Origin of the sequence: Enterobacter sp. GD03975 (genome assembly GCF_029838645.1) — a bacterium.
GTDB lineage: Bacteria > Pseudomonadota > Gammaproteobacteria > Enterobacterales > Enterobacteriaceae > Enterobacter > Enterobacter quasihormaechei.
Map to the genome: position 1 here is coordinate 57,672 of NZ_JAOBZC010000010.1, position 57,671 is coordinate 115,342.

50 protein-coding genes and 1 riboswitch (2 of these 51 cut by a window edge) are annotated in these 57,671 nt (G+C 57.0%); of the genes, 27 read left to right on the plus strand and 23 right to left on the minus strand.

What is annotated here, in order from left to right; translation table 11 throughout:
- Positions 1-428, minus strand: the 5' portion of a protein-coding gene (gene plsC / locus N5C09_RS15960) for a 1-acylglycerol-3-phosphate O-acyltransferase (protein WP_063451180.1). It extends 310 nt beyond the left edge of the window; the window shows 428 of its 738 coding nt (coding positions 1-428); the start codon lies at positions 426-428; its stop codon lies off the left edge, out of view.
- Between the two features lie 162 nt (positions 429-590).
- Positions 591-2,849: a DNA topoisomerase IV subunit A gene (parC, locus tag N5C09_RS15965; protein WP_063451179.1), complete on the minus strand. Its 2,259-nt coding sequence runs from the start codon at positions 2,847-2,849 to the stop codon at positions 591-593.
- A gap of 277 nt (positions 2,850-3,126) precedes the next feature.
- Between parC and tssD the strand changes: the two genes are divergently transcribed.
- Both tssD and N5C09_RS15975 read left to right on the plus strand, forming a co-directional pair.
- Entirely contained in the window at positions 3,127-5,112 is a 1,986-nt protein-coding gene (gene tssD / locus N5C09_RS15970) for a type VI secretion system tube protein TssD (RefSeq protein WP_279749410.1), read from the plus strand.
- On the plus strand, positions 5,109-5,786 hold the full coding sequence (locus tag N5C09_RS15975) for a DUF2931 family protein (RefSeq protein WP_279749411.1): 678 nt from the start codon (positions 5,109-5,111) through the stop codon (positions 5,784-5,786). Before tssD ends, N5C09_RS15975 begins: the two co-directional genes overlap by 4 nt.
- A gap of 58 nt (positions 5,787-5,844) precedes the next feature.
- Here the strand turns inward: N5C09_RS15975 and N5C09_RS15980 are convergent, their stop codons facing one another.
- The gene (locus tag N5C09_RS15980; protein ID WP_063867755.1) at positions 5,845-6,246 is read right to left on the minus strand and encodes a NirD/YgiW/YdeI family stress tolerance protein; all 402 of its coding nucleotides are present in this window, start codon (positions 6,244-6,246) and stop codon (positions 5,845-5,847) included.
- 139 nt (positions 6,247-6,385) lie between these two features.
- On the opposite strand from N5C09_RS15980, the gene qseB reads away from it, so the two are divergent.
- The 6 genes from qseB (at position 6,386) to N5C09_RS16010 (ending at position 10,580) form a co-directional block, all read left to right on the plus strand.
- Positions 6,386-7,045: a quorum sensing response regulator transcription factor QseB gene (gene qseB / locus N5C09_RS15985; protein ID WP_063867753.1), complete on the plus strand. Its 660-nt coding sequence runs from the start codon at positions 6,386-6,388 to the stop codon at positions 7,043-7,045.
- A complete protein-coding gene (gene qseC, locus N5C09_RS15990) occupies positions 7,042-8,391 on the plus strand; it encodes a quorum sensing histidine kinase QseC (protein ID WP_279749412.1) in 1,350 nt (449 codons plus the stop codon). The genes qseB and qseC overlap by 4 nt, the downstream gene beginning before the upstream one ends.
- Positions 8,392-8,494: 103 nt before the next feature.
- The gene (locus N5C09_RS15995; protein WP_063451173.1) at positions 8,495-9,076 is read left to right on the plus strand and encodes an NAD(P)H-dependent oxidoreductase; all 582 of its coding nucleotides are present in this window, start codon (positions 8,495-8,497) and stop codon (positions 9,074-9,076) included.
- Positions 9,077-9,106: 30 nt separating this feature from the next.
- Positions 9,107-9,421, plus strand: coding sequence for a putative quinol monooxygenase (locus tag N5C09_RS16000; protein ID WP_279749413.1), 315 nt, complete (start codon positions 9,107-9,109; stop codon positions 9,419-9,421).
- 151 nt (positions 9,422-9,572) lie between these two features.
- Positions 9,573-10,013, plus strand: coding sequence for a peptidoglycan-binding protein LysM (gene lysM / locus N5C09_RS16005; RefSeq protein WP_003862507.1), 441 nt, complete (start codon positions 9,573-9,575; stop codon positions 10,011-10,013).
- Positions 10,014-10,052: 39 nt separating this feature from the next.
- Complete coding sequence (locus tag N5C09_RS16010) at positions 10,053-10,580, plus strand: hypothetical protein (RefSeq protein ID WP_279749414.1); 528 nt, start codon at positions 10,053-10,055, stop codon at positions 10,578-10,580.
- 12 nt (positions 10,581-10,592) lie between these two features.
- Here the strand turns inward: N5C09_RS16010 and N5C09_RS16015 are convergent, their stop codons facing one another.
- Genes N5C09_RS16015 through N5C09_RS16025 form a run of 3 tightly spaced genes read right to left on the minus strand, consistent with a single transcriptional unit; the run spans position 10,593 to position 14,919 of the window.
- A complete protein-coding gene (locus tag N5C09_RS16015) occupies positions 10,593-11,780 on the minus strand; it encodes a glycoside hydrolase family 88 protein (protein WP_279749415.1) in 1,188 nt (395 codons plus the stop codon).
- A 27-nt stretch (positions 11,781-11,807) separates the two neighbouring features.
- The gene (locus N5C09_RS16020) at positions 11,808-13,073 is read right to left on the minus strand and encodes an oligosaccharide MFS transporter (protein WP_279749416.1); all 1,266 of its coding nucleotides are present in this window, start codon (positions 13,071-13,073) and stop codon (positions 11,808-11,810) included.
- Positions 13,074-13,104: 31 nt separating this feature from the next.
- Complete coding sequence (locus tag N5C09_RS16025) at positions 13,105-14,919, minus strand: DUF2264 domain-containing protein (RefSeq protein WP_279749417.1); 1,815 nt, start codon at positions 14,917-14,919, stop codon at positions 13,105-13,107.
- Between the two features lie 166 nt (positions 14,920-15,085).
- Between N5C09_RS16025 and N5C09_RS16030 the strand changes: the two genes are divergently transcribed.
- Entirely contained in the window at positions 15,086-15,925 is an 840-nt protein-coding gene (locus N5C09_RS16030; RefSeq protein WP_193033611.1) for an AraC family transcriptional regulator, read from the plus strand.
- Between the two features lie 52 nt (positions 15,926-15,977).
- Here the strand turns inward: N5C09_RS16030 and N5C09_RS16035 are convergent, their stop codons facing one another.
- The 5 genes from N5C09_RS16035 to N5C09_RS16055 are packed head-to-tail and all read right to left on the minus strand — an operon-like array spanning position 15,978 to position 20,639.
- Positions 15,978-16,853 carry a MurR/RpiR family transcriptional regulator gene (locus N5C09_RS16035; RefSeq protein ID WP_063451166.1) on the minus strand — a complete coding sequence of 292 codons (876 nt, stop codon included), beginning with the start codon at positions 16,851-16,853 and terminating at the stop codon, positions 15,978-15,980.
- Positions 16,850-17,800, minus strand: coding sequence for an iron-siderophore ABC transporter substrate-binding protein (locus N5C09_RS16040; protein WP_107533815.1), 951 nt, complete (start codon positions 17,798-17,800; stop codon positions 16,850-16,852). Before N5C09_RS16040 ends, N5C09_RS16035 begins: the two co-directional genes overlap by 4 nt.
- Positions 17,801-17,809: 9 nt before the next feature.
- On the minus strand, positions 17,810-18,850 hold the full coding sequence (locus N5C09_RS16045; protein ID WP_279749418.1) for an iron ABC transporter permease: 1,041 nt from the start codon (positions 18,848-18,850) through the stop codon (positions 17,810-17,812).
- Entirely contained in the window at positions 18,847-19,830 is a 984-nt protein-coding gene (locus N5C09_RS16050; protein WP_279749419.1) for an iron ABC transporter permease, read from the minus strand. Before N5C09_RS16050 ends, N5C09_RS16045 begins: the two co-directional genes overlap by 4 nt.
- The gene (locus tag N5C09_RS16055; RefSeq protein WP_279749420.1) at positions 19,827-20,639 is read right to left on the minus strand and encodes an ABC transporter ATP-binding protein; all 813 of its coding nucleotides are present in this window, start codon (positions 20,637-20,639) and stop codon (positions 19,827-19,829) included. The genes N5C09_RS16050 and N5C09_RS16055 overlap by 4 nt, the downstream gene beginning before the upstream one ends.
- 376 nt (positions 20,640-21,015) lie before the next feature.
- On the opposite strand from N5C09_RS16055, the gene N5C09_RS16060 reads away from it, so the two are divergent.
- The 5 genes from N5C09_RS16060 (at position 21,016) to N5C09_RS16080 (ending at position 29,923) form a co-directional block, all read left to right on the plus strand.
- A complete protein-coding gene (locus N5C09_RS16060; protein WP_279749421.1) occupies positions 21,016-23,145 on the plus strand; it encodes a TonB-dependent siderophore receptor in 2,130 nt (709 codons plus the stop codon).
- 265 nt (positions 23,146-23,410) lie between these two features.
- A complete protein-coding gene (locus tag N5C09_RS16065; RefSeq protein ID WP_279749422.1) occupies positions 23,411-24,046 on the plus strand; it encodes a response regulator transcription factor in 636 nt (211 codons plus the stop codon).
- The gene (locus N5C09_RS16070) at positions 24,033-27,185 is read left to right on the plus strand and encodes a transporter substrate-binding domain-containing protein (RefSeq protein ID WP_279749423.1); all 3,153 of its coding nucleotides are present in this window, start codon (positions 24,033-24,035) and stop codon (positions 27,183-27,185) included. The genes N5C09_RS16065 and N5C09_RS16070 overlap by 14 nt, the downstream gene beginning before the upstream one ends.
- A gap of 126 nt (positions 27,186-27,311) precedes the next feature.
- On the plus strand, positions 27,312-27,746 hold the full coding sequence (locus N5C09_RS16075) for a DUF1090 domain-containing protein (RefSeq protein ID WP_063451158.1): 435 nt from the start codon (positions 27,312-27,314) through the stop codon (positions 27,744-27,746).
- 41 nt (positions 27,747-27,787) lie between these two features.
- Positions 27,788-29,923 (plus strand): fimbrial biogenesis outer membrane usher protein, encoded by a 2,136-nt coding sequence (locus tag N5C09_RS16080; protein WP_279749424.1) that lies wholly within the window; start codon positions 27,788-27,790, stop codon positions 29,921-29,923.
- Positions 29,924-29,992: 69 nt separating this feature from the next.
- On the opposite strand, the gene parE is transcribed toward N5C09_RS16080, so the two are convergent.
- From parE to nudF, 5 genes are read right to left on the minus strand one after another with little or no spacing between them, the layout of a single operon-like run.
- A complete protein-coding gene (gene parE, locus N5C09_RS16085; RefSeq protein ID WP_063451156.1) occupies positions 29,993-31,885 on the minus strand; it encodes a DNA topoisomerase IV subunit B in 1,893 nt (630 codons plus the stop codon).
- 28 nt (positions 31,886-31,913) lie between these two features.
- Positions 31,914-32,495: an esterase YqiA gene (gene yqiA, locus N5C09_RS16090; RefSeq protein ID WP_023306967.1), complete on the minus strand. Its 582-nt coding sequence runs from the start codon at positions 32,493-32,495 to the stop codon at positions 31,914-31,916.
- Positions 32,495-33,322 carry a 3',5'-cyclic-AMP phosphodiesterase gene (gene cpdA, locus N5C09_RS16095; protein ID WP_279749425.1) on the minus strand — a complete coding sequence of 276 codons (828 nt, stop codon included), beginning with the start codon at positions 33,320-33,322 and terminating at the stop codon, positions 32,495-32,497. The genes yqiA and cpdA overlap by 1 nt, the downstream gene beginning before the upstream one ends.
- Positions 33,323-33,349: 27 nt before the next feature.
- Complete coding sequence (locus tag N5C09_RS16100) at positions 33,350-33,772, minus strand: DUF1249 family protein (protein WP_063451153.1); 423 nt, start codon at positions 33,770-33,772, stop codon at positions 33,350-33,352.
- Positions 33,769-34,401, minus strand: coding sequence for an ADP-ribose diphosphatase (gene nudF / locus N5C09_RS16105; protein WP_102751121.1), 633 nt, complete (start codon positions 34,399-34,401; stop codon positions 33,769-33,771). The genes N5C09_RS16100 and nudF overlap by 4 nt, the downstream gene beginning before the upstream one ends.
- Positions 34,402-34,604: 203 nt before the next feature.
- Here nudF and tolC point away from each other — a divergent pair, with 203 nt between their 5' ends.
- The 3 genes from tolC to N5C09_RS16120 all read left to right on the plus strand — a co-directional run bounded on the left by tolC (position 34,605) and on the right by N5C09_RS16120 (position 38,106).
- Positions 34,605-36,083, plus strand: coding sequence for an outer membrane channel protein TolC (gene tolC, locus N5C09_RS16110; RefSeq protein ID WP_063867721.1), 1,479 nt, complete (start codon positions 34,605-34,607; stop codon positions 36,081-36,083).
- 194 nt (positions 36,084-36,277) lie between these two features.
- On the plus strand, positions 36,278-36,943 hold the full coding sequence (locus N5C09_RS16115; protein ID WP_063867719.1) for a DUF1190 family protein: 666 nt from the start codon (positions 36,278-36,280) through the stop codon (positions 36,941-36,943).
- Positions 36,944-36,945: 2 nt separating this feature from the next.
- Entirely contained in the window at positions 36,946-38,106 is a 1,161-nt protein-coding gene (locus tag N5C09_RS16120; RefSeq protein ID WP_107533828.1) for a glutathionylspermidine synthase family protein, read from the plus strand.
- 82 nt (positions 38,107-38,188) lie between these two features.
- On the opposite strand, the gene ygiD is transcribed toward N5C09_RS16120, so the two are convergent.
- Complete coding sequence (gene ygiD / locus N5C09_RS16125) at positions 38,189-38,977, minus strand: 4,5-DOPA dioxygenase extradiol (protein WP_204643257.1); 789 nt, start codon at positions 38,975-38,977, stop codon at positions 38,189-38,191.
- Positions 38,978-39,107: 130 nt separating this feature from the next.
- On the opposite strand from ygiD, the gene zupT reads away from it, so the two are divergent.
- The 5 genes from zupT (at position 39,108) to N5C09_RS16150 (ending at position 45,111) form a co-directional block, all read left to right on the plus strand.
- Positions 39,108-39,881, plus strand: coding sequence for a zinc transporter ZupT (zupT, locus tag N5C09_RS16130; protein WP_063867714.1), 774 nt, complete (start codon positions 39,108-39,110; stop codon positions 39,879-39,881).
- A 333-nt stretch (positions 39,882-40,214) separates the two neighbouring features.
- Positions 40,215-40,775 (plus strand): fimbrial protein, encoded by a 561-nt coding sequence (locus tag N5C09_RS16135; RefSeq protein ID WP_063867712.1) that lies wholly within the window; start codon positions 40,215-40,217, stop codon positions 40,773-40,775.
- A gap of 75 nt (positions 40,776-40,850) precedes the next feature.
- A complete protein-coding gene (locus tag N5C09_RS16140) occupies positions 40,851-43,298 on the plus strand; it encodes a fimbrial biogenesis outer membrane usher protein (protein WP_279749426.1) in 2,448 nt (815 codons plus the stop codon).
- 9 nt (positions 43,299-43,307) lie between these two features.
- Positions 43,308-44,069 carry a molecular chaperone gene (locus N5C09_RS16145; protein WP_112792137.1) on the plus strand — a complete coding sequence of 254 codons (762 nt, stop codon included), beginning with the start codon at positions 43,308-43,310 and terminating at the stop codon, positions 44,067-44,069.
- Complete coding sequence (locus N5C09_RS16150) at positions 44,053-45,111, plus strand: type 1 fimbrial protein (RefSeq protein ID WP_279749427.1); 1,059 nt, start codon at positions 44,053-44,055, stop codon at positions 45,109-45,111. The genes N5C09_RS16145 and N5C09_RS16150 overlap by 17 nt, the downstream gene beginning before the upstream one ends.
- Positions 45,112-45,155: 44 nt before the next feature.
- Here the strand turns inward: N5C09_RS16150 and ribB are convergent, their stop codons facing one another.
- The gene (gene ribB / locus N5C09_RS16155) at positions 45,156-45,809 is read right to left on the minus strand and encodes a 3,4-dihydroxy-2-butanone-4-phosphate synthase (RefSeq protein WP_063451142.1); all 654 of its coding nucleotides are present in this window, start codon (positions 45,807-45,809) and stop codon (positions 45,156-45,158) included.
- A gap of 105 nt (positions 45,810-45,914) precedes the next feature.
- Positions 45,915-46,065, minus strand: a riboswitch (FMN riboswitch).
- A gap of 120 nt (positions 46,066-46,185) precedes the next feature.
- On the opposite strand from ribB, the gene ubiK reads away from it, so the two are divergent.
- The gene (gene ubiK / locus N5C09_RS16160; protein WP_063451141.1) at positions 46,186-46,482 is read left to right on the plus strand and encodes a ubiquinone biosynthesis accessory factor UbiK; all 297 of its coding nucleotides are present in this window, start codon (positions 46,186-46,188) and stop codon (positions 46,480-46,482) included.
- A 115-nt stretch (positions 46,483-46,597) separates the two neighbouring features.
- Here ubiK and hldE read toward each other — a convergent pair whose 3' ends face one another.
- The 3 genes from hldE to N5C09_RS16175 are packed head-to-tail and all read right to left on the minus strand — an operon-like array spanning position 46,598 to position 52,247.
- Positions 46,598-48,028 carry a bifunctional D-glycero-beta-D-manno-heptose-7-phosphate kinase/D-glycero-beta-D-manno-heptose 1-phosphate adenylyltransferase HldE gene (gene hldE / locus N5C09_RS16165; RefSeq protein WP_063867704.1) on the minus strand — a complete coding sequence of 477 codons (1,431 nt, stop codon included), beginning with the start codon at positions 48,026-48,028 and terminating at the stop codon, positions 46,598-46,600.
- 40 nt (positions 48,029-48,068) lie between these two features.
- Positions 48,069-50,924, minus strand: coding sequence for a bifunctional [glutamate--ammonia ligase]-adenylyl-L-tyrosine phosphorylase/[glutamate--ammonia-ligase] adenylyltransferase (glnE, locus tag N5C09_RS16170; protein WP_279749429.1), 2,856 nt, complete (start codon positions 50,922-50,924; stop codon positions 48,069-48,071).
- A gap of 21 nt (positions 50,925-50,945) precedes the next feature.
- A complete protein-coding gene (locus N5C09_RS16175) occupies positions 50,946-52,247 on the minus strand; it encodes an inorganic triphosphatase (protein WP_279749431.1) in 1,302 nt (433 codons plus the stop codon).
- Between the two features lie 237 nt (positions 52,248-52,484).
- Between N5C09_RS16175 and N5C09_RS16180 the strand changes: the two genes are divergently transcribed.
- Positions 52,485-53,105 (plus strand): TIGR04211 family SH3 domain-containing protein, encoded by a 621-nt coding sequence (locus N5C09_RS16180; protein WP_279749432.1) that lies wholly within the window; start codon positions 52,485-52,487, stop codon positions 53,103-53,105.
- A 61-nt stretch (positions 53,106-53,166) separates the two neighbouring features.
- Positions 53,167-54,408 (plus strand): multifunctional CCA addition/repair protein, encoded by a 1,242-nt coding sequence (locus N5C09_RS16185; RefSeq protein WP_102751127.1) that lies wholly within the window; start codon positions 53,167-53,169, stop codon positions 54,406-54,408.
- A 13-nt stretch (positions 54,409-54,421) separates the two neighbouring features.
- Here N5C09_RS16185 and bacA read toward each other — a convergent pair whose 3' ends face one another.
- Positions 54,422-55,243 carry an undecaprenyl-diphosphate phosphatase gene (gene bacA, locus N5C09_RS16190; protein ID WP_063867696.1) on the minus strand — a complete coding sequence of 274 codons (822 nt, stop codon included), beginning with the start codon at positions 55,241-55,243 and terminating at the stop codon, positions 54,422-54,424.
- Positions 55,244-55,349: 106 nt separating this feature from the next.
- Positions 55,350-55,718, minus strand: coding sequence for a bifunctional dihydroneopterin aldolase/7,8-dihydroneopterin epimerase (gene folB, locus N5C09_RS16195; RefSeq protein ID WP_279749434.1), 369 nt, complete (start codon positions 55,716-55,718; stop codon positions 55,350-55,352).
- Positions 55,719-55,825: 107 nt separating this feature from the next.
- On the opposite strand from folB, the gene plsY reads away from it, so the two are divergent.
- Positions 55,826-56,440, plus strand: coding sequence for a glycerol-3-phosphate 1-O-acyltransferase PlsY (gene plsY / locus N5C09_RS16200; protein WP_112792141.1), 615 nt, complete (start codon positions 55,826-55,828; stop codon positions 56,438-56,440).
- Positions 56,441-56,532: 92 nt separating this feature from the next.
- Positions 56,533-57,671: the 5' portion of an MFS transporter gene (locus N5C09_RS16205; protein ID WP_063451133.1), read on the plus strand. It continues 328 nt past the right edge of the window; only the first 1,139 of its 1,467 coding nucleotides appear in the window; the start codon lies at positions 56,533-56,535; the stop codon falls past the right edge of the window.

Below are 57,671 nucleotides of genomic sequence, written 5' to 3' on the forward strand. Positions count from 1 at the left end.
CAGATTGAGATCCGGCGCTTTTTAAACTGATCCACCACTTCCGCAATGGTGCCATGCGCTTTGGCGCGGTTGTTACGGTCAATCAGCAAGTTACCGGTGAGCCAGTACAGCTGGCCGAAAAACGGGATCCACAGCAGGCTCTTTTTACCCACGGTTACGGTCGGCGGAAGAACAATATTTGAGGCCGTCACCATATCGAAGTTGTTCTGATGGTTAGCGATATAGATGGCGTTACCGAAATTCTCCGCCCCTTCAGGCAGACGCTTCTCAACCTTCAGGCCAAACAGCGGCGCAAGACGGCCAAACATATGGCCAAACGTCGCGACATGCTTTGGGTTACGCGGGCTGAACAGGCAGTAAATCGATCCGAAAATACAGACCAGAATGCAGTAAATAACGGTAAGAATGAGACGAACAATGTATAGCATAGCGACCTCTGAAGCCCTGACAGCTGACAATTATACTTCACCTGTGGCCAGGTAAGGACTTTATTACGAGCGCGTATTGTTAATCGCAACGCACGAATTAACAACGTTTTTACGGGAAATTTTACGGTAATACCCCCTCCGGACAGAGGGGGATGAAACAGGTTACTCTTCGCTGTCGTCCGCTTTGCTGCGCGCCGGCGAGTCGATCTCCACGCGGTCGATTCGCTGGAGGCCGCGCATCAGTGAGCCACGACGTCCGCGCTCACCCACCACCTTCTGCAACTCTTCCGGACGCAGTTTGATCTTACGTTTGCCGACGTGAATGGTCAGCGTGCTCTGCGGCGGCAGCAGGAAGAGATGCGCCAGGCCATCTTCGCCTTTTGCCGCTTCCGCTGACGGGATACTGATGATCTTGTTGCCCTTCCCTTTCGACAGCTCCGGCAGATCGCTGACCGGGAACATGAGCATACGTCCGGCAGAGGTGATCGCCAGTAGCATGTCGCTTTCGTTCTCGATGATCAGCGGCGGCATCACGTGTGCGTTATCCGGCAGGCTGATCAGCGCTTTACCGGCACGGTTACGCGACACCAGATCGTTAAAGGTACAGATAAAGCCGTAGCCCGCATCGGAGGCCATCAGCAGCTTCTGGTCGTCGGCTTCCATCAGCATATGGTCAACCGTGGCGCCCGGCGGCAACGTTAGCTTGCCGGTCAGCGGCTCGCCCTGCCCGCGCGCGGACGGCAGGGTGATCGGGTCAATGGCGTAGCTGCGGCCCGTGGAGTCGATAAACGCCACCGGCTGGTTGCTCTTGCCTTTCACCGCCGCCTTAAAGCTGTCGCCGGACTTGTAGCTCAGGCCCGGCGCGTCGATATCGTGGCCTTTGGCGCTACGCACCCAGCCGCTCTGGGACAGCACGATGGTTACCGGCTCGGACGGCAGCATGTCGTGCTCGTTCATCGCCTTCGCTTCTTCGCGCTCGTGCAGCGGAGAACGACGGTCATCGCCAAAGGCGTCGGCGTCGGCCTGCAACTCTTTCTTCAGCAGGGTGTTCATCTTGCGCTCGGACGCCAGAATTGCCTGAAGCTGATCGCGCTCTTTTTCCAGCTCGTCCTGCTCGCCGCGGATCTTCATCTCTTCCAGCTTAGCGAGATGGCGCAGCTTCAGTTCGAGGATCGCTTCGGCCTGGGTTTCACTGATGCCAAAGCGCGACATCAGGGCGGGCTTAGGTTCGTCCTCGGTACGAATGATCTCGATCACGTCGTCAATGTTGAGGAACGCCACCAGCAAACCTTCAAGGATATGCAGGCGCTTAAGCACTTTTTCCAGACGATGGTTCAGACGACGGCGCACCGTATCGCGGCGGAAGGCCAGCCATTCGGTGAGGATCTCCAGCAGGTTTTTCACCGCCGGACGACCGTCCAGACCAATCATGTTCAGGTTGATGCGATAGCTTTTTTCCAGATCGGTAGTGGCGAACAGGTGGTTCATTACCTGCTCCATGTCCACGCGGTTAGAGCGCGGCACAATCACCAGACGGGTCGGGTTTTCGTGATCCGATTCGTCGCGCAGGTCGTCCACCATCGGCAGCTTTTTATTGCGCATTTGGGTGGCGATCTGCTCCAGCACTTTGGCCCCGGAAACCTGGTGCGGCAGCGCGGTGATCACCACTGCGCCATCCTCTTTGGTCCATACCGCGCGCATGCGCACGGAGCCGCGACCGTTCTGGTAGATTTTGCGGATTTCAGCACGCGAGGTGATGATTTCGGCTTCGGTCGGATAGTCCGGCCCCTGCACGATATCCAGCAGATCGTCCAGCGAGGTTTTCGGCTGCTCAATCAGGGTGATGGCGGCTTTGGCCACTTCACGCAGGTTGTGCGGCGGAATGTCCGTCGCCATGCCCACGGCGATACCGGTGGTGCCGTTCAGCAGGATGTTCGGCAGGCGGGCAGGCAGCATTTTCGGCTCCTGCATCGTACCGTCGAAGTTTGGCACCCAGTCAACCGTACCCTGCCCCAGCTCGCCCAGCAGCACTTCGGCATATTTAGACAGACGGGATTCGGTGTAACGCATCGCCGCGAAGGATTTCGGATCGTCCGGTGCCCCCCAGTTCCCCTGGCCATCCACCAGCGGATAGCGATAAGAGAACGGCTGGGCCATCAGCACCATCGCTTCATAGCAGGCGCTGTCGCCGTGCGGATGGTATTTACCCAGCACGTCACCAACGGTACGGGCGGATTTCTTGAACTTGGCGGTAGCATTCAGCCCCAGTTCGGACATCGCATAGACGATGCGGCGCTGAACGGGCTTCAGGCCATCCCCGATAAACGGCAACGCCCTGTCCATGATGACGTACATGGAGTAGTTCAGGTAGGCGTTTTCCGTGAATTCATGTAGCGCGAGGCGCTCTGCCATATCGCTCATTACGTGTGATTCCTCAACTCAGAAACCGATGGGTTTCAGGCAATATTGCCGCAGATACTACCTCATCTGGCGAGTTGAGTCACAAAGAAAAAGGGCCGGGTGAGGGTGTGAGACCCCGCTGTTATCGGCGCGTTTTATTGCTCTCTAATTAAATAAGCTTTCCTTTAACACGTCATTATTTTTCAGTGATAACCATTTATTGTGATAAATAGCAGGTTAATTATTTCAACAAGCCACTACATTTGTTTCTGAAAAAAATTATGCTCAGGGAAAAGAGATGAGCCCTATTATTTATTTAACCCTTGAGGGCAATATTCAGGGACAGATTTCCGCTGGCTGTGGGTCGGTGGCCTCTATCGGCAACCTCTACCAGCTGGGGCACGAGGACGAGATTCAGGTGTTGAGCCTGAAGCAGACAGCGCGCGACTCTCGGGGCTGCACGGGCCATCACAGTCTGGATTTTTGCAAACGCCTGGATAAAAGCTCGCCGCTGCTTAGCAACGCCATTAATAATAATGAATACCTTAAACTTACGTTTGATATCTATCGCATAAATAAATTTGGCCGGCTGGAGAGGTTTTATCTTATCGAACTTCGCGGCGCTACGCTGCAATCCATCCATCAGACGTTTACGGCCAGTCATCCAGACTATGAATATATATCGGTGCGCTACGATTATATTCTTTGCCGTCATCTGATCGCCCAAACCGAATTCGATTACTTGCTGACGCCGGACAATTTCAACCGTCTTTTTCCGGTCGTGCAGAAAACGCTGCTTTCACCGGAGCCACCGCCGCGTAAGGTGACGCTGGTACTGGGCGTATTTTTCGACGGCACGGGCAACAACGCGGTGAACACGCAAAACATGTTAAAGACCCTCACGGCGCAGCACTATGATATTGATAACCCCAACGCTGAAAGCATACTTGCCAGAAATACGTCAGAGAAAATGGGGATCAGCGGCATAGGGGCGGGCAGCTACCTTGGATACTATACGAATATTCATTGGCTGAATGAATTATACGAACAAAAATTCTCAACAGATGGCAGATACATTCAAGGTGCGATTTATATCGAAGGAATCGGCACTCGGGCAGGCGAACCCGATGACCCGATCGGGCTGGGGCTCGGCACCGCAGAAACGGGGATTATTGCCAAAACGGACGACGCGGTGGCGCAGCTGGCTAAAACGATAGATGCCACCTTAACTTCACTGAAGGGGAAGTTTGTCGTCGATAATCTGCTGTTTGATATCTTCGGTTTCAGCAGGGGCGCAGCGGCGGCCCGGCACTTTGCAAACCGCCTACAAACTGGAGACATGGAAGTTGTAAACGCTATATTGAAAGGAATGGCCGAGTACAACTTTCAGGGGAAACCTTCAGGAAGCACCCGCTTTCTCGGCATTATGGACACCGTAGCCGCAGTCGGCACGGTGACGAACGGCCTCAACCCGCATAGCGCCGATACGGGCAGCGTCAATATCGCACTGCATCCCGGCGTCGCGCAGAAGGTGTTTCACATCACCGCCGGACACGAATGCCGCTATAACTTTGCCCTCAACAGCGTCGCTCCCGCCTGGCCGGAACTGGAACTTCCCGGCGCCCATTCTGATATCGGCGGCGGTTATCTGCCGCAGCTTCGCGAGGATCTCTACCTTACCCGCCCTCAGGTTGAAACGCTGCCCCAGAGCAAACCCGGAACAGCGTCCCGCGTATACCAGCAGACCCTGGCGCAGCTTGAGGAGCTGGCGCACACGCCGGCCATTATGCCCATCACTCATTCTCACACCATCTCTCCCGAAGTCTGGGAAGACGATTATGCGCCTGCCGATCGCTACAGCCAGCCGCAGAAACGTACCTTTGCGGCCCTGACGCTACGCCATCGCATCGTGAGATATGACTGGTCGAAGGTGGTGTTACGGGTGATGGTCGATGCGGCGACAGAAGCGGGGGCGGTGTTTATGGATATGGAGAAGATGATTGAGCATCGTATTCCGGAAGAACTAAAACCGTTTTGTGAACTCGCGCGGAGTATGGGGAAAGCGGTTCGTCAGCATACGACGGCGTCCGGTTTTACACCTGAAGAGGTAGACACGATTGCAAGCAACTATATCCACTGCTCAGCGCACTGGAACGCGGTGCAACTCAATCTGTCCGGCGAATTACAGGGCGGCGCTTCCGCTTCTGAAACGGTCAGCTTTGTGAACAGGCCGGACACCAACTGGAGGAGAACGATTTACACTATGGACGGAAATAAACGATGAAACTACGCAACCTGTTTGCCGTTGTTCTGCTGCTGACAGCCGCTGGCTGCGGCCCCCAAAAAACCTACCCGTTGCAGTCCAGGCAGGCCGCCAGCGGCGACTGGACACTGCCCTACGGCGAATGGAGCTTTTCCTTCATCACGCCAAAGGATTTGATCGCTGAAACTACCCATGCCGGGGTCATCGATACGGATGGTTATCTTTATACCTTTAACACGCTCGATCAAACTTCTCCCGATCCCGATTCGGTTGATAAATGGACAGATGTAACCTTTGGCGGCAGCGTCCATTTCAATAAAGTCAAAAAACCGCCGCAGTACATCGTCTTCTGCTGGGATTCCTATGCCGATCAGAAAACCTACCAGACCAGCGCTATGTTCGGGCCGGAAACCTGGCAAAGAATGAAAACGCCTGCCGACCATATCTGGAGTAATGGTGATTTAGTCTGGTATGACAGAATGGTGTTTGGCCTGTCACCCGGCGGAAAGGTCAAAATCTGGTTTTCGGATGTTGCCGGACGCCCCAGCATCCCCGTTAAGCCCAGAACGCTGGTGACCCGCTCCGGCAAGGATCTGACTCTCTGCAAAGACTTCGAGACCCCCGTTGAAAACTACGTTCAGTCTATTGAGGAGATTGGCAAAGGCAGAATCTACCCCAACGGAAACTGGGATTAACACACATAAAAAATGCCGTTCGTTGACCGAGCGGCATTTTTTTCACATCAATTAGGCATTATTTGTTCAGCTTGATAACCTGCTTCACGTCGATTTCAAACTCGTTCCAGTCTTTATCGATTTTCCCCTGAAGCTCGACTTTATCCTGTGGCGTCACCGTCACGCCGTTCCAGCGCTTGTGGTCGATCTCAACCACCACCGTGCCGCTTTCGTCGCGGAAGGTGTAACGGTCATCGGACAGGCGCTCGGTGATATTACCGCGCAGTTTCACCCAGCTGTCGTCCTTCATGTCTTTCACTTTAGCCGCGGTGGTGAGGTTGGCGTTGTTATCGACAAAGCCGCCCTGCTGGGTTTGCGTCTGGGTCTGTGTTGCAGATGGGCCCGTGAAGCCGCCCTGTGCAGCAAAAACAGGGGCAGTGGTCATCATCATGATGGCAGCAATTGCAGCGTATTTTTTCATCTTAATCTCTCCCTTTAATGTCGTTTCACAATCCATTAAACAGGGTAAACCTTAACAACTTCTTAAGGGGAAAATTTATTTATTTTTACTGTACAGCATGCGCGTGCAGAAGGTTTACTGACGGCATCAAGGAGAGACAATGCGCATTTTACTGGTAGAAGACGACAAGCTTATCGGCGATGGCATCAAAGCGGGCTTAAGCAAAATGGGCTTCAACGTGGACTGGTTTACCGACGGTAAAACCGGGCAGGCGGCCCTGTACACCGCGCCGTACGATGCCGTGGTGCTGGACCTGACGCTGCCGGAGATCGACGGCCTTGAGATCCTGCGCGCCTGGCGCGAAAGCGGTAAGAGCGAGCCGGTGCTGATCCTGACGGCGCGGGATGCGCTGAACCAGCGCGTGGAAGGCTTACGCCTGGGGGCGGATGATTACCTGTGTAAACCGTTCGCGCTGATTGAAGTGGCAGCCCGCCTCGAAGCGCTGGTGCGCCGCAGTCACGGGCAGGCGCGCAGCGAGCTGCGTCACGGCAAGGTCACGCTCGACCCGACAAGCCTTGTCGCCACGCTGGACGGCGAAACGCTGGTGCTTAAACCAAAAGAGTTCGCCCTGCTGGAACTGCTGATGCGCAACGCGGGCCGCGTGCTGCCGCGCAAGGCTATCGAAGAGAAACTCTACAACTGGGATGATGACGTCTCCAGCAACGCCGTCGAAGTCCATGTACATCATTTACGTCGCAAGCTCGGCAGTGAATTTATCCGCACCGTGCACGGCATCGGTTATACCCTGGGTGACGCATGAAACTGACCCAACGCCTGAGCCTGAAGCTGCGCCTGACGCTCCTCTTTTTGCTGCTTTCCCTGGCGGCCTGGTTTGCCGCAAGCGTGGTCGCCTGGCACCAGACGACCGACAAGCTCGATAAACTGTTCGATACCCAGCAGATGCTGTTTGCCAAACGGCTGCTGACGATGGACGTGGACGAACTCCGCGCGCCGGAGCGTATGCGCGAGGTGCCGAAAAAAGCGAAACACGGCCATCTTGACGACGACGCGCTGGCCTTCGCGATCTTCACCGCCGACGGCAGCATGGTGCTTAACGACGGCGAGAACGGACGCGACATCCCCTATCACTACCGCCGGGACGGGTTTGAAGACGGTCGTTTGCAGGATGACAGCGACGAATGGCGTTTCCTGTGGCTAACCTCCCCGGACGGGAAATACCGCGTGGTGGTCGGTCAGGAGTGGGAGTACCGACAGGATATGGCGCTGGACGTGGTCAGTTCGCAGCTGACGCCGTGGCTGGTGGCGCTGCCCGTGATGCTGCTGTTGCTGATTGTCCTGCTGAGCCGGGAACTGAAGCCGCTGAAAAACCTGGCGCAGACCCTGCGCTCGCGCTCGCCAGATGCGACCGATACGCTGCCCACCCACGGCGTGCCGACGGAGGTTCGTCCCCTGCTTGATGCGCTTAACCATCTTTTTGCCCGTACGCAGGAGATGATGGCCCGCGAGCGCCGCTTCACCTCGGACGCCGCCCACGAGCTGCGCAGCCCGCTGGCCGCGCTGAAGGTGCAAACCGACGTGGCGCAGCTTTCCCACGACGATCCCGAGGCGCAGTCTAAAGCGCTGGGGCAACTGCATGCGGGCATCGACCGCGCCTCCCGGCTGGTGGACCAGCTTCTTACCCTGTCGCGCCTGGATTCACTGGATAACCTTGATGACATCGAACCCGTGGCGATGGCTGATTTGCTGCAATCTGCGGTGCTGGACATCTGGCATCCGGCGCAGCAGGCGGGCATTGATGTTCGGCTCAACGTTAATGCGCCCGAGGTGATGCGTCATGGGCAGCCGCTGCTGCTGAGCCTGCTGGCGCGTAACCTGCTGGACAATGCCGTGCGTTACAGCCCGCGCGGCAGCGTGGTGGACGTGACGCTGAATACCCAAAGCTTTACCGTGCGCGATAACGGACCAGGTATTTCTCCTGAAGCGCTGGCACGCATCGGCGAGCGTTTTTATCGTCCACCCGGGCAGGACGCCACCGGCAGCGGCCTGGGGCTGTCTATCGTGAAGCGTATCGCAACGCTACACGGGATGCGCGTCTCGCTGGACAATGCGCCCCAAGGGGGCTTTGCGGTGACCGTCAGCTGGTAAGATTATTGCGCTTAGCGCAAAAGACTTTGCACATTTTGCTTATTTTTCCGCTCCGTCCTCGCGCGTAGAATACCCGGCATACTCTCAGCATCGAGGACAAATAATGAGCAACATTCTGATTATCAACGGCGCAAAAGAATTTGCGCACTCTAAAGGCCAGCTGAATGACACCCTGACCGAGGTCGCGGATGGTTTCCTGCGCGACGCCGGACATGATGTTAAGGTCGTGCGCGCGGACAGCGATTATGACGTGAAGGCCGAAGTGCAGAACTTCCTGTGGGCCGACGTGGTGATCTGGCAGATGCCGGGCTGGTGGATGGGCGCACCGTGGACCGTGAAAAAATACATGGACGACGTGTTCACCGAAGGTCACGGTTCGCTGTATGCCAGCGACGGTCGTACCCGTTCAGATGCGTCTAAAAAATACGGTTCCGGCGGTCTGATTCAGGGCAAAAAATATATGCTCTCCCTGACCTGGAACGCGCCTCTTGAAGCGTTCACCGAGAACGATCAGTTCTTTGAAGGCGTGGGCGTAGACGGCGCGTATCTGCCGTTCCACAAGGCTAACCAGTTCCTGGGAATGACGCCGCTGCCGACCTTTATCGTCAACGACGTGATTAAAATGCCGGACGTCCCGCGCTATATCGCAGAATATCGCAAGCATCTCGCGGAAATTTTTGCTTAACTGTTAGCCTGGAATTAGAAGGAGTTAACCATGCTTACCGTAATTGCTGAAATCCGTACGCGTCCCGGCCAACATCACCGCCAGGTGGTGCTGGATCAGTTCGCGAAAATCATCCCGACCGTTCTGAAGGAAGAAGGCTGCCACGGCTACGCGCCGATGGTGGATGCCGCTACCGACGCTAGCTTCCAGGCAACCGCGCCAGACTCCATCATCATGGTGGAGCAGTGGGAAACCGTCGCCCACCTTGAAGCACATTTGCAGACCGCGCATATGAAAGCGTGGAGCGATGCGGTGAAAGGGGATGTCCTTGAAACCCACATCCGTATTCTGGAGCAAGGGGTTTAAGTTCTGTGAAATTTGCCGGGTGGCACTGCGTTTACCCGGCCTACAACTTTCCCCCGCAGGCCCGGTAAGCGTTAACGCACCGGGCTTTTTTTATCACCTTACCGCTCAACTGCTATGCTTATTCTGACTTCATGTTTAACAGGAGGATGGAATGGGTCTTTTTAACTTCGTGAAAGAAGCAGGCGAAAAGCTGTGGGACAACCTGACCGATCATAAGGGTCAGAGCGACAAAATCACCGAGCACCTCAAGAAACTCAACATTCCCGGTTCCGATAAAGTTCAGGTTAACGTCACCGACGGCAAGGCCAGCGTAACGGGCGACGGACTGACGCAGGAGCAGAAAGAAAAAATCCAGGTCGCCGTCGGCAACATCGCGGGCGTCAGCGAGGTGGAGAACAATATCACCGCAACGGACGCCAAAGATGAAGCAACCTACTATACGGTGAAATCCGGCGACACCCTGAGCGCCATCTCTAAAACCGTGTACGGCGATGCCAACCAGTACAACAAGATCTTTGAGGCGAACCGCCCGATGCTCTCCAGCCCGGATAAAATTTATCCCGGCCAGACGCTGCGTATTCCTAAGGCATAACGTCTGAGGCTATTGGTTCACGTCGCGCAGAGGAACAGCATGAAAATCGCTTGTCTTGGCTGGGGCTCGTTAATCTGGAAAAGCGGCGCGTTACCGGTAGCCGGTGAGTGGCAAACCGACGGGCCATCACTGCCCGTCGAGTTCTGCCGCGTAAGCGATGGCGGCGAACTGGCGACCGCCATCTGCATGAACGCGCCCGCCCTGCCTGTGCTTTGGGTATGGCTGAACGCCACTTCGCTCAGCGTGGCCTCTCAGGCCCTGCGCGAGCGGGAGGGCATTCCTGACGATCGTTGCGATGGTATCGGCTCGCTGCTGATAACCGGACGCAACGCGGGAGCGATCTCGACATGGGCGAGGGAGAGAGGAATTGAGGCGCTCATCTGGACCGGGCTTCCCCCGAGAAGCGCGTCGCAGGAAGGCAGGGTTCCTGCCGTGGACGAGGCCATCGTCTATCTCGACAGCCTCAGCGGACAGACCCGCAGCCATGCGCGGGACTATATTTGCCGCGTGCCTGCCCAGCTTGATACGCCCTACCGGCGCGCCATTAAAGAAGTGCTTGGGTGGTGATACCCCTGCCCGTTACCAGTACAGCTTCCAGCTCTGGGTGAAGCGCACCAGCGCCTCAACATAGAAGTAATCGCCCCAGCTTGCGCACTCATCCACGCCTTTGTTGCTCGCCAGGTGGTAGACCGAGTGCTTGAGGATCCCGTTGCCCTTTTCGTCTTTGCCCATCAGATAGTGCTTCGTCAGCGACGACATGATGCCTTTCGCCCACTCCAGATACCGCTCCCGGTCCGGATCCGTCACCGGCAGATGCTTCACCAGCTCCAGCAGCCCGCACACCGCAATCGCCGCCGACGACGAGTCGCGCAGCGCGTCGGTGCCCACCAGCGCCAGATCCCAGTGGCAGACGTAATCCTCCGGCAGGCGGTTGAGGAAGTAGTTCGCCAGCCGTTTCGACAGGGCAATCATCGTTTCATCGCCGGTATAGATATAGCTCAGCAGGAAGCCGTAAATCCCCCACGCCTGCCCGCGCGACCAGCACGAGTCGTCGGCATAGCCCTGCTGCGTGTTGCCGTAGCGCGGCGCGCCGGTTAACACATCCATATAGTAGGTGTGGAAGGTGGACGCATCGTCACGAATAAGGTACGTCGCCGCCTGCATGACGTGCGCTTTGGCCGCGTCGGCAAAACGCGGATCGCCCGTCTGCTCGGTTGCCCAGTAGAGCAGCGGCAGGTTCATGTTGCAGTCGATGATCATCCGTCCGGCCTGATCGGGATCGGAGAGATCGCCCCACGCCTGGATGATCTTCGCCTTCTCATGGAAGCGCTCCAGCAGCGCCTCCGCCGCCAGCAGCGAGAAGCCGCGCGCCTCGCGGTTGCCGGTGAGTCGCCAGGCCGCCACGCAGGAAAGCGTGTACAGGAAGCCTAAATCGTGGGTGTTGGTGTCGTTGCGCCCGGCGATGCGCAGGCCAAACGAGCGCACGTGTTTTTCCGCCATCGCGCGAAATTTCTCCTCGCCGCTCATCTCCCACGCCAGCCACAGCTGGCCGGTCCAGAAGCTGGTGGTCCACTCCACGTTTTCGGTCAGCGGATAAAAGCCCTCTTTACAGGTCTCCGCCGGGAATTTGTCGCCGAACGCCGTTAAATGACGGCTAATCAGGTCGAGAACGTGGCCGCGGGCCGAACTCAGCTCATCGTTGAACGCGCGGGAATCAACGGGCGCAGCGATAGCGGACAGACGTTCCTCTTTGATACGACTTAACATATTTCGGTTCCTTCTTTGACGGCGTAATTAGCGTGTTGAGGTTTCTGCTACGTTCAGCGCACGGGCCCCGCGCCACTTGCTCTGGCAGGCGGATAACGTAAAGGCAGAAATAAGGGTAAAAGTCAGCGCCGTAGCGCCCATGATGATATAGGTGTGCTCAAAGCCGATGCGGTCGTACATATAGCCGGCAGGAGAAGAGACCACCACGTTGCCAACGTACAGCATCGCCTGATAGCCAAGTAAATACATGGTGGCATTGACGCGCTTGTCGAAATGCTCGGCGATATATTTAAAGACCGACACCAGCAGCAGGCATATTTCCAGGCCGTACAGCGGCTTAAGCACGGAAATTAACAGGTGAGAGTCACACATGCCGGAAATAATCAGACGCGCCCCGACAATCAGCCCGACAATTAACAGTCCGCGCTTGGCGCCAATAAAATTCACAAACAGCGGGACCACCATATACATGACAAATTCCATGCCCGACTGCACCGTACCGAGGTAGCCAAATACCGCGTTGCCCTCGTGAATATCGTCGAAGAAGGTGACGAAATAGCGCGAGAACTGCTGCTCGGCGATAAACATCATCCACGCCACGCCCGCCACGTACAGGCAGAAGGCCCAGAATTTGCGGTTTCGCAGCAGGGCATAAACGTCAGACGGGGCGATTTTCTCTTTCGTCAGCACCTCCCCTGCGTGAGCGGAGTTAGTGTTCACTTTCAGGTTCAGCAGGACGATCAGCATCACCACCGACGCCACGCTGCCGAGAATAAAGTTATACGCTGGTGAGAGGTTAAACAGCAGGCCGGAGAAGGACGACGCCACCGCCCAGCCGAGCGAGCCCCACATGCGAATTTGCCCGAACTCCATGCCGTTCAGGCGGCTAAAGCGGTCGGAATAAGATTCGCACGCCGCCACGCCCGCGTACCAGGCAAAGCTTAAATAGAGCGCGCCGATAATAATCCCCAGCAGGGTGTTAGACATTAACAGCGGCTGGTAAACATAAATAAAGAACGGAGCCATTAGCGCCGACATGATCACCACAAAATAAAGCAGGTATTTGCTCATGCCGATCTTATCGAGAATATAGCCGTAGATCGGTTTGAGAATAACGGAGAAGATCCCGTTAACCGCAAAGACGGTTCCAATCACCGACCCGCTAAGATTGGCTTTCTGGCCAAGCCAGATCGCTAGCAGGCCAATACTGGCGGACCAGGTAAAGAAATAGAGAAAAATAAAGCTGCTGATTTTGTAATATTCCGTTCTGCTGGTTGTCGATGTACTTTTCATATCATCCTCGCCGACGTGTAGGGCCAGATTTTTATAATGTGAACGACAGCTTACGTTCGCTTCCGGGTTCGTGGATCACGACCTGGTAATGGGTAATGTTCAGCTGCGGTACCGCCGCAGATATCGGTTTTTCGCAGGCCAGGACGGCGCAGCAGAGCCAGCTCTCCCCCGGCGGGAGTTCGGTTTGCAATAGCGGAATGGAGGCGCACCCGGCAAACATCACGCTGCTGTTGGGCGGGGTGACGACGCTGCCCGGCGCGCGGGTGATATCGGGCGAGAGATCGACAATCGCGCTGCTGCCGTTTTCTGCCGTCAGGTAACTTCCCCGCTCGCGCAGCTGGTGGTCCGTTTTCAGCACCGCAAAGCCGCCCTCGACGGTTTGCAGGGTACGTGCGCTGTTGATGCGGTGCAGGCGCAGGTGCCACTCCCCGAACGGGATCTGCCAGGTCTCTATGTGCACGTCGCGCCACGGCGACCAGCGCGAAAAAATGTAGTTTTCCTCCACCCGAACCTCGTCGCATTCGCGACGGCCGCGGAAATAGTCGTCTCCGTCCGCCAGCAGCAGCATGGAATCGCAGGCCGCATGCTTCAGGCCAAAACGCCCGCGCTCAACGGTGAAGCCGAAGCGGCTGGAGTAGGCAAATTTGGTGTATTTCGCTTCGGTGTTGACGTAGTTGTTCAGCTCCAGCTGGCCGGCGGTGAGCATGACGACGTGCTGCGAATCTTTCGAATGCATCAGGATCTGCTGCGCGTGCGGGATCACGCGCGTCTCAGCCAGCGCGGGCAGCGGCTGCTCGTCGGCCTGCCAGAACGGATGCGTCTCCGGCAGCGCCAGAATCAGGTAGGTTTTCAGCGCCCAGTACGGTGAACCGGGGGAGTTGTAGTCCTCGCACATCGCCAGGTTCGGGCAGGCAAAACCGAGGGTGAGAATGCCGTCGCGGTCGGTAATCGGCTGCTGCTGCCACCAGCGCAGATGCCGCAGCACGATGCCCTTCACGATGCCTGGCGTGAACACGTCCAGCTGAGAAAAGGCCACCGCGCTCCAGAAGGCGACCATCGCAAAGCGGTAGGTCAGGCTGCGGCCAAACGGAACCGAGGCGCCGTCGGCGGCGGACCAGTAGATAAAGTCTTCCGCGAAGAGGCGCGAGCGCTCTCGCAGTACCTCCGACCTTGCCTCGTCACCGCTCAGGGTGGCGTAAATCAGGCCGTAGAAGTGGAAGGCCATGGAGATGTAGTAGTCTTTCGGGCGGCCCGGGCCATCGGAATACCAGCCGTCGCCGAGGTAGTAGGCGTCCATCAGCGTAAAGCGACGGTCAATGGCGGCCTGGTCGTACGGCAGTCCGGCGCGCTTAAAGCCGAGCTGAACCATAATGGCAAAATAGTTCCAGTTGCTGTCCGGCATCTGCGCATCGGTGATTTGGTTGAGCCACGCGTGCAGGTTCATCACCTCGCGTCCGGTAAAGCGCGCGGTGAGCGTCTCCCCCAGCAGAGCAAGTCCCAGACCGTAGGCCGCCATCTCCACCAGACGCTGATCGTACGGGCCGGTTTCGCCCCAGTAGCCTGTGCTTTGCGGGTCGGTACCGATCTTGATGGCGGTAAGGTACTTCTCGCTGAACGGCGTGCTTTCGCCGGACGCCATCAGCGGAAACAGCCCCCACAGCGCGCGGGAAAGGCCCTCCATCTGCGCAATATCCGTTGTGTAATGGGCGCAGGTATCGCCCAGCGAGAACCGTGAACGGTTTGCCGGAAATTGCGTGTCCAGCGCTTGTAAAAGCTCATTCAACGACGCCACCACATCCTGGCGTGAAGACAACGGATTTGATTTTTCTTTGTTTGCCGCCCACATCGGTTCGCCCTCGTAATCAACTGCGGCAAAGCATAGTGAATCCGCAAGGGGCAGAAATGTTAGCCGTGTCACAGGCATGAACGATGAATAAACCTCCAGTTGAGAAAATTTAAAAAGGTGGTTTATAAAGACGGTCAGACGGGAAAAAGTTGAGTTTTATTGCACTATGCGCGACACGCCGACATCCGACCTTCTGGAACTGATCGCCCTGAACGATACCGTGGCCTCGTTCAGCCGCCTGTTTGCCAATACCGTGCGCTACCATCACTGGCATCAGTGTCTGGAGATCCTCTACGTGGAAGAGGGCTTTGGCGTAGCGATCGTCGATAATCGTCACTACACCATGCGCCCCGGAAGGCTGTTTTTCTTCCCGCCTTTTACGCTGCATAAGGTAATGGTGGACGAACAGGCAGAGGCGATTTACCGCCGCACCATCATTCACCTCGACCAGCACGCGGTGCTGAAGATCCTGCGGGATTTTCCCCAGAGCCAGCAGCGGCTGGAGCGGCTGTCACGCCGCGGGGGCGAAGCGTGGGTCGCCGATTTAGCCCACTGCCATCACTATATCGACCATCTGTTTGGCTGCTACAAACCGCCGATGAACAGCGAGAGTATCGCCAGCCTGCTGATCGGGCTGTTTGCGATGCTTCCCGCCGATCGCGACGGTGAGCCGGGCAACAGCCAGGGGATCGCCAGCCGGGTAATGTTCTGGCTCGACGAGCATTACCAGGAGAAATTTCGCCTGGACGCGCTGGCCAATGAGCTGGGGAAATCCCGCAGCTACGTATCGCGAAAATTCCATGCGGAAACGGGCGAAAAAATTCATGACTATCTGAATACGCTAAGGTTGCGTAAGGCGTGTGAGTGTTTACTCCACACTGATTCAAGCGTGCGTGACATTGCCGCACAGACGGGTTTTTCCGACGTGACGTGGTTTATCAGCGCGTTTAAAAAAGGGATTGGCGAGACGCCGTTGCAGTACCGGAAAAACCATCGTGCGGTGTGATCGAGGGGACTGCTCACGGCTTATCATCCAGCCCACAGGGAGAAAGTGTAAATCAACCGCTCTTCTTGCCCGGCTTTAACCCTCGGTGAAATTCGTTGATGCGCTTCATAGACCTGATGGTGCGCTGCGGCTCGGTGGAGGCGACGGACAAAATAATCATCTCCAGACACAGCAGCACCGTGCCGTGCAGCGGGATTTTGCCCTTCTCTCCTCCGCGCGGAACGTGGATCACCACGCTGGCCTCTTTGCTAAAGCGTGAGTCAGTGGCGTTGGTCAGCAATATGGTGGGAATGCCCAGGCGCTTCGCTTCACGCAGCGTCGTCAGCCCTTCCCGGTGCGCGGATTTTTGCGCCATCATCACCAGCACATCACCGCGCTGTAAGGCTATCAGCTGTTCGGCGAGGCCGATACCGGTGCGGTTGAGTGGGATCGCAGGCAGGCCGATGCGGCTAAACAGGCGGGAGGTATACTCGGCCAGGATGCCGGATGCGCCAATACCAAAAATAGCGACCTGTCTCGCCTGCGCCAGCAGCGACACGGCCTGCGCCATCGCGTAACGGTTACCCGGTTCGGACAACACATTACAGGTATGCTGATGCCCTTCCAGCACAAAATCGATGCTCGCATTGACGTCACTGGTCAGCGTATTCACCGTGGTGGACATCTTCTCGCTGGAGGTGACCACCGGACCAAACCACTGCTCAAGCGTCTGCTTGAGATCCCGTAGCCCGCCAAACCCCAGCGCCTGAATGGCTCGCACCACGGTGGCGTCCGAGGTTTTTAGCACTGCGGCGATCTCCATGGCCGTCTGTTCCATAACGGCTTCACGGTTTTCATTGATATAGCGCGCCACCTGGAGCAGGCGCGGTGTCAGCTGGTGCGCCCGCGAGCGAAAGCGGTCGCCGTAGACATCTATTTTTCGAATCATCGTGCGGCCTCCGGCAGCGGACGGCCCGCTATCTGCGACTGCACCTGCGCGACCATCAGTCCTAGCGAGGCGAACGAATTTGAGATCGCTTCCTCGCGGGAGATCAGCACGTAATGCCCGGTCCGGCAGGCGTTAAGGAACTGGCACCAGCCCGGCATCACCGCGTCCATCGCCGCCAGCTCGTCCTGCGGTTTACCGCCGGTATCACCGCGCCAGGTGGCAAAAACGAAATCAGCATCCAGCTCCGGCAGGCGCTCGGCGCTGACGTCGATGCGCCCGCCCTCCGGGATGCTCTCAATCAACGGCGGAAAGGTAAATCCCGCATCGCGCAGTACGCGACCGAGTGAATGGTAGCTGTGCATGGCGTTAATCTTTCCCTGGTTAGCCTGAATCACCGAGACGGTGATTTTGCGGGTATCGATGGTCGCCTTCAGGGCCTTGATTTGCTCCTGGTAGCGACGCTCCAGAATCTTCAGCTTCGCCTGCGTGCCGGTCAGCTGTGCTAGCTTGCGGTAGATTTCCGGCGCGCCGCCGTCCAGGTGATCGATACTCACCGTCGGGGCAATTTTTTCCAGCTGTTCCACTGGCGTGTTGCGGGTTGGCTCAGTGACGATCAGGTCCGGCTTCGCGGCGGCGATGGCTTCGATATCGATATCCGCGGTGCCGATGAATGTGATGTCGGCATTATCAAAATCGATGCCCGTCAGCATACCGCTGGAACGCAGAAAATGGCTGCCGTCCGGTCGGGTACGGCCATGGCTGGCAACCGGCGGTACGCCAAGCTCGATCAGCGGAATGGTAATATCCAGGTCGTGCAGGGAAACAATTCGCTTCGGCTTAACCGGCACCACCACTTTGCGGTTCAGGTCGTCAGTAAACGTCTGCGTTGGCTCTGCGGCTCCGACAGCAAAGCCCACCAGCAGCAGCATTGAGAAAAGTACGCGCATCACACACTCCTAAAATCGGTCCCGTCGTTGCCAGAGCAGCAGCAGGAAAAATGGTCCGCCAATCAGTGAAATGACAATGCCCGCCGGCAGCTGCAACGGGAGGAATGCCAGCCGCCCGACGTTATCCGCCAGCAGCACCAGCAGCGCGCCCAGCACGGCGCTTCCCGTCAGCAATGCGGTTTGCCCGCCGCGCAGCAGCAGGCACGCCATATGCGGCGCAATCAGCCCGACAAAACCTATACTCCCCACGCAGGAGACGCAGGCCGCCGTCAGCACCACGGGCGCAAACACGCGCAGCAGCGCGAGACGTGAGGTGCGTACGCCAAGCCCCGTTGCGGCCTGGTTGCCGAGCAAGGCCACGTCCGCGGCGCGCCCGGTAAAAAGCAGCAGGGCAAACGCGGGCAGCGCCCAGGCCGCAGCCATGCCGAGCAGGGTCCAGTTAGCGGCATGCAGGCTTCCGGCCAGCCACAGCATTGCGGTCTGCACGTCGCGCACGTCGGCAGTGGTCATAAAGACGCCCATCGCGGCGGCAAACGTCCACGACACGCCTATGCCGATCAGGATGAATCGCGGACGCGAGATATCGCGGGACAGCGCCACCACCAGCAGCGCGGTGAGTAGCCCACCCGCCATGCCGACCAGCGGACGCCACGCCAGCCCCACTGCCGGAAACTGAAAAATCAGCAGCAGCACCGCCGCGCTACAGCCCTCTTTCACGCCGATGAGTCCGGGATCGGCCAGCCCGTTACGGGTGATGGACTGCATGGCTGCCCCCGCCATGCCAAGCATCGCCCCGCACAGCACCCCCATCAGCAGGCGCGGCAGGCGGATATCCATCACAATGTAATGTGCATCCGCCGTCAGACGTTCAGGGTAAAACAGCGCACGTCCGATGGCGGAAGCAGGAATGGGCAGCGAGCCGTGCGTCAGGCCAAAACTCAGCAGCAGGAGAGCAGCAAGGGTTAAAACGGTCAGATACCACAGCGCCCTCGGGCGAACCAGCGCCGAGAGGGGCCCGAGGCGTAACGCACGCAGTCCGGCCCGGTTCATTTGAACATCCTCGAGGCCATGAAGATAAAGATCGGTGCGCCGACCATGGCGGTCATGACGCCCGTTGCCAGCTCATAGGGCGTAAACAGCGTGCGGGCGGCAATATCCGCCAGCAGCAGAACCAGTGCCCCGCACAGGGCCGAAAGCGGAACCATCACCCGCAGATCCACCGAAACCAGACGACGCACGAGCTGCGGCACCACGAGCCCGATAAACCCGATCGGCCCGGCAATGGAAACGGCCGCGCCGCACAGCAGGGCAATGGCCAGCAGCGCGAACAGGCGGGTTTTTAAGAGCGACACGCCAAGCCCCTGCGCCATTCTGTCGCCCAGCGCCAGCATGTTCATTGCTGGCGACAGCCAGAGCGCCAGCGCAAAACCCACGGCTGCTACCCCAGCAGCGCTGCGGATAGCGTCTGCGTTTAACCCCGCCAAATCTCCCGCCTGCCAGGTCCGCATGGCGAGCAGCGTCTGTTCATCCAGAATCAACACGGTGGCGGTAATCGACGAGGCAAATGCCGACATCGCCACGCCGCACAGCGTGACCTTCATCGGCGTGAGCCCGGTACGCCCGGAAGAGGAAAACATCAGCACCAGCAGAAACAGCACGGCGGCGCCTGCGCAGGCAATCAGCGGCCGCCCAAACGGCAGTGAAAGCCCGAGGGCGCTGGTCAGCACAACCGCCAGCGCTGCCCCGGCATTTAGCCCCAGGATGTGCGGTTCACCGAGCGGATTGCGGATCGCCGACTGCAACAGCACGCCCGCGACGCCGAGCGCGGCGCCCGTCACCATGGCGGCGCACAGGCGTATCAAGCGCAGCCTGACGATCACGTTATGGTCAAAATTGCGCGGATCGAAGTGGAAAAATGCCTCCACCACCGTTCGCGGAGCGATAACGCGCGCGCCAATGCCCAGGTGGGCAATCGCACCTGCCCCCAGCAGCAACGTGAACAGGATGAAAGCCAGAGACGTGCGCATCATGATTTGTCGGCCGCCTGGCGAAACGGCATAAAAAAGGGCTTACCGGTCAGCGGATTAACAGACATATGCACATCAACATCAAACACCGATTTAATGAGCGCCGGCGTGCAGGTGTCGCCTTCGTGCAATACGCCCTCGACTTTCCCCTGACGTAAAAAGACCAGCGAATCACCGTAGTTTACGGCGAAGTTGAGATCGTGCAGTACCACTACCACCGTGCGTCCGTGCCGGCGCGTGAGCGTATGCAGCAGTTCGAGGATCTCTACCTGATAGCGAAGATCGAGGTAAGTGGTCGGCTCATCAAGCAGGATATACGGCGTTTGCTGTGCCAGCGCCATTGCGATCCAGCAGCGCTGGCGCTGGCCGCCGGACAGGCTTTCCACGGGCAAATCGGCAAACGCCGCCGTGCCCGTCAAACATAACGCCTCTTCCACGGCCTGCTCATCTTCCTCGCTCCACTGGCGCATAAGGTTCTGCCAGGGAAAACGCCCGCGCGAAACCAGCTCAAATACGGTTAACCCTTCCGGCAGCAGCGGAGACTGCGGCAGGATGCCGAGCTGCCGGGCAACCGCTTTGGTGGGCTGCGCGTGGATGGCCTTGCCGTCCAGCACCGCGCTGCCGCCAAGCGGCTGGAGCAGACGCGCGATGGTGCTCAACAGCGTGGATTTTCCACAGCCGTTCGCCCCCACCAGAACGGTTATTTTCTGCTGGGGGATCGTGAGGGAGATATCATCAACGATGATTTTTTTCTGGTAACCCGCCGAAAGGTTCTTCAGAACCAGACCCGAAGTTGTCGTGTTGTGAGCCACGTGAATGCCAACGTAAAAAATAAATAAAAATAAAACTCATTCTCTTTTAAGAAGTTTGCCGCTGCGCCGTGTAGTAGTCAAGCCATGTAAACCCCTAAAAAAACCAGGGGTGAATGCATAACACAACACAGTTATCAAGAAGTATTTTTTGTTTTAATTCATAAAGTTAAATATCTGACATCGCGCTAAATAGCCGCGATAACTCGCTGTAGTCGATTTTTTCTTTTTTTCATTTACTACTACATTTGCTCATGTTTGAATGATTCTCAATTACAAGTTCGATGCCATTCAGGCTAACGAACAGACCGTAAGGGCAATGACTCACACATTTCTCCGCGAGCCTTCTCTCGCCGGATTTTTCGGGATAACAGATTTAATGGCTAAATTCACACCTTCATTCTCTGGGATAAAAGGGCGCGCGCTCTTTTCACTGGTGTTTATGGCTCCCCTGGTACATGCAGCGGCAAAAGACGGCGACACCCTGACCGTTACCGCCGATCCGAATGCTACCCTTGACGCTACCAGCGGCTACCAGCCCCTGAACACCTCCACCGCCACGCTAACCAACATGCCGATGCTGGACATCCCGCAGGTGGTGAACACGGTTAGCGACAAAGTGCTGGAAGATCAACACGCGACGACGCTCGACGAGGCGCTGTATAACGTCAGCAACGTGGTGCAGACCAACACCCTGGGCGGCACGCAGGATGCCTTTGTGCGCCGCGGTTTTGGCGCCAACCGCGACGGGTCGATCATGACCAACGGCCTGCGTACCGTGCTGCCACGCAGCTTTAACGCGTCAACCGAGCGCGTGGAAGTGCTGAAAGGTCCAGCCTCAACGCTGTACGGGATCCTCGACCCCGGCGGGCTGATTAACGTAGTGACCAAACGCCCGGAAACCCACTTTGGCGGCTCGCTATCAGCCACCTCCTCGAGCTTTGGCGGCGGCACCGGGCAGTTCGATGTCACTGGCCCGGTTGAAGGCACGCGCCTGGCGTATCGCCTGACGGGTGAATATCAGGATGAAGATTACTGGCGCAATTTTGGCACCGAGCGCAGCACTTTTATCGCCCCGTCGCTGACCTGGTTCGGCGATGATGCCACCGTGACGGTGCTCTATTCGCATCGCGACTATAAGACGCCGTTCGATCGCGGGACAATTTTCGATCTCAACACTAAGCAGCCGGTAAACGTGGATCGCAAAACCCGCTTTGACGAGCCGTTTAACGTTACTGACGGGCAGTCCGATCTCGCTCAGCTCAACGCGGAATATCGCCTCAACGGCCAGTGGACCGCGAAGTTCGACTACAGCTTTAGTCAGGATAAATACAGCGATAACCAGGCGCGCGTGATGGCCTACGATTCAAAAACCGGCAACCTGACTCGCCGCGTGGATGCCACGCAGGGATCGACCCAGCGGATGCACACCACCCGCGCGGATCTTCAGGGGAACGTGGATATCGCAGGCTTCTATAATGAGATCCTGACCGGCATCTCGTATGAGAATTACGACCTGCTGCGCACGGATATGATCCGCTGCAAGAACGTTAAAGGTTTCAATATTTACAACCCGACGTATGGCGATATTGGCAAGTGCACCACCGTTTCAGCCTCCGACAGCGACCAGACCATCCGGCAGGAGAGCTACTCCGCCTATGCGCAGGACGCGCTGTACCTGACCGATAAATGGATTGCCGTTGCCGGTCTGCGCTACCAGTATTACACCCAGTACGCGGGCAAAGGCCGTCCGTTTAACGTGAACACCGACAGCCGCGACGACCAGTGGACGCCGAAGCTGGGCCTGGTTTACAAGCTCACGCCTGCGGTCTCTTTATTTGCCAACTATTCCCAGACGTTTATGCCGCAATCGTCGATTGCGAGCTACATCGGCAACCTGCCGCCAGAGACGTCAAATGCCTATGAAATCGGCGCTAAGTTCGACCTGTTTGACGGAATTACGGCTAATATCGCTCTGTTTGATATTCACAAGCGCAACGTGCTGTATACCGAGAGCGTGGGTGACGAAACCGTGGCTAAAACCGCAGGCCGCGTGCGCTCGCAGGGCGTGGAGGTGGATCTCGCCGGATCGCTTACGGAGAACACCAACATTATCGCGAGCTATGGCTATACCGACGCGAAAGTGCTGGAAGATCCGGACTACGCGGGCAAACCGCTGCCGAACGTGCCTCGCCATACCGGCTCCCTGTTCCTGACGTACGATATTCACAATGCGTTTGCAGGGAATACGCTGACAATTGGCGGCGGCGGGCACGGCGTGAGCCGTCTTTCAGCAACCAACGGTGCGGATTATTATCTGCCGGGCTATTTCGTGGCGGATGCATTTGCGGCGTACAAAATAAAGCTGCAATATCCGGTGACGCTACAGGTGAACGTGAAAAACCTGTTTGATAAGACCTACTACACGTCGTCGATTGCGACCAACAACCTGGGCAATCAGATTGGCGACCCGCGTGAAGTGCAGTTTACGGTGAAGATGGCGTTTTAATAAGAACGGCCCGGTGGCGATACTCACTACCGGGCCTGGACTTTTAACAGGAAAAATCTTAATTGCCCCAATAGCGAACAACCTCCGCATTTCATTTAATTCTTTATTCGGAATAAGCCGCGCTGAAATAGTAAAAGCTTCCTTAATCCTGGCTCCAAATTCTTAAATCCAGCCTTTTACTATATCGTTCTTATGCGCTGTTGATTACTATATTGCCCCTCAGGTAGAAGGAGTCAGTGAAGCCACCAAAAGGACAAGCGGTAGTATGATTTCGATTTTGCTTGCAGACGATCATCCAGCAATTTGCTTTGCTTTAAAGGTACTGCTGGAGAAGCACGGAGATATGGTCGTCAGTACCTCTACAGGTGAAAAACTGCTGTCCCAGCTGCATCAGCAGCGTCCGGACCTATTAATTCTGGATCTCGAACTTAAGCACGCCGATGGCCTCGACCTGTTGCCCCGAATTAAACAACACTTCCCGGAACTTAAAATCCTGATCTTTACCAGCCAGTCAGCAGGGTTATATGCGCTGAGAACGCTCCAGGCCGGGGCGCAGGGCTTTATCAATAAAAATATGCCGCTGGAAAACGTTGAGCCACTGTGCCGGCTTATTATGACGGGCTATCAATGTTTTCCCGAAGGAACGCTGTTCAAAGCCGCCAGCGTCAATGAAAAAAGCGATGCGTCTGAATCACTCTCAAGCCGCTTCTCGGATCGTGAAATAGCCGTTCTCAATTACCTGAAACAGGGCAAGAGTAACAAAGAGATTGCCGATCTCCTGATGCTCAGCAATAAAACCATTAGCACCTATAAAACCCGGATGCTGCAAAAATGCGGCTGCGACGATCTCAATCAGCTCATTTCGCTGATCTTCAGAGAGTCTGATAATGAGAATACTTAGCGGACTGCTGCTGTTGCTCGTCGCGTTTATGGCTCAAGGTGCGACGGCGCAAGAACCCCTTAAGCTTCTCTCCCGCAGCATGGAGACGATTGCCGACCCGGGGCTGAGCGCAAGCGAATGGCGCTGGCTGCGTGAACACCGCAAGATCCGCCTGGCCGTCTGGCTGCCGATGTCGCCGCCCTATGACATTACCACCGGCCTGAATGATTACGGTGGCATCAATGCCGATTTCATCGGTCTGGCGGCGGATAACCTGGGCGTCGAAATAGAGGTGATTCGCTACCCAAACTATCAGGCTGCACTGGAAGCGTTACGCGCAGGGGAAGCCGATTTCATCGCGCAGGCCAGCGATAACCAGCATCATCAGGGGCTGATACTGAGCCACCCTTACAGTCCAAATTCTGCCGTTGAAGTGGTCAATAACGAAGCCACACAGGATGATGCGGTCAGAAAGATTGCCATCGCGCCGGGCTACGATCCTCAACGCGTCCTGGAGCGCTACCCGAACGCGGAGATCGTCCCCTTCTATTCACCACGCCATGCGCTGGAAGCACTCGCGTTTCGAAAAATCGACCTTTTCTTTTGCGATGGCGTCACCGCTCGCTATCTGGTGAACCAGTCCAACATCAGCAACTTGCTTATTCGCCCTCTCGACACCCCCTTCCCCGTGTCAGGATTTTCCTTTGCGGCAATGCCAAAGATGCGCATCTGGATCACGGTGCTGAATAACTTTCTGGCCGCGTTACCGGAAAGTGCGAGCGTAGAGATACACCGTCGGTGGAATGGCGGCATCCCGCTTTCACTCAGCGAGCAGAAACCGGTCTTTACGTCGCTGGAGAATAAATGGATTGATGAGCACAAACGTATACGGGTGGCAGTGGCCGAGGATAACCCACCGATTGCCTTTTTTGATAAAGGCGGCAAGATGCGTGGCATTATTGCCGATGTCCTGACCGCATTACAGCTTCGCACCGGGTTTACCTTTGTTATCCAGCGTTTTCCTACCCAAAGGGCGGCCCTGGCGTCGGTAAAAGCGGGAAAATCGGATTTGGTTGCAGGCGTGACGCAGGGGGATATCTGGCGCACCGATTTACTGACCACCCGTACCTGGCTCTATAACTCCTGGGTGATGGTCGGACAAGCGCACTCTGTTCCTGGCGCGGTGAGTCCCGGCGTACTCAGCCTGGACGGGCAGTCGCCCGAAGAGTGGTTACGTAAGCAGAGCGGGGGCCAAACGGAAAAGGTCGACACCTGGCGACAGGGGCTTAACCGCATTGTTCACAGTAACGACAAAATGATGGCCATGCCGCTGATCGTCGCCAATACGCTCCTGGCGAATAAAGAGTATGCCGCGCTCCGTATTCTGGGAAGCATCGACATCGACCCAATGCGGTTCTCGTTCGGGGCGTCCCGCCAGTCCTGGCCTTTGATCACCATTCTCAATAAAGCGCTCATTAATATTCCGCCGGAGGATCTCCATGCCCTGACCCGGGGCGGAAATGCGGGTAACAGCTTCACGTCGACAGGACCAAAACAGGTCGCGCTGAGCACGGTAATGAGCGTCGGACTGGCAATCGCGTTCCTTCTCTGCCTCACCGCCGCGTGGGGTTATCGTCGCCATCTGCACTATCAGCAGCGCATGCTGAAAATCATTTCAGCCCAGCGACAATCCAGAAAACTTGCGCACCGCGCCAGCCGTGCGAAGAGCGTGTTTCTGACAACCATGAGCCACGAGATACGCACACCGATCGGCGCCATCATGGGGATGCTGGAGCTCGTGATGAAACGCCCTGGCGATACCCAGCAAAACCGCCAGTCCGTGCAGGTGGCGTGGGATGCCGCCCAGGCCCTGCTGGATTTGATCGGCAACATACTGGATGTGTCGCGTATCGAATCTGGCCGCCTGGTGCTTCGCCCCGAGCGTTCCTCGCTGCGCAAGCTGATTGAGGAGCCCGCCATGTTGTTCGAAGGCATGGCGGCGCAAAAAGGGCTGGCCTTCGTACTGGAACGTGATGCCGAACTGCGGGAGGACGTATTGGTCGATCGCAGCCGTTTCAGGCAGATTCTGGTTAACATCGTCGGAAACGCGATCAAATTCACCGAACGCGGACAGATAACGCTGAGCGTGCAGCTCGATGGACGTGACGAGGGCTATCTGCTGTTGCGTATCACGGTCATCGATACCGGGGTAGGTATCGACGAGGCCACCCAACAGCGGTTGTTCCAGCCCTTCGCTCAGGGAAACACCCCTAACGTTGCACAGGGGAGCGGGCTGGGCCTTTATATCTGCCGCACGTTAACAATGATGATGGGCGGCAGTTTAGCGATCCACAGCGAGCCTGGACAGGGAACGACGGCCACAGTCTCCCTTAAGCTGCCAATAATGGCAGAACGCCAGGATGTTCCTGATACACAGCCCGCGCCCCCGCTTTCTCGCCCCTCCCTGCGCGTTTTGATTGTCGATGATAATCCCGTCGGCAGAATGGTACTCAGCCAGCAGCTGAGCTGGCTTGGTCACCGCGCGATCGACGCCGACAGCTCAGCCTCTGCGCTGGAAGCACTACAGCATGCGCAACCGGATGCGGTGATCACCGATTGCAATATGCCCGGCATGAGTGGGTTTGCGCTGGCTCAGATAATTCATACGAATTATCCCGACATTGTGGTCTTTGGCGCGACCGCTGACGCACGGGAAGTTGTCCGGGAGAGAGCAAAAGAAGCCGGTATGCGCCACTGTCTGTTTAAGCCGATCACCCTCACTATGCTTGCGGAACTGCTGGCCCCCCTGAAGGGATCTGCCCCGATTGCCGAAAGCCCGCAAGGGTCAATAGCGTGCAACCTGCCGCCCGAATTGCTGGAAGGGGATAACCTGCCCCTGTTCCTTTCGCTCCAGATTTCGGTCATTGATGAATCCCTTGCCCACCTGCGCGCCTGGCTCGTGACGCCGGATACCGCTCTGCATGAGACGCTGCACAAACTGCGCGGCGGGCTGGCGTTACTGGGCGTGCCCGCGTTGATAGCCCGCTGTGAAGCTCAGGAAGCCAACCCGGACCGCGACGGGATCCACCAGCTGTTAGCTGAACTTGAGCAGCTACGCGCCGCGTTACAGCGTTGGTACGATTCAGGACGACAACCTTAATCCACGTCCTACATGCGTTGAGGACGCGTCTGCATCGTTTTGGCTATCCGCGTTGCAGTACTCTTTTGTTCACAGGAGATTGCCGGAGCATCCGTTCAGGCAATACATCAACAAAGGAGAAAGACTATGAAGAAATTAGTTTCCGTTCTGTCTGTCGTTGCAGCTGTTGGTATGTTCGCTACAGCATCAGCACACGCCGCTGAAAGCTGTGCTGCTAAAAGCGCTGCGCTGGAAAAAGAGATCAAAATTGCCCAGCAGTACGGCAATATCTACAAAGTGAATGGCCTGAAAAAAGCCCTGGCAGAAGTCAAAGCCCACTGTACTAACGCAAGCGTTCTGGCTGATGCCCAGAAAGACGTGCGTAAGCTGGAGAAAAAACTGGCTGAAAAACGTGGCGACGTTGCTGAAGTTCAGGCCGATCTGGCAGAAGCTAAAGCGAAGGGTGATGCTAAGAAGATCGCCAAGTACCAGAGAAAACTGGCAGAAAAACAGGCCGATCTGCGTGAAATTCAGCAGGAGCTGAATCAGGCTCGTGCTGAGCTGGCTGCCCTCAATAAATAAGCCATAGCGAGCTTAATCGTGGGCAGCAAAAGCTGCCCACGATGTTAACGCAGATGCAGATTCACCATGCAATTCGAGTGATGGTGCTGTTACTGACAGCAAACGCTGCGTCTGCAAATGAAAAGACATGGGTTATTCTTAATAACGACTATAAAGGCTCAATCTTTCTTGATTTTCACTTCGGTAAACCCTGCCTGACGCGTCCTCTCCTTGAAGAGTGGGGCGTAAAATCCTCCGTGCTTGACAGGCTTCACTGGGACACCAGGGCATGTCTGAGCGCCGACTCGGCGAACGCCTTCGACCTCCAGTCCTGGTATCGTCCGGATGCCAGCCTGCTCACGCTTTTATTTCCCCAGGAGGCGTTTAATCCGCAGCAAAACGGGGTCAGTACCAGCCGCTGGGATGATGGAATTGATGCCCTGTTTGTTAACTACCGGCTGGACGTCAATAACCAACGTGCGCAGTACCGTTGGGATACGCCGGGCACCGATGCAACGCTCGTGCTGGAAAACGGCCTCAACGTCGGACCATGGCGCATGCGCTACCAGAATACATTCTGGCGAGAGGCGGACCGCCAGCACGGCTCTTACAGCAATTCAGCCTCTGTCTGGCGCAGTATCACCTCTATGCGATCCCGGCTTAACCTTGGCGACGGTTACACCTCATCGAACCTGTTCGACAGTATGTCCTATCGGGGGATTTCCCTGGCCAGCGATGAGGCGATGTTCCCGGATAGCTGGCGGCCCTATTCGCCGCTGATTAACGGCTATGCGCGCAGCGAAGCAGAAGTCACGCTTCGCCAGAACGGCGAGCGCGTCTATCGCATTCACGTCCCACCGGGGCCCTTCGTTATCCGTGATTTTTATCCACCAGATTTACAGGGCAACCTTGAGCTGACGATTCAGGAGAGCGACGGGAGCGAGCGTACCCGGTCCATTCCGTACTCGATCATGCCCAATCTGGTGCAGTATAAAATGTTCAGTTACGAGCTGGTCGCCGGGCGTTATAAACCCTTTCACGGCGTGGAGCTGGATAAAGATCGTTTCTGGCAGAGCACGCTCTCCTGGGGCGTCGCCCCGCGCGCTACCGTTTTTGGTGGCATACAGCAGGGAGAGAATTACTTCAGCCATGTTGTGGGATTGGGCGGCAATATGGGCAAATGGGGAGCGTTGTCTGCGGATGTACGTAACGCCCGTTACCGCCAGCAGGGCAAAGCGCTGAGCGGCAGCGTCGGGCGAATGCGTTATGCCAAAACATTTTTCCAAACCGAAACCAGCCTTAACGCCCAGCTTCAGTGGTACCCGCGCGGTAGCCAGTATCGTTCGCTTGAGGAGCGGTTAAACCGCGCCTCGGTGCTGGCCTGGGGTTTCGATGATGACACCACTCAGCGCGCCCTTGAGGGCCAGATTGAGCTGACGCAAAACTTCGACGAAAACTCGAGTCTGAGCCTCTCGTGGCGCTGGCTGAAATCACGCGCTCGCGAGGCGGGCAGTAACAGCCTCACCCTGAGCCTTGACGCCAGCTGGGAGGACGTCGATTTTTCGCTTTATGGCGGCTATGACCGCTACGGCGAATCTGCCCCTGAATCAACGCTGGGGTTTAACATCAGCATCCCCTTCAGCATTGGAAGCCATTTTACCAATGTGGGACTGGTTTCTGACCTCGCCAGCCGAAACAAGAATACCCATGGAATCAACGTCAATGGCTCGCTACTGGATGATTATAGCCTGCGTTATGACGTGACGGCGGAGCATAGCGAACACGGGAACGATGCCCTGAAAAGCAGTATCGGCTATCAGTACAACAGCGGGGAGCTGAACGTCAGTATGACCCGCAGCGGCACGCAACGTGATTATCATGGTGACGTCAGCGGCAGCGTGCTGTTATATCAGGAGGGGGTTGTCCTGGGCCAGACGCTGGGAAGTACTGCGGCACTGGTTCAGGTGCCAGGTTCGGCGAAGATTGGATTTTATAACCAGTTCGGTTCGACCACCAACGCAGAGGGCGATCTGCTGGTGAGTTACCTCACCCCCTGGCGAGTAAACCGCATCACGGTTGACAGCCTCAGCCTGCCAGAAGGGACCGATATGGATGTGAATGAGCTGGAGACCGTCCCCACCGACGGCGCAATTGTTAATCTGCGTTTTTTGAAACCGGAAAAAACAGCGTTTCGCTGACGGGATTATGGCGCAATGCCCCGGTGCCCGGCGATCCCTCAGCCACCTGGGAGGCTGAGGGCCAGTGCATCAGGCTTCAATATCCGCCATATCGCCTTTCTCCTGTAGCCAGTTACGTCGGTCTTCAGAACGTTTCTTGGCCAGCAGCATGTCCATCACGGCGTTGGTTTGCTGTTCGTCTTCATCGCTGATGGTCAGCTGCACCAGACGGCGGGTGTTCGGATCCAGCGTGGTTTCACGCAGCTGCATCGGGTTCATCTCGCCCAGCCCCTTAAAGCGCTGCACGTTCGGTTTGCCCTTCTTGCGTTTGAGCTGCTCCAGCACGCCCGCTTTCTCTTCTTCCGTCAGCGCATAGTAAACTTCTTTGCCGAGGTCGATACGGTACAGCGGCGGCAGCGCCACGTGGACGTGACCGTTTTTCACCAGCGTGCGGAAGTGCTTCACGAACAGCGCACAGAGCAGCGTGGCGATGTGCAGCCCATCGGAGTCCGCATCCGCGAGAATGCAGATCTTGCCGTAGCGCAGCTGGCTTAGATCGTCGCTGTCCGGATCGATGCCGATCGCCACGGAGATGTCGTGCACTTCCTGCGAGGCCAGCACTTCATCGGACGAGACTTCCCAGGTGTTCAGGATCTTACCCTTGAGCGGCATGATCGCCTGATATTCACGGTCGCGCGCCTGCTTGGCCGATCCGCCCGCCGAGTCCCCTTCCACGAGGAACAGCTCGGTGCGGTTGAGATCCTGCGCGGTACAGTCCGCCAGCTTGCCCGGCAGCGCGGGGCCGCTGGTCAGCTTTTTACGCACCACTTTCTTCGCCGCGCGCAGACGACGCTGGGCGCTGGAGATGGCCATTTCAGCCAGCATCTCTGCGGCCTGAACGTTCTGGTTCAGCCACAGGGTAAACGCATCTTTCACCACGCCGGAAACGAACGCCGCGCACTGGCGCGACGACAGACGCTCTTTAGTCTGACCGGCAAACTGCGGATCCTGCATCTTCACGGAAAGCACGTAGGCGCAGCGGTCCCAGATATCTTCTGCGGAAAGCTTCACGCCGCGCGGCAGAATGTTGCGGTATTCGCAGAACTCGCGCATCGCATCCAGCAGACCCTGACGCAGGCCGTTGACGTGCGTACCGCCGAGCATGGTTGGGATCAGGTTGACGTAGCTTTCGGTCAGCAGCTCGCCGCCTTCCGGCAGCCACAGCAGCGCCCAGTCCACCGCCTCGGTGTCGCCTTCGAAATTACCGACGAACGGTTTTTCTGGCAGGGTCGGCAGGCCGTTAACCGCTTCGCTCAGGTAGTCGTTGAGACCCTTTTCGTAGCGCCAGCTCTGCTCGGTGTTGTTAACGTGATCCTTAAAGGTAATTTCCACGCCGGGGCACAGCACCGCTTTGGCTTTTAGCAGGTGCGACAGGCGAGAAACGGAAAAACGTGGGCTGTCGAAGAAGCTTTCGTCAGGCCAGAAGTGGACGCTGGTGCCGGTGTTGCGCTTACCGCACGTCCCGACGACCTGCAAATCCTGCACCTTTTCGCCGTTTTCAAACGCGATGTTATAGACCTGACCGTCGCGACGGACGTTCACTTCCACGCGCTTCGACAGGGCGTTAACCACGGAGATCCCCACGCCGTGCAAACCGCCGGAGAACTGGTAGTTTTTGTTGGAGAACTTACCGCCCGCGTGCAGACGGCAGAGGATCAGCTCAACGGCAGGAACGCCCTCTTCCGGGTGAATATCCACCGGCATGCCGCGGCCGTCGTCGATGACTTCCAGCGACTGATCGGCGTGCAGGATAACGTCCACGCGTTTGGCATGGCCTGCCAGCGCTTCGTCCACACTGTTATCAATTACTTCCTGGCCCAGGTGGTTTGGGCGCGTCGTATCGGTGTACATCCCCGGGCGGCGGCGAACCGGCTCAAGCCCGGTGAGTACCTCAATGGCATCAGCGTTATAGGTTTGCGTCATGATTTAAACTAGCAATTCGCATTGATTGTCAGTGGCTGTGCAGTCCAAGAAAATCGACAATCTGGGTGAAATGATCTTCAAAGCCCGTGAAAGCATGGTTTCCGCCCTCCTCTACAGTCTGGCGGCAGGATGCGTAATACGCCACTGCCTGGCGGTAATCCAGCACTTCATCTCCCGTCTGTTGCAGCAGCCAGATAAGATCGGGCGCTTCAAGCGGGTCGACCTGCATAACTTTGAGATCGTAAATATGGCGTGACTCTAGCACATATTGTTGGCCGGTGTAGGGGTTCTCGTTTTCACCGAGAAAGTCCCTTAACAGCTCAAATGGCCGGACCGCCGGGTTGACGACGACAGCGGGCAACATAAAGCACTGCGACAGCCAGGTGGCGTAGTAGCCGCCGAGCGACGACCCGACAACGCCAAACGATTCGCCGCCGTGTTCAAGCACAATCGATTCCAGCATCTCTGCCGCATCCGCCGGATAGGGGGGCAGCTGCGGAATAATCATCTCCACGTGCGGATGATGTTCGCTCAGCCACTGGCGAAACTGCGTCGCCTTTGCGGAACGCGGTGAACTGTTAAACCCATGGAGGTAAAGGAGCGTTGACATCAGTAGCCTTCTGAAGCGGTATCCGGGCGGAATTCAGCCCCGGCCAGACGGCAAACTTCGGTGGTCAGCGTGCCGTCGGCATGCAGTTCCAGCCAGCGCCAGCCCGGCGCGATGGTATCCAGCGTGAAGTTGGCGCAATGCGGCTTAAACTGCACGCAGGTGGATGGCGTCGCGAGCAGGCGGCGACCGTTCCAGTCGAGATCCTGCTCCTGGTGAATGTGCCCGCACAGCAAATGCTTCACGCGCGGGAATTTCGCCAGCACGCTGTCCAGCGCCGCTGAATTGCGTAAGCTGTGCTGATCGAGCCAGCTACAGCCTGCCGGCAGCGGATGATGATGCAGTAGCAGCAGCGTATTGCGATCCGGCTTGGCGGCCAGTTTTGTCTCCAGCCAGTCAAGCTGATAGTCGCTCAACTCACCGTGCGGAACGCCAAACACCTGGCTGTCGAGGAGCAGAATTTGCCACTGGTCCCCCACAAAGACACATTTTGCCGGTGAAATGCCCGCGTCCTGAAGCGAACTGTACATGGCGGGCTGAAAATCGTGGTTGCCGGGTAGCCAGACGCAAGGCACGCTAAAGCTCGCAATCCCTTCAGCGAAATGCTGATAGGCTGCGGAAGATTGATCCTGCGCCAGATCGCCCGTCGCGACGATCAGATCGCATGGCCGGTTTTCAGCATGAATTGCGCTAAGCACCGCCTGATAACTCTCCCAGGTGTTCACGCCCAGCAGCGTCTCATGCTTTTCGGCAAAAAGGTGGGTGTCGGTGATTTGTAATATCCTGACTGGCGCCCCACCAGCAACAGTCAGGTTCAACAGGCTTTCCAAATGGTGTCCTTAGGTAGGTTTATGACGCTAACAAACCGGAATCGCCATTGCTCCATGTGCTAAACAATATCTTAGCCAGTCGGCTAAAAACTGGTTAATTTGATGCTTTTCGTCGCGTTGATGCAACTTTTTATTCGGGTAATCATACCGCGCTTTGAAGCGAAAGATCTGCTGGCTTGAACACACTTCAGCGACCATCGCATCGTGATAAAGACGTACCGTCATCGACGGCAGGCTCCAGTAGCTGATTTTCGGCGCCGTTTGCTCAATTTCCACCAGCGTAGTGTAGCGCGTTGATTCTGTTATCGTTAACCGATACTGGGCGTTGCTCACCTGATAGCTCACCGTTTCGCCGGGTGCGTCGTTTCGCGGCAGCAGGCGGCGCAGCTGTGCAAAATTGGTTTCGCACAGGCGCATCATTTCTGGGAAGTCAGGCGTATAGCGCTTCATTTTTTCCACTCGTTTCGTAAACTCTGATAGTGCAGTTGCAGCCATTGCAGGGCAATGACAGACGCTGCGTTGTCGATTTTCCCCTCTTCTACCCATTGGTAAGCCTGCTCCCGACTCACCACATGAACCCGAATATCTTCGTTTTCATCTGCCAGACCGTGGATCCCTTCCGCCGTCGTGGCGTCCACTTCGCCCACCATAATAGATGAACGTTCCGTTGTGCCGCCCGGGCTTGCCAGGTAGCTCAACACCGGTTTCGTCCGCCCCACCACCAGGCCCGCTTCTTCCAGCGCCTCGCGGCGAGCGACGTCCTCGACCGACTCACCTTCTTCAATCATCCCGGCCACCATTTCCAGCAGCCACGGGGTTTCGCTGGTATCATAAGCCGCAATGCGAACCTGCTCGACCAGCACAACTTCATCACGCACTGGGTCAAAGGGTAGCAACACAGCCGCATGCCCGCGCTCAAAAATTTCGCGTTTGATCTCACCGCTCATTTCACCGTTAAACAGACGATGCCTGAAACGGTAAAGTTCCATTGAAAAAAAACCGCTATAAAGCGTTTCTCGTGCAATAATTTCTACATCGTTTTTGGCGAAGGTGACAGGCACGTTTTCTGGTTTTTGCATCGGTCAAGTCCTGGTAGCAATGGTGATGAAATTGTGAATTTCAAGGCTGTTTGGCTGCCGTTTGTATGGCTATATGGTAGATTGGAGCAAATTACCGCCAGATGGCACGTTACGCCAACCTTTTGGTGTGGATGATTCTGTTAGAATCGGCAATTATTTTTAATTAGATCAGCGCTAATACTGCTTCACAACAAGGAATGCAAATGAAGAAATTGCTCCCCATCCTTATCGGCCTGAGCCTGACGGGCTTCAGTGCAATGAGCCAGGCAGAGAACCTGTTACAGGTCTACCAGCAGGCACGTCTGGGCAACCCTGATTTACGTAAATCAGCGGCCGATCGTGATGCTGCGTTTGAAAAGATTAACGAAGCACGTAGCCCACTGCTGCCGCAGTTAGGCTTAGGTGCAGATTATACCTACACTAACGGTTTTCGCGATAACAACGGCATCGACTCGAATGCCACCAGCGCCTCTTTACAGCTTACACAGACTCTGTTCGATATGTCCAAATGGCGTGAACTGAGTTTGCAGGAAAAGAGTGCGGGCATTCAGGATGTCACCTATCAGACCGATCAGCAAACGCTGATCCTGAATACCGCAACCGCGTATTTCCAGGTACTGAGCGCGATTGACGCCCTCTCCTACACCGAAGCGCAGAAACAGGCGATTTACCGTCAGTTAGATCAGACTACCCAGCGTTTCAACGTGGGTCTGGTTGCGATCACTGACGTGCAGAACGCCCGTTCACAGTACGATACCGTACTGGCTAACGAAGTGACCGCACGTAACAACCTCGACAACGCGCTGGAAGCTCTGCGCCAGGTCACCGGTAACTACTATCCTGAGCTGGCCTCTTTGAACGTGGACAGCTTCAAGACGGACAAACCGCAGGCGGTAAACGCCCTGCTGAAAGAAGCGGAAAACCGCAACCTGACCCTGTTGCAGGCACGCCTGAGCCAGGATCTGGCACGCGAGCAGATCCGCCTTGCACAGGACGGCCACCTGCCAACCCTGAGCCTGAGCGCCTCAACCGGCGTATCGGATACCAGCTACAGCGGCTCTAAAACGACGTCTCAGGCCTATGATGACAACAACATTGGTCAGAACAAAGTGGGCCTGAGCTTCTCCCTGCCGCTGTACCAGGGCGGGATGGTTAACTCCCAGGTTAAACAGGCGCAGTACAACTTTGTTGGCGCAAGCGAGCAGCTGGAAAGCGCGCACCGCAACGTGGTGCAAACCGTGCGTTCTTCCTTTAACAACGTGAACGCGTCTATCAGCAGCATCAACGCCTACAAACAGGCCGTTGTCTCTGCGCAAAGCTCTCTGGACGCGATGGAAGCGGGCTACTCCGTCGGTACGCGTACCATTGTTGACGTGTTAGACGCAACGACCACGCTGTATAACGCTAAGCAGCAGCTCTCCAGCGCACGTTACCAGTACCTGATTAACCAGCTGAACATCAAGCAGGCTCTGGGTACGCTGAACGAGCAGGATCTGCAAATGCTGAACAGCACGCTGGGTAAACCGGTTTCCACGTCGCCTGACAGCGTCGCGCCGGAAAATCCAGAGCAGGATGCCGCGGTTGATAACTTCAACGCTAACGGCAGCATGCCAGCAGCGCAGCCAGCGGCAGCGCGTAGCACCGCACCTGCAAGCAGCGGTTCTAACCCGTTCCGTAACTAAGCATTGCCCGATGGCGCTTCGCTTATTGGGCCTACTGAATCGTAGGCCGGGTAAGCGCAGCGCCACCCGGCGCAAAATCCCCCCCAAACGTAAGCCAACGTAAAGATCCCCTGCATTTCGCCCCTCTTCGCTTCATTTTCAACCACTCATCCTCTATCCTGAGCGTTATTACCACTGGGTCCCGGAAGACAAATATGAAACGGACAAAAACGATGAATCACGCGTCGTTCCGCAAAAGCTGGAACGCACGCCACCTGACACCTGTCGCGCTGGCGGTCACTGCCGTCTTTATGCTGGCAGGCTGTGAGCAGAGCGACGAAACGGTCTCGATGTACCAGAACGCCGACGACTGTTCGGCTGCCACCGGTAAAGCCGCCGAATGTACAACGGCCTATAACAACGCCCTGAAAGAAGCGGAACGTACCGCGCCGAAATATGCCTCACGCGAAGACTGTGTCGCTGAATTCGGTGAAGGCCAGTGCCAGCAGGCGCCGGCTCAGGCGGGTATGGCTCCGGAAAACCAGGCGCAGGCTCAGTCCAGCGGCAGCTTCTGGATGCCGCTGATGGCGGGCTATATGATGGGCCGTCTGATGAGCGGCGGTGCGGGCTATCAGCAGCAGCCGCTGTTTAGCTCCAAAAACCCGAACAGCCCGGCGTACGGTAAATACACCGATGCTACCGGCAAGGGTTACGGCGCAGCAACGCCGGGCCGTACGATGACCGTACCGAAAACCGCGATGGCACCGAAACCCGCAACCACCAGCACCATCACCCGTGGCGGCTTCGGTGAGTCCGTGGCGAAACAAACCACCATGCAGCGTAGTGCGGCCGGCTCTTCGACTCGCTCAATGGGCGGCTGATCATGGAACGAGTCAGTATTGTCGAGCGCCCGGACTGGCGCGAAAAAGCCACCGAATACGGTTTCAACTTTCACACCATGTACGGCGAGCCGTACTGGTGTGAAGACGCTTACTATAAGCTCACGCTCGCTCAGGTTGAAAAGCTTGAAGAGGTGACCGCTGAGCTGCACCAGATGTGCCTGAAGGTGGTCGAGAAAGTCATCGACAGCGATGCGCTGATGACCAAATTCCGCATTCCAAAGCACACCTGGAGCTTCATCCGTCAGTCATGGAAAACGAATCAGCCTTCGCTTTACTCTCGCCTCGATCTGGCATGGGACGGCGTCGGTGAGCCGAAGCTGTTAGAAAACAACGCGGATACGCCAACCTCGCTGTACGAAGCCGCGTTCTTCCAGTGGATCTGGCTGGAAGATCAGGCGAATGCCGGAAACCTGCCGGAAGGCAGCGACCAGTTCAACAGCCTACAGGAAAAGCTGATTGAGCGTTTCGCCGAACTGCGTGAACAGCACGGTTTCAACCTGCTGCACCTCGCCTGCTGCCGCGATACCGAAGAAGATCGCGGTACGGTTCAGTATTTGCAGGACTGCGCAGCCGAAGCGGAAGTGGCGACGGAGTTCCTCTATATCGAAGATATCGGTTTAGGTGAAAAAGGTCAGTTTACGGACATGCAGGATCAGGTGATCAGCAACCTGTTCAAGCTCTATCCGTGGGAGTACATGCTGCGCGAGATGTTCTCGACCAAACTGGAAGACGCCGGCGTGCGCTGGCTGGAACCGGCCTGGAAGAGCATTATCTCTAATAAAGCCCTGCTGCCGATGCTGTGGGAGATGTTCCCGAACCACCCGAACCTGCTGCCTGCGTACTTTGCCGAAGATGAGTTCCCGCCGATGGAGAAATACGTCGTTAAGCCGATCTTCTCCCGCGAAGGCGCGAACGTCTCCATTATCGAAAACGGTAAAACGCTGGAAGCGGTTGAAGGGCCGTACGGTGAAGAAGGGATGATCGTCCAGGAGTTTTATCAACTGCCGAAGTTTGGCGACAGCTATACGCTGATCGGCAGCTGGCTTATTAACGATCAACCTGCCGGGATTGGCATTCGCGAAGATCGCGCGCTGATTACGCAGGATCTGTCACGGTTCTATCCGCATATTTTTGTTGAATAAAACTTGCCCGGTGGCGCTACGCTTACCGGGCCTACGCTCCACATGCAGGCCGGGTAAGGCGAAGCCGCCACCCGGCATGTTTTTACCCCACCTGCACCGACAGCATACTCAAACTCCCCATCTCAATGCCGTCGACCGGGATGGTAATCTCCTCCTGACCATTCCACGTGCCTAACACATACAGCAGCGGCAGGAAGTGATCCGCCGTGGGGTTAGAGAGCGAACCGCCTTCGTGATCCAGATAGTTCACCAGCGGATGCTGTTCAACCGGCCCCTGCCAGGCGAGGTTGTCTTTCACATAGTCGTTAAAAGACGTCGCCCAGGGATACGGGGTATTCTCCCCGTGCCAGCGCGCCGTACGCAGGTTATGCACCACGTTACCGCTCGCGACCAGCATGATGCCTTCATCACGCAGGGTTGCCAGCTTGCGGCCCATCTCCATATGCCAGGCCGCTGGTTTGGTACTGTCGACGCTCAGCTGCACCATCGGGATATCGGCCTCGGGATACATTTTAATCAGGACGCCCCAGGAGCCATGGTCAAAGCCCCAGGCTTCTTTATCCAGCGCCACCGGAACCGGTGCGAGCAGATCCACCAGCCGCTGCGCCAGCGCAGGGGAGCCGGGCGCAGGATAGTGCGTGTCATACAGGGCCTGCGGAAAGCCGCCAAAATCATGGATAGTTTTCGGCGCTTCCATGGCCGTTACGCCGGTACCCCGGGTAAACCAGTGCGCAGACACCACCACAATCGCCTTCGGCCGCGGCAACGTCTCACCCAGGTGACGCCAGGTGCGGGTATAGACGTTATCTTCCAGAACGTTCATTGGGCTGCCATGGCCTAAAAACAGTGCTGGCATACGAGATGAAGACATGGTGATATCCTTACAGGAGGTGTCAATTTGATGGTTCTACATTACGCGCATTCAGGTGAAGATGAACGCAGATAACCGTGAAGATCATCATCAGGAAATTTGAATGTCAGATACAGCTTAAGGAGAGTGCATGTCAGTACCCTTGATTTTGACCGTACTTGCGGGTGCCGCGACCTTTATCGGCGCGTTCCTCGGCGTGCTCGGACAAAAACCGTCTAACCGCCTTCTGGCCTTTTCGCTGGGTTTCGCCGCCGGGATCATGCTGCTTATCTCGCTGATGGAGATGCTGCCCGCAGCCCTTCACACCGAGGGAATGTCGCCAGTGCTGGGCTACGGCATGTTCATCGTCGGCCTGCTGGGCTATTTTGCGCTCGACCGCATGCTGCCGCACGCGCACCCTCAGGATCTGATGCAAAAGCGCGCGGCTCCCCTTCCGGGCAACATCAAGCGCACGGCCATCCTGCTGACGCTCGGCATCAGCCTGCATAACTTTCCGGAAGGCGTTGCCACCTACGTCACGGCCAGCAGCAATCTGGAGATGGGGTTTGGCGTGGCGCTGGCGGTAGCCTTACACAATATTCCTGAAGGACTTGCCGTTGCCGGCCCGGTCTACGCGGCCACCGGTTCAAAACGGACTGCCGTGCTCTGGGCTGGGGTTTCCGGCCTGGCTGAAATTCTTGGCGGCGTGCTGGCGTGGCTGATCCTCGGCAGCCTCGTTTCGCCTGTGGTGATGGCTGCCATCATGGCGGCGGTGGCCGGGATCATGGTCGCGCTCTCTGTCGATGAGCTGATGCCGCTGGCGAAAGAGATCGACCCTAACAATAATCCCAGCTACGGCGTGCTGTGCGGCATGTCGGTGATGGGGCTCAGCCTGGTTCTGCTGCAAACGGCAGGTATAGGCTGATTCGGATGCCCTCATTGATGAGGGCAATTCTTTGATGCGCCCCGGCGCAGCCGTTGCATTTTACAATGTCTGCGACTCTGTATTTACAATTGGAAAATCAAGAATTTTTATGGATATTTTTAAGCGCAATATTTCCCAATTAAATTGCGCTTAAAAAGCCGCTGTTGCATGAAATATTAACCGGTTACGATAGTAATAAATTATATATTAACCTCATCTAAAAATATCTTTAAGTCTCATTAATCGCAAACGCCTCCCTCATCCCGTTATACTTTGCGAGTATTCTGAAAATTAATATTCAGATTATGAATTCAATTGAAAAAGGATATTTTCATGTATATGGGTAAAAAAGTACTGTTAGCGGTTGCGATGGCTGCCATTGTTTCGGGTTCTGCTTTTGCTGAAGAACAGGGTTCAGGCAAAATCAAATTCAAAGGTGTGGTCATTGATGCGCCGTGCAGCATAGCACCAGACAGCGTTGATAAAGAAGTTGACCTGGGTGAAGTCACCACCGCCGTTATCAATGCCAACAAAAAATCAACGCCTGTTCCGGTCGATATTAATCTGGAAAACTGCCAGCTTGACGATCCGGCAGACGAGACCGACACGCCAATTACCAAAGTCGATGTCACCTTCACCAGCGCAGCAACGGACGCGACGGATACCAGCCTGATGAGCAACACCTATGCCAGCGGTGCTCAGAACGTGGGTGTGCGTTTGATGGATAACGCGGAGTCTAATATTACGCTGGGACAAGCTAACGAGATTGACCTGCTGCCAGGTTCAACCACGCAGACGCTGCATTTTAAAGCGCTTATGGAAGTCGCGGCAGGTAAAACCGCGACAGCAGGCCAGGTGGAAGCTACCGCTAACTATGTCCTGATGTACAAATAAAAACGTTGCGTCACGGTATAAACCGACTGGCATTTTATGCCAGTCGGCACGAAATATTATTCTTCGAGTAACAGGATGATGACATATAAATTACAATGGTTACTCATCATTACGTCCCTGTTAATGACGAAAGTCGCCTCTGCCACCGAATTCAACATTAATGCCATCGATAAAGATCAGCGCGGCGGCGTTGATTTGTCGCTTTTTAAAGATCAAATATCCGTTATCCCGGGGCGTTATTTCGTCACGGTTTCAATTAATGATATTCCGCTGGCCAACGGCTGGCAGCTAAGCTGGCGGGAAATAAACGATGCGGTTCAGGTCTGTATTCCTCTCGAGCTGGCCGATACGTTTGCGTTGCAGGATAACGTTCGTCAGGCGTTACCGGAAAAAGAGGGATGCGTTGACTTCACCGCCAGGCCAGACATCAAATTCAACTTTGAGCAGGCCAGCCAGACGCTGAAAGTGACGATCCCTCAGGCGTGGTTGCAGTATCGCGCAGCCGACTGGATGCCCCCGGCCACCTGGGATAACGGCGTACCGGGCGTGCTGCTGGATTACAATCTTTTCGCCAGCCATTATCAGCCCGATAGCGGCAGCAGCAATGACAACGCCAACACCTACGGCACTGCCGGTGCGAACATGGGGGCGTGGCGGCTGCGCAGTGATTTCCAGTACACGCAAAGCCATACCGAAGCGGGCTCGGAGCACGACGGCCGTTTTTCTCGCGTCTATATGTTCCGCCCCCTGCCCTCGCTCGGCGCAAAGCTGACGCTCGGGGAAACGGATTTCCAGTCCGCGATTTTCGACGCCTTCACCTACACCGGCGCCTCGCTGATCAGCGACGAGCGCATGCTGCCGTGGTCGTTGCGCGGCTATGCTCCGCAAATTACCGGCATTGCCCAGACCAACGCCACGGTGACCGTTAGCCTTGCCGACCGCGTGATTTACCAGAGTAAAGTGCCGCCCGGCCCCTTTGTTATTCAGGATCTAAACCAGTCGGTTCAGGGTACGCTGGACGTTAAGGTGACGGAAGAGGACGGACGCGTAAGCACCTTCCAGGTTTCTGCCGAATCCGTCCCCTTCTTAACGCGCAAGGGCCAGCTACGCTACAAGCTCGCGGCGGGGAAGGCGCGCAAGGACGCCTCTCACGATGTTGAAGATAACGGCTTCATGAGCGGCGAGTTTTCCTGGGGCGTACTGTCACAAACTTCCCTGTACGGCGGCACGCTGGCTGATGGCGACCATTATCGCTCCGTTGCCGCCGGGATAGGCCAGAACATGGCGTACCTCGGCGCGCTCTCGTTTGACGTTACGCAGTCCACCAGCCAGCTACCCGGCCAAAGCAGCCAGACAGGCTACAGCTACCGCGTTAACTACAGTAAGCGTTTTGATACGACCGGCAGCCAGCTCACGCTTGCCAGCTATCGCTACTCGGACCCGCAGTTTCTGAGCTACGCCCGTTATCTTGACTATGACGACAGTGACCGCCAGACCGAAAAACAGACGCTTAGCGTCACGGCAAGCCAGTATATTTCGGCACTATCGCTGAATCTGTATGTGAACATGCTGCGCCAGACCTGGTGGAACGACGCGCCCTCCACAACGGGCAGCATCACGGCGGGCTACAACTTTGACGTGGGCCGCTGGAAAAACCTGGGCGTGAGCGTGTCCTGGAGTGAAACGCATTACGAAGATGAAGACGAGAACGACGACACCCAGTTTTACCTCTCGCTCAGCGTACCGCTCGATCCCGACCATCGCCTGAACTATGACCTGCGCAACAGCGACACGCTCAGCCATAACGTGTCGTGGTATGACACCTCAGACCGCAATAACACATGGGGCGTTTCCGCAGGTGCGGAAAGTGAAAAGCCGGATGCCGGCGCGCAGGTCAGCGGAAATTATCAGCATTATTCGACCTTTGGCGATCTGAACCTTTCCGGCAGCTATAAGGCTGATGAATACACATCCCTCAGCGCAAGCTGGAACGGATCGTTCACCTCAACGGCGAAAGGTGCCGCCCTGCACCGACGCAGCTACGGCAATGAGCCGCGCGTGATGGTAAGCACCGATGGCGTGGGCAGTATCCCGCTGAACATGTCGCGGGATGAGACCAACCGGTTTGGCATTGGCGTTTTGCCGTCATTCTCCAGCTATACGCCCTCCAGCGTGCAGGTCAATATGAACAACCTCCCGGATGGCGTGGATGTGGACAACCGCGTCGTCACCTCCACCTGGACCGAAGGCGCCATTGGATACCGTCAGATTGCCACGCGGGCGGGTAAGGACATCGCGGGCATTTTACGAACGCCGTCAGGCACGCCGCCGCTGGGGGCGATCGTTCGACTTAAGGAGAGCGATTTGCAGGTTGGGATGGTCGCCGATGAAGGCCACGTCTGGCTGGGCGCGGTTGAGCCAGAACAACAGTTTCGGGTGACGTGGGGCGACAATCAGCAGTGTCGCTTCTCGCTACCTTCTCACTTAGAAAACAGTATGCAGCTGATACTGCCTTGTCAGTAAGAAATCATGATGAAATTAACCCCGCTTAAAAGCCTGTGTCTGATGCTCTTCAGCGCAGCATTTACCACTCACGCCGCCATTAACCTGGACCGCACGCGCATTGTTTTCCCCGAAAGCGATAAGGCCAGCAGCCTGAAAGTGGACAACCAGAGCAAGGCGCTGCCTTACCTGGCGCTTTCCTGGATTGAAGATGAAAAAGGGCGCAAAGAAGACGCGCACTTTATGGCGCTTCCGCCCATTCAGCGCATTGAGGCAGGCTCCTCATCCCAGGTGAGAATTGTGAAACAAGCCGCGACCGGTCAGCTGCCTAAAGACCGGGAGTCCCTGTTTTACTTCAACCTGCGCGAAGTGCCGCCTAAAAGCAGCAGCGCAAGCGAGGAGCGCAGCGTGATGCAGGTGGCGATGCAGAGCCGAATCAAACTGTTCTGGCGTCCAAAGGCGATCGCCAAAAAACCGGGGGAGATGACGGAAATGCGGATGGAAATTACCGCCAGCGCGAAAGGCCTGACGGTGCATAACCCGACGCCCTACTACATTACGCTGGCGTGGCTGAGCAAAAACGCCAAAACCATGCTGCCGGGCTTTGACAGCCTGATGATTGCGCCTTTTGCCACGGAAACCACCTCCACCGGGGATTATCACGGCAGCTATTACAGCATCGGGTATATCGACGATTACGGCGCGCTCAGGAAAGTGGATGCGCAATGCGCGGGAACAGCTTACTGCAAGCTCACCGAACGGAAGGTCAGCCCTGATGCGAAAGCTCATTAACCTCATGCTGCTTCTGCTGGCGTTTTTGCCGCTGAAAGAGGCGCTGGCGCTTAACTGCTATCTGGGCGGCTCGGGCGGGCCCGTCGAGGAGACAAAAACGATCTCGCCTTTTGCTATCCCCAGCAACGCGCAGGTTGGGCAAAAAATCTGGGAATCGAACGACATTAAAATTCTGGTGACGTGCGATCACAACGTCACCAGCGGGTTTGAGCCAGAAGATGTGTATGCCTGGGTCAACCCGTACCCCTCCGCAACCGATCCTTACTATGAGCTCGGCGTCACGTATGAAGGAATGGATTACGATGCGACAGGCCAGTCCAACGGCGTTGATACGCATCAGTGCCTGGATAACAACAACATCACGATCTACACCCCTTCACAGATACGCCAGATGGGCTGGGAAAACCGCATCTGCTCAGGTAACCCGGACGATATCCACACCTCGCGCACGTTTATCGCCCGCCTGCGTCTGTTCGTCAAAATCAAGGCCGTCCCGCCCCACGGCTACGTCAGCTCGCTGAGCGATTACATCGTGGTGCAGTTTGACGGCAAGGGCGGGGTGAACCAAATGGTTGACGCGAAGAACCTTAAGTACCACATCAACGGTCTGCAAAACATTACGGTACTGGACTGCGGGGCAACCTTCAGCATTTTCCCGGAAAATCAGGAAATTGATTTCGGCACCTTTAGCGCCCGCGACATTGTGAACCAGCAAACGCGCAAGCGGACCTTTTCGGTCAGAACCACGAAGGTTCAGGACGCCCAGTGCTCCGACGGTTTTAAGATGGATTCGTCGTTTTATACTACCGACACGCTCACCGCGGACGATACCGCGCTGCTGATTGGCAACGGCTTAAAGCTGCGTATTCTGAACGGGACGGAACCCTATACGTTTAACCAGTATAAAGAGTATGCGGATTTTACGGGCAGCACGTTGCAGTTTGAGCAAAACTACACCGCAGAGCTGTCGCCGGTGGAGGGAAAAGCGATCCGGTCCGGGCCGTTTGAAACCGTGGTACTGTTCAAAATTAACTACCACTAGCAACAAAAAAGCCGGGTTTCCCCGGCTTTTTCACGTCAGCGAGTTCAGCTGGCCTTGCGCTCATGCGCCTGGCGGTACTCCACCAGATCGTCAATCGTCACCACCGGCATGTTGTGCAGACGAGCAAAGGTGATACACTCCGGCGCGCGCGCCATGGTGCCGTCATCGTTGGTAAGCTCGCACAGGACGCCCGCAGGCTTGAAGCCAGCCAGCGTCACCAGATCGATGGTCGCTTCGGTATGACCACCGCGGGTCAGCACGCCTCCCGGCTGCGCGCGCAGCGGGAAGACGTGGCCAGGACGGTGCAGATCGGAAGGTTTCGCGCCATCGGCAATGGCTGCACGGACTGTAGTCAGGCGGTCAGCCGCCGACACGCCAGTGGTTACGCCATGCGCCGCTTCAATGGTCACGGTAAAACCGGTCCCGAAGGCGCTGGTGTTGTTTTCAACCATCATCGGCAGCTCAAGCTGCTGGCGGCGGTCTTCGGTAATACACAGGCATACGATGCCACTGCCGTGACGAATGGTCAGCGCCATCTGCTCAACGGTCATGTTTTCGGCGGCAAAAATCATGTCGCCTTCGTTTTCACGATTTTCGTTGTCCAGCACCATCACGCCGCGGCCTTCGCGCAGTGCGTCCAGTGCATGTTCAACACGTTGAGTTGAAGTGCCAAAAGAGGAAAGTAGCGTCTGATTCATGGTAAAAAAACCTCATTAACTTTATGGTTACCAGAATCAGGGCAGTCTTAGGAGCGCCGTACAAGCGGCAAAAAAATAACGTGAGCGGGCCTCGCCCGACTTGATCGTTACTCTCTCCCATCCGGACTCTAACCGTCGGCCCCGGAATTACACCGGATCTGCTGACCTTTGAGAATTCACCCAAAGCGCTCGCGGGCTTTCAGCGCTAAGCTGATTTACCGCCGGTGGGGAATTTCGCCCCGCCCTGAGAATAAGCGAGATAACTATAACGCTATTGATTACCCTGGGCAATGCATAAGCTTCAAACAATTTTGTTTAACCCGCGGCATGACGCGCTACAATAGGCACTAACACCTTTTCATCAAGGGAAACGACAATGATTGACCCAAAGAAAATTGAGCAGATCGCGCGTCAGGTTCATGAGTCCATGCCGAAAGGCATTCGTGAGTTTGGTGATGACGTTGAGAAGAAAATCCGCCAGACGTTGCAGGCACAGTTGGTTCGCCTTGATTTAGTCAGCCGCGAAGAGTTTGACGTGCAGACTCAGGTTCTGCTGCGCACCCGCGAGAAGCTGGCGCTGCTGGAACAGCGTCTGAGCGATCTGGAAAACCGTAACGCGCCGGAAGAAGTGAAGCCGGCACCGGCTATTCCGCCGGTGGATGACCAGGAGTAAGTGCGGCCTGTTGTGCCCGGTGGCGGCTCTGCCTTACCGGGCCTGGATGATCGCGTAGGTCGGGTAAGGCGCAGCCGCCACCCGACATAAAAAAACGGGCCAGCTGGCCCGTTTTTTACTGACTGTCTTTCTGGATCTTCCTGATGATGTTGGTGGTGGAACACCCGTCCTCAAAGTTGAGCACCATCACTTCACCGCCATTCGCCCAGACCTCTTCGCTACCCGCGATTTGCTCTGGCTTGTAATCGCCGCCCTTCACCAGCAGGTCAGGCAGGATCCCGGCAATCAGGCGCTGCGGGGTATCTTCTTCAAACGACACTACCCAGTCCACCGCTTCCAGCGCGCCGAGCACGATCATGCGCTGCTCCAGCGGGTTCACCGGGCGCGTTTCGCCTTTCAGACGTTTGGTCGACGCATCGCTGTTGACCGCCACAATCAGGCGATCGCCCAGCTTGCGCGCGTTCGCCAGATACGAAACATGACCCGCGTGCAGGATGTCGAACACGCCGTTGGTCATCACCACTTTTTCACCGCGTTTGCGCGCGGCGGCAACGGCCACCTTCAGCTCGTCTTCGGTCATGACGCCAAAGCCGGTATCCGCACGCCCGCGCACCGCGTTTTCCAGCTCGATTGGCGAAACGGTGGAGGTCCCGAGTTTACCGACAACCACGCCCGCCGCGGCGTTCGCGAAGTAGCACGCCTCTTCCAGGGAGTTACCCGCCGCCAGCGTTGCCGCCAGCACGCCGATCACCGTATCACCGGCACCGGTCACGTCGTACACTTCCTGCGCCTGGGTTGGCATATGCAGCGGTGCCTTGCCCGGTTGCAGCAGCGTCATGCCCTGTTCGGAACGGGTGACCAGCAGCGCAGACAGCTCGAAATCAGCGATGATTTTCATGCCGCGCTCAACCAGCTCTTCTTCCGTTTTGCACTTGCCCGCCACCGCTTCGAACTCAGAAAGGTTTGGCGTCAGCAGGGTTGCGCCGCGATAGCGCTCAAAATCGGTGCCTTTCGGGTCGATCAGCACCGGTACGCTGGCTTTACGCGCCAGCTGGATCATGGTCTGCACGCTCGCCAGCGCACCTTTGGCATAATCAGACAGCACCAGCGCGCCGATATTGCCCAGCGCCTGGCTGATGCGCTCGTGCAGCGGCTCAGGATCAACGCCTTCGAACCCTTCTTCAAAATCGAGGCGGATCAGCTGCTGGTTACGCGACAGCACGCGCAGCTTGGTGATGGTTGGGTGTGTCGGAACAGAAACGAAGTCGCACTTCACGTTCACGTCCGCCAGCGACTGACTCAGCGCACGCGCCGCATCGTCAATGCCGGTCAGGCCCACCAGACGCGAATGCGCGCCCAGCGAGGCGATGTTCATCGCCACGTTTGCCGCGCCACCTGGACGCTCTTCAATGGTGTCGACCTTAACCACCGGCACCGGCGCTTCAGGAGAAATACGGCTGGTCGGCCCATACCAGTAGCGATCCAACATCACATCACCGACAACCATAACTCCAGCACGTTCAAACTCTGGCAGTGTTACTTTCATTCCTGACTCCAGAAAGATTCACAATTTGCGCGCGATAATATCACACTTGTTTTGTTACGCACGGTTCCACCAGCCACTTCTGCCAGCTTGTGGTCACCTGCGCGCGTTCATCGGTGAAACAGTCCAGCGCCACATGGCCCGGCTGTTCCTGCAACGCCAGGTGGTGCAGCTCATCACGCAGCGTGGTGTAGGCCCGGGTTAAGGCCTGCGCCTCCTGCTCGTCCATGATGTCGTTCTGTGCCAGCAGTTCCAGAATGCGCACGTTATCGGACCAGCGGGTCAGCTTCGGCTTGTCGTGCGCGTGCAGCAGCACCAGATACTGGGTGATGAACTCAATATCGGTAATTCCGCCCTCATCGGCTTTGATATCAAAGCGATCGCGATGTTTGTTGCCCAAATGCGCGCGCATTTTCTCACGCATTTCACGCACTTCAGTTTGCAGGGTGCTGCCCTCACGCGGGGTCGTCATGACTGACTTGCGGATCGCATCGAACTGCGTTTTGAGCTGCGGATCGCCGTACACCACGCGGGCGCGTACCAGCGCCTGATGTTCCCACGTCCAGGCTTCGTTCTTCTGATAGTCAGCAAAAGCGTCCGTCGAGGTGACCAGCATGCCTGCCGCGCCGGACGGGCGCAGGCGCGCATCCACCTCGTACAGAATGCCCGACGAAGTGCGGGTGCTGAACAGGTGCATGATGCGCTGGGCCAGGCGAAGGTAGAACTGCCGCCCGTCGATTTCACGTTCGCCGTCGGTCATCACGTCAACCGGACAGTCGTGCAGGAAAATCAGATCCAGATCGGAGCTGTAGCCGAGCTCCCAGCCGCCCAGCTTGCCGTAACCCACCACCGCAAAACCACGGCCTTCGCGGTCGGCAAGGTGCGTCGGCTGGCCGTAGCGGGCCACCATCTGCACCCACGCCTGGTGGACTACCGCGTCGATGATCGCCTCCGCCAGCCAGGTTAAGTGATCGCTCACTTTCATTACCGGCAGCGTACCGGCGATATCCGCCGCCGCCACGCGCAGCATCTGCGCCTGCTTAAACTGACGCAGCGCCTCAAGCTGCTGCTCTTCGTCCTCTTCCGGCACGCGCAGCAGATACTGGCGCAGCTCGTCGCGGTAGGCGTCCGTCGCCGTCGGCTGATAGAGCGTATTCGGATCGAGCAGCTCGTCCAGCAGCAACGGATAACGCGCCAGCTTGTTGGCGACCATCGGCGAGGCGGCGCAGAGGGAAATCAGGTGCTTCAGCGCGCCGGGAAACTCGCTCAGCAGTTCCAGGTAGGTGGTACGCGTGACGATCCCGCTCAGCAGCGGCATCATGCGCGACAGCGGCACCGGCGCATCCTCGCGGGAGCAGACGTCGCTCAGCAGATGCGGCATCAGATGATCCAGCACCTGCCGACCGCGCGGGCCAATGGCGCGCTTGTTCAGCTCAAGGCGGAAATCGGCAATCAACGCCACCACGCGATGGCGGGCGTCGTCGCTTAAGTGCGCCAGCACCGGCGTAGTGTCATCTTCCTGGAGCGCGTCCTGCCACAGTTCGCGCCAGTGCTCGGAGAGCGCATCGTCCTGCGTTTCACTTTCGTCATCGCCAATCAGATCGTTAAAGATGCGGCGCACGCCCGCCATATGGGCTTCCAGTCGTGCCGTCAGCGCCGCCCAGTCATCCACCCGCATTCCCCAAGCCAGACGCGCCCGGTTCAGCTCGTCGCCGGGCAACGTCTGGGTCTGTTCGTCGTTAATGCTTTGCAGCAGGTTTTCCAGACGGCGCAGGAAGAGATAGGCCTCCCGCAGCGTTTGCGCGTCGCCTTCCGGCAGGAGATGCAGCCGATCGATTGCGCTCAGCGTCGGCAGCAGCGAGCGGGACTGCAATGAGGGCTCACGCCCGCCGCGAATCAGCTGGAAGACCTGCACGATAAATTCGATTTCACGTATACCGCCCGCGCCGAGCTTGATGTTGTCCTTCAGGCCGCGGCGGCGCACCTCGCGGGCGATCATCCCTTTCATATTTCGCAGGGACTGGATCACGCTGAAATCAATGTAGCGGCGGAACACGAACGGGCGCAGCATGGCGCGCAGCTCGTTGGCGTAGGCGTCTTCGCCGTCACCCATGATTCGCGCTTTGACCATCGCGTAACGCTCCCAGTCGCGTCCCTGCTCCTGGTAATAATCCTCAAGCGCAGCAAAGCTCAGCACCAGCGGACCGCTGTCGCCAAACGGACGCAGGCGCATGTCCACGCGGTAGACAAAACCGTCCTGCGTGGGCTGATCCAGCGCCTTAATCAGCCGCTGGCCCAGGCGGGTAAAGAACTGGGCGTTATCCAGCTCGCGACGACCGCCGCGCGTGGAGCCGTTCTCCGGCCAGGCAAAAATCAGGTCAATGTCCGAGGAGAAGTTCAGCTCGCAGCCGCCCAGCTTGCCCATCCCCAGAATCAACAGCGGCTGCGGAACCCCGTCTTCGCTGCACGGCGTGCCCCACTCCTTACAGCAGGCGGCGTAGAGCCAGTCCCGTGCGGCGACAATCAGCGTCTGCGCCAGCTCGCTCAGCTGCTGCAAGGTGCTCTCTTCGCTCACCAACGCCAGCGCCTGCGCCCAGGCAATGCGTACCATCACCCGGCGGCGGAACTGGCGCAGAACGTGCATCAGCGTGGCTTCATCCGCTACCCCTTCCAGCGCGATTTGCAGCCAGCCAGCATAATGCCGCCACTCGTCAGCCTGCGGCGGCGCGCTTTCCAGCTCTGCCAGCCAGTCCGGGTTGGCGCTGATGCTCTCCTGCACAAAATCACTGAACGTGAGCACGCTTTTCGCCTGCTCGCTTAACGATGACGCGGGTAACGACTCGGGCAGACGTTCGCAAACGGTCTGCCAGTGCTGCTGTAACTGCGAAGAAAGCGGCATATCAGGGGTTCCTTGCCAGAATTAACGTTTTCCGCTGTGCAGCCAGTACGGATCCTGCGAAATGGCCTCGTTGCGGAAATGCTCGATCTCAATCTGCTGACGGGTCTCGATGGCATGCTGAAGCCCCTGCCAGTTCTCCAGCCAGGCCTGCGCCTTCACGCCCTCATACGCACCGGACAGCAGCAGCATGCAGTCGATGTTACGCGCCAGACGGGGAAGCTGGTCGCCATACTGGTCGCCCAGCGGATGCGCGAAGGTGGTTCTCAGTTCGGCGGCGTGACGGGAAAGATGAATATCCGCGAAGCGTTTGAAGTTCTCCGCGATTTTGGTCTGGCCCTTCGCATCCAGGAAGGTGCGCCAGCCGCGGGTCACCAGAAACTCGGTCAGCGCCAGTTTCGCGCTGGCGTTTTGCGGGCTGTAGATTGCCGTTTGCGCCGACACGTCGGAAAGCATCAGCGTTTCGGTTTGGGTGAGCAAATCACGTAAGTGAGCGCTCGCTTTACGCGGGACGATACCGCCGAACAGCGCCAGGGTATGACGCACCAGCCCCATGGCAGCAAGCACCTGTTTTTTGGCGTTTTTCACGTTACGCGCCCACAGTTCTTCGTGGTACTGCCACTGAGAGAGCGCCAGCTCCAGCGCCGCCTCCATGCCCTGCTCAACGCTGGCTTTCGGCACAACGCGCAGAATCGGGGTTTCCCGCAGCACGCGCGGCGCATTCCCGGCGGCCAGGTGATAGCCGCGCGCCGCTTTACTCAGGCTGCCCTGACGCAGGCCTGGCTGGTTCACCAGCTTGCGCGCCAGCTTCAGCACATCGCTCGCCTCGCCTTCCAGCAGTTCAAGTTCCAGCTCGCAGATCGGCTCCTGCTCTTCACCCGCCTTAATCTCACCCCGATCAAACGCGATTTCAATGCGGCTCTTGCCTTCCATCACCAGCCATTTCTCGCGCCAGAAATCGGTGCTGAACAGCGGTTTTGCCTCTGCCGACAGCGTTGCGGGCAGCGTCCCTTCAGGCCAGACTTCCGCCGGAAAACGATCCAGCTCAAGTTCTGGCTTACTGATGTCGATATTGTATTCCGGACGCTGGTGCAAACCGCCGACCACGCGACCGGCGATTTTCATCGTCATCTCGTAACGCCCGTTCGCGCCGCGGATGCGCAGGCCCATATCGTGGTTGCGCAGCCAGTTGTCCGGCGTTTCGTAATAGATGTTGAGCAGCTGTACGGGTTCATGGTGCTCGCCGGACAGCGTGTTCAAATGCTGGCGGAGCGCGTCAGCGCTGTCTTTTTCGACGATAAACTTTAATTCAATCTCTTGTGCCATAGCCTTGTACTTTTGCGTGCGTCACAGACGCGTCGATGAAGGCGAACTTCCTCGCCATTTGTTTGTCAGTACATAGTATTTTGCGCCAAATTGCCACGCAATGAGCAATTTGACGGGCGTAAAAGTTTAAAGCGGTGGAAATCATGACACAGATGATTCCGATTGATGATGAATCCTTTGCGTAGCGACACTGATACCACTACTATCGTTCCACTTTTTATGAAAATAACGACTGATATGCTTAAATTACGCCTGATTGGACTTACTTTACTCGCTTTTAGCGCCGCAACGGCGGTCCACGCTGAAGAGAAACGTTACGTTTCTGATGAACTGAACACCTGGGTACGCAGCGGCCCTGGAGACAATTATCGCCTCGTGGGTACGGTAAATGCCGGCGAGGAAGTGACTCTGCTGCAAACTAACGCAGACACCAATTATGGTCAGGTTCGTGACAGCTCCGGCCGCACCTCGTGGATCCCACTAAAAGAGCTGAGCACGCTGCCAAGCCTGCGCACCCGCGTGCCGGATCTGGAAAATCAGGTGAAAACCCTGACCGATAAGCTGAACAACATTGACGGCACCTGGAACCAGCGCACCGCAGAGATGCAGCAGAAAGTCGCGCAAAGCGACAGCGTGATCGCCGGTCTGAAAGACGAAAACCAGAAGCTGAAAAACGAGCTGATCGTCGCGCAGAAGAAAGTAAACGCCGCTAATCTTCAGCTGGATGATAAACAGCGTACCATCATCATGCAGTGGTTTATGTATGGCGGCGGCGTGCTGGGCGTCGGTCTGGTGCTGGGCCTCGTGCTTCCTCACCTCATCCCAAGCCGCAAACGTAAAGACCGCTGGATGAACTAACTCGTCTTCTCTGCCACACTTACGTATCATCTTGCGAAAAGAGAAAACGGGAGTGTAAGGCGTGAAGAGTTATCTGGTCGGTGGTGCGGTACGTGATGCGTTGTTAGGTCTGCCGGTCAAAGATAAAGACTGGGTCGTGGTTGGCGCCACGCCCGAAGCGATGATTGACGCGGGCTACCAGCAGGTAGGCCGCGATTTTCCCGTGTTCCTCCATCCGCAAAGCCGGGAAGAGTACGCCCTGGCGCGTACCGAACGGAAATCCGGTTCCGGTTATACCGGCTTCACCTGTTACGCCGCACCGGATGTGACGCTGGAGCAGGATCTGCTGCGCCGGGATCTCACCATTAACGCCCTGGCTCAGGACGAAAACGGCCATATCATCGACGCCTACGGCGGACAGAACGATCTGCGCGACCGTCTTTTACGCCATATTTCCCCCGCCTTTTCTGAAGATCCGCTTCGCGTGCTGCGCGTGGCGCGTTTTGCCGCCCGTTATGCCCATCTCAGCTTCCGTATCGCCGACGAGACGATGGCGCTGATGACGGCCATGACCGAGGCGGGCGAGCTGGAACACCTGACGCCAGAACGCGTCTGGAAAGAGACCGAAAACGCCCTGACCACCCGCAACCCGCAGGTCTTTTTCCAGGTTCTGCGCGACTGCGGGGCGCTGAAGGTGCTGTTCCCGGAAATAGACGCGCTGTTTGGCGTGCCCGCACCGGCGAAATGGCACCCGGAAATTGATACCGGCATTCACACCCTGATGACGCTGAGCATGGCTGCCATGCTCAGCCCTGAGGTGGACGTGCGTTTCTCTACCCTGTGTCACGATCTCGGTAAAGGATTAACGCCTAAAGCGCTCTGGCCGCGTCATCATGGGCATGGCCCGGCAGGGGTGAAGCTGGTTGACGGGCTGTGCCAGCGCCTGCGCGTGCCGAATGACATTCGCGACCTGGCTAAGCTGGTCGCTGAATTTCACGACCTGATCCACACTTTCCCGATCCTCAAACCCGCCACTATCGTTAAGCTGTTCGACAATATCGACGCCTGGCGCAAGCCGCAGCGCGTGGAGCAGATTGCGCTGACCAGCGAAGCGGACGTGCGCGGCCGCACCGGGTTTGAAGCATCCGATTACCCGCAGGGGCGTTTGCTGCGCGAAGCGTGGGAAGTGGCAAAAGCGGTGCCAACGAAAGAGGTGGTGGAGGCTGGGTTTAAAGGCCCGGCGATCCGCGAAGAGCTGACGAAACGGCGGATTGATGCGGTAGCGGCGTGGAAGGAAAAACGTTGCCCTCAGCCGAAAGACTGAGGGCGGTTGGTCATCAGAAGAAGACCACGTACACGGCAGCCGCGACGATAAAGCGGTAGATCGCGAACGGAATAAACGAGATACGCTTAATCAGTTGCAGGAAGGTTTTGATGGCAATCAGCGCCACGATAAAGGCGGTGATAAAGCCTACGGCGAACATCGGAATATCCCCCACGGTCAGGAAGCCGATGCTTTTGTAGAGGTCCAGCGCGGTGGCGCCCATCATCATCGGCACCGCCAGCAGGAATGAGAATTCAGAGGCGGCGTAACGGCTCACGCCCATCAGCATCCCGCCGGAAATGGTTGCTCCTGAACGGGAGAAGCCCGGCCACAGCGCCAGACACTGGAAGCAGCCAATGATAAACGCCTGGCGATAGGTCATATCGTCCAGACCTTCCGCACGCGGAGTTTTGGGCTTCAGCACTTCTGCGGCAATCAGCAGGAAGCCGCCGACGACCAGCGCGTACATCACGTTAATCGGGTTGAAGAGCGATTTAATGGTGTCGTGGAACACCAGCCCCAGCACCACTGCCGGGATCATCCCGAGCAGGATATGAATCAGCGTCAGGCGCCCTTTGCCCTCTCCTTCACGCTGCGGCAAACGCCCGAAATGGATGCCGATCAGACCAAACAGACGACGCCAGAACATCACGACCACCGCCAGGATAGAGCCCAGCTGAATCACCACCTCAAACGTCTTTGCGGTATCGCCTTCAAAGCCCAACAGATGGCCAACGATAATCATATGGCCCGTACTGGACACCGGCAAAAACTCCGTCAATCCTTCGACCACACCCAGTATTGCCGCCACCAGCAGCGAGTGCATATCGCTCATCTATAAACCCCTAAAAAGATATAAAAAAACGGTTCCCCACACGGACAACCGTGAAAGATACAGCGTTAAGACCGATATAACCTAAAATGGTTTAGCAATTATGACGTTAAATCTTTCCTTTCAGATTTGTGCCACGCTCGATGATGACGCCCACGTTGACGGCGCGCGCCACCGCGCCCGGCTTGCTCAGCTTGATGCGCACCCACGGGGAGTTAAACTTGCTCAGCAGCAGTTCCGCCACCTCTTCCGCCACGCGTTCCACCAGCGCAAAACGTTGCCCTTCCACGTGGCCGATGACCGCTTCACTGATATCGGCGTAGCTCAGACAGTCATTCACATCGTCGCTTTTTGCTGACTTGCGGTTATCCCAGCCCATTTCGATATCGAACACCAGTTTCTGCTCGATGGTCTGTTCCCAGTCGTAAACACCAATAGTGGTGATTACCGAAAGTTGCTCTATAAATACAATATCCATCACGACCTGCCTGCTTTTTGGCTAAACCGGATACCACTTCCGGCGAATTATGCGTATTATCCACAGATGCTGAGAATACAGATACATTTTCAAAACGGAACAGCGTTATGAGTGCAATCGCGCCTGGAATGATCATCCTCGCCTACCTTTGCGGCTCAATCTCCAGCGCCATTCTGGTCTGCCGCATCGCGGGGTTACCCGACCCACGCGAAAGTGGTTCCGGGAATCCGGGGGCGACCAATGTACTACGAATTGGCGGCAAGGGAGCAGCCGTAGCGGTTTTGATTTTTGATGTCCTGAAAGGAATGCTTCCCGTCTGGGGTGCGTATGCGCTGGGCGTCACGCCATTCTGGCTGGGGCTGATTGCCATCGCTGCCTGCGTCGGCCATATCTGGCCCGTTTTCTTTGGTTTTAAGGGCGGCAAAGGCGTTGCCACCGCGTTTGGTGCGATTGCGCCTATCGGCTGGGATCTCACCGGCGTGATGGCGGGCACCTGGCTGCTGACCATCCTGCTGAGCGGCTATTCGTCGCTGGGCGCCATCGTCAGCGCGCTGATCGCTCCGTTCTATGTCTGGTGGTTCAAACCGCAATTTACCTTCCCGGTGTCGATGCTCTCGTGCCTTATCCTGCTGCGTCATCATGACAACATTCAGCGCCTGTGGCGTCGTCAGGAAACCAAGATCTGGACGAAGCTCAAGCGTAAGAGGAAAGACGCGCAGTAAACCGTTCGTTATGCCTTATAACCAAATGTGATTTTTGTCACCTTCTGCCTGTGGTAACTGTTAGGTACACAACACCACTACACAAAAAGAAAATGGCAGAAATCACAGACACAACTCCCCTTCCAACGGCAGGAAACACCCCGGATGGTGACATCAGGTGGGTACGCAGCGCCTCGGACGTTTCACGTCTCGTTAACGACGGCTCTCAGGGCCGGGCAAATGCCCGCATCGTGGTCGGTATCGCGCTCGGGGGAATTTTCCTCGATGCCTACGATCTGGGTGCACTGGCCTTTGGTATCAAAGACATCACCCGCGAATTTAACCTGACGCCCGCCGGTACCGGCATGGTGGCCTCGGCGATTACCTTTGGCGCCATTGTCGGGGCGCTGCTCGGCGGTTACCTCACGGATAAAATCGGGCGCTACCGCGTCTTTATGGCCGACATGGTATTCTTTGTCGTCGCCGCTATCGCCTGCGCGCTGGCCCCGAATGAATATGTGCTGGCGGGCGCGCGCTTTGTGATGGGCCTTGGCGTCGGGATCGACCTTCCCGTCGCGATGGCGTTTCTCAGTGAATTTGCCAGGCTGAAAGGCCCGGGGAATAAAGCCTCCAGCGTCGCGATGTGGTGCCCTACCTGGTATGCGGCGATCAGCATCTCTTACCTTCTGGTTCTCTTTTTCTACGCCGTACTGCCGGAAAGTCACAGCGACTGGCTCTGGCGTCTGATACTGGGCTTTGGCGCGGTACCCGCGCTGGTGATTATCGCCATCCGCAGCCGCTACATGAGCGAATCCCCGGTCTGGGCGGCGAATCAGGGCAACCTGAAAGAGGCGGCGTCCATTTTACGGCAGTCGTATAACATTAATGCCCACGTGCCGCAGGATGCGCTCGACCAGCCCGCGCCGGTGGTCAATAAGGCAAAATGGTCGAACTACCTGAACCTGTTCCGTGGCATCTATCTGCGGCGCACCACGCTCGCCACGCTGCTGTCGGTTGTCTCCTCGTTCGCCTATAACGCCGTGGCCTTTGGTCTGCCGGTAATCATCTCCAGCTTCTTCGTGCAGTCGATGCTGACCACCATTCTGATCTCCCTCGCGCTTAATCTGCTTTTCGCGTTTGTCGGTGGGCTGCTGGCGGTGCGCTATGTTCCGCGCTTCGGCGCGTGGCGAATGTCACTGGCGGGTTATGCCTGCCAGCTTGTGGCGCTGCTCGGGCTGGGGCTGATTGGCCG

What these genes read in the sequence shown, in the direction of transcription:
- qseB (WP_063867753.1), top strand. Translation starts at nt 6,386, where the DNA reads ATGCGCATTTTACTGGTAGAAGACGACAAGCTTATCGGCGATGGCATC.
- N5C09_RS15995 (WP_063451173.1), top strand. Translation starts at nt 8,495, where the DNA reads ATGAGCAACATTCTGATTATCAACGGCGCAAAAGAATTTGCGCACTCT.
- bacA (WP_063867696.1), bottom strand. Translation starts at nt 55,243, where the DNA reads ATGAGCGATATGCACTCGCTGCTGGTGGCGGCAATACTGGGTGTGGTC.
- N5C09_RS16145 (WP_112792137.1), top strand. Translation starts at nt 43,308, where the DNA reads ATGAAATTAACCCCGCTTAAAAGCCTGTGTCTGATGCTCTTCAGCGCA.
- N5C09_RS16040 (WP_107533815.1), bottom strand. Translation starts at nt 17,800, where the DNA reads ATGCGCGTACTTTTCTCAATGCTGCTGCTGGTGGGCTTTGCTGTCGGA.
- glnE (WP_279749429.1), bottom strand. Translation starts at nt 50,924, where the DNA reads ATGCCGCTTTCTTCGCAGTTACAGCAGCACTGGCAGACCGTTTGCGAA.
- N5C09_RS16075 (WP_063451158.1), top strand. Translation starts at nt 27,312, where the DNA reads ATGAAGAAATTAGTTTCCGTTCTGTCTGTCGTTGCAGCTGTTGGTATG.
- tolC (WP_063867721.1), top strand. Translation starts at nt 34,605, where the DNA reads ATGAAGAAATTGCTCCCCATCCTTATCGGCCTGAGCCTGACGGGCTTC.
- N5C09_RS16150 (WP_279749427.1), top strand. Translation starts at nt 44,053, where the DNA reads ATGCGAAAGCTCATTAACCTCATGCTGCTTCTGCTGGCGTTTTTGCCG.
- yqiA (WP_023306967.1), bottom strand. Translation starts at nt 32,495, where the DNA reads ATGTCAACGCTCCTTTACCTCCATGGGTTTAACAGTTCACCGCGTTCC.
- zupT (WP_063867714.1), top strand. Translation starts at nt 39,108, where the DNA reads ATGTCAGTACCCTTGATTTTGACCGTACTTGCGGGTGCCGCGACCTTT.
- N5C09_RS16070 (WP_279749423.1), top strand. Translation starts at nt 24,033, where the DNA reads ATGAGAATACTTAGCGGACTGCTGCTGTTGCTCGTCGCGTTTATGGCT.
- N5C09_RS16015 (WP_279749415.1), bottom strand. Translation starts at nt 11,780, where the DNA reads ATGTTAAGTCGTATCAAAGAGGAACGTCTGTCCGCTATCGCTGCGCCC.
- ubiK (WP_063451141.1), top strand. Translation starts at nt 46,186, where the DNA reads ATGATTGACCCAAAGAAAATTGAGCAGATCGCGCGTCAGGTTCATGAG.
- N5C09_RS16180 (WP_279749432.1), top strand. Translation starts at nt 52,485, where the DNA reads ATGCTTAAATTACGCCTGATTGGACTTACTTTACTCGCTTTTAGCGCC.
- folB (WP_279749434.1), bottom strand. Translation starts at nt 55,718, where the DNA reads ATGGATATTGTATTTATAGAGCAACTTTCGGTAATCACCACTATTGGT.
- ribB (WP_063451142.1), bottom strand. Translation starts at nt 45,809, where the DNA reads ATGAATCAGACGCTACTTTCCTCTTTTGGCACTTCAACTCAACGTGTT.
- N5C09_RS16140 (WP_279749426.1), top strand. Translation starts at nt 40,851, where the DNA reads ATGATGACATATAAATTACAATGGTTACTCATCATTACGTCCCTGTTA.
- lysM (WP_003862507.1), top strand. Translation starts at nt 9,573, where the DNA reads ATGGGTCTTTTTAACTTCGTGAAAGAAGCAGGCGAAAAGCTGTGGGAC.
- N5C09_RS15975 (WP_279749411.1), top strand. Translation starts at nt 5,109, where the DNA reads ATGAAACTACGCAACCTGTTTGCCGTTGTTCTGCTGCTGACAGCCGCT.
- N5C09_RS16045 (WP_279749418.1), bottom strand. Translation starts at nt 18,850, where the DNA reads ATGAACCGGGCCGGACTGCGTGCGTTACGCCTCGGGCCCCTCTCGGCG.
- N5C09_RS16025 (WP_279749417.1), bottom strand. Translation starts at nt 14,919, where the DNA reads ATGTGGGCGGCAAACAAAGAAAAATCAAATCCGTTGTCTTCACGCCAG.
- plsY (WP_112792141.1), top strand. Translation starts at nt 55,826, where the DNA reads ATGAGTGCAATCGCGCCTGGAATGATCATCCTCGCCTACCTTTGCGGC.
- N5C09_RS16175 (WP_279749431.1), bottom strand. Translation starts at nt 52,247, where the DNA reads ATGGCACAAGAGATTGAATTAAAGTTTATCGTCGAAAAAGACAGCGCT.
- N5C09_RS16060 (WP_279749421.1), top strand. Translation starts at nt 21,016, where the DNA reads ATGGCTAAATTCACACCTTCATTCTCTGGGATAAAAGGGCGCGCGCTC.
- N5C09_RS16000 (WP_279749413.1), top strand. Translation starts at nt 9,107, where the DNA reads ATGCTTACCGTAATTGCTGAAATCCGTACGCGTCCCGGCCAACATCAC.
- N5C09_RS16010 (WP_279749414.1), top strand. Translation starts at nt 10,053, where the DNA reads ATGAAAATCGCTTGTCTTGGCTGGGGCTCGTTAATCTGGAAAAGCGGC.
- N5C09_RS16030 (WP_193033611.1), top strand. Translation starts at nt 15,086, where the DNA reads ATGCGCGACACGCCGACATCCGACCTTCTGGAACTGATCGCCCTGAAC.
- nudF (WP_102751121.1), bottom strand. Translation starts at nt 34,401, where the DNA reads ATGCAAAAACCAGAAAACGTGCCTGTCACCTTCGCCAAAAACGATGTA.
- N5C09_RS16050 (WP_279749419.1), bottom strand. Translation starts at nt 19,830, where the DNA reads ATGATGCGCACGTCTCTGGCTTTCATCCTGTTCACGTTGCTGCTGGGG.
- hldE (WP_063867704.1), bottom strand. Translation starts at nt 48,028, where the DNA reads ATGAAAGTAACACTGCCAGAGTTTGAACGTGCTGGAGTTATGGTTGTC.
- qseC (WP_279749412.1), top strand. Translation starts at nt 7,042, where the DNA reads ATGAAACTGACCCAACGCCTGAGCCTGAAGCTGCGCCTGACGCTCCTC.
- parE (WP_063451156.1), bottom strand. Translation starts at nt 31,885, where the DNA reads ATGACGCAAACCTATAACGCTGATGCCATTGAGGTACTCACCGGGCTT.
- N5C09_RS16020 (WP_279749416.1), bottom strand. Translation starts at nt 13,073, where the DNA reads ATGAAAAGTACATCGACAACCAGCAGAACGGAATATTACAAAATCAGC.
- N5C09_RS16080 (WP_279749424.1), top strand. Translation starts at nt 27,788, where the DNA reads ATGTTAACGCAGATGCAGATTCACCATGCAATTCGAGTGATGGTGCTG.
- parC (WP_063451179.1), bottom strand. Translation starts at nt 2,849, where the DNA reads ATGAGCGATATGGCAGAGCGCCTCGCGCTACATGAATTCACGGAAAAC.
- N5C09_RS16035 (WP_063451166.1), bottom strand. Translation starts at nt 16,853, where the DNA reads ATGATTCGAAAAATAGATGTCTACGGCGACCGCTTTCGCTCGCGGGCG.
- tssD (WP_279749410.1), top strand. Translation starts at nt 3,127, where the DNA reads ATGAGCCCTATTATTTATTTAACCCTTGAGGGCAATATTCAGGGACAG.
- N5C09_RS16120 (WP_107533828.1), top strand. Translation starts at nt 36,946, where the DNA reads ATGGAACGAGTCAGTATTGTCGAGCGCCCGGACTGGCGCGAAAAAGCC.
- N5C09_RS16065 (WP_279749422.1), top strand. Translation starts at nt 23,411, where the DNA reads ATGATTTCGATTTTGCTTGCAGACGATCATCCAGCAATTTGCTTTGCT.
- N5C09_RS16100 (WP_063451153.1), bottom strand. Translation starts at nt 33,772, where the DNA reads ATGAAGCGCTATACGCCTGACTTCCCAGAAATGATGCGCCTGTGCGAA.
- N5C09_RS16115 (WP_063867719.1), top strand. Translation starts at nt 36,278, where the DNA reads ATGAAACGGACAAAAACGATGAATCACGCGTCGTTCCGCAAAAGCTGG.
- ygiD (WP_204643257.1), bottom strand. Translation starts at nt 38,977, where the DNA reads ATGTCTTCATCTCGTATGCCAGCACTGTTTTTAGGCCATGGCAGCCCA.
- N5C09_RS15980 (WP_063867755.1), bottom strand. Translation starts at nt 6,246, where the DNA reads ATGAAAAAATACGCTGCAATTGCTGCCATCATGATGATGACCACTGCC.
- N5C09_RS16135 (WP_063867712.1), top strand. Translation starts at nt 40,215, where the DNA reads ATGTATATGGGTAAAAAAGTACTGTTAGCGGTTGCGATGGCTGCCATT.